At 64.1% G+C, this 57,671-nt stretch carries 47 protein-coding genes (2 of these 47 only partly in view); 22 read left to right on the top strand and 25 right to left on the bottom strand.

Going from position 1 to position 57,671, the window contains the following annotated elements; translation table 11 throughout:
• Together EN862_RS01195 and EN862_RS01190 are read right to left on the bottom strand one after the other, a co-directional pair.
• On the bottom strand, positions 1 to 802 hold the 5' end (the start) of the coding sequence (locus EN862_RS01195) for an APC family permease (protein WP_127864079.1). Its footprint begins 1,124 nt before the window's first position; 802 of the gene's 1,926 nt are visible here — the first part of the coding sequence; it begins with the start codon at positions 800 to 802; its stop codon lies beyond the left edge, outside the window.
• Positions 803 to 1,337: 535 nt separating this feature from the next.
• On the bottom strand, positions 1,338 to 2,225 hold the full coding sequence (locus EN862_RS01190; protein WP_127864078.1) for a LysR substrate-binding domain-containing protein: 888 nt from the start codon (positions 2,223 to 2,225) through the stop codon (positions 1,338 to 1,340).
• A 197-nt stretch (positions 2,226 to 2,422) separates the two neighbouring features.
• On the opposite strand from EN862_RS01190, the gene EN862_RS01185 reads away from it, so the two are divergent.
• Genes EN862_RS01185 through EN862_RS01170 form a run of 4 tightly spaced genes read left to right on the top strand, consistent with a single transcriptional unit; the run spans position 2,423 to position 7,667 of the window.
• Entirely contained in the window at positions 2,423 to 3,526 is a 1,104-nt protein-coding gene (locus EN862_RS01185; protein WP_127864077.1) for a glycine cleavage T C-terminal barrel domain-containing protein, read from the top strand.
• Positions 3,523 to 5,190 (top strand): AMP-binding protein, encoded by a 1,668-nt coding sequence (locus tag EN862_RS01180; RefSeq protein ID WP_127864076.1) that lies wholly within the window; start codon positions 3,523 to 3,525, stop codon positions 5,188 to 5,190. Before EN862_RS01185 ends, EN862_RS01180 begins: the two co-directional genes overlap by 4 nt.
• Positions 5,187 to 5,975: a crotonase/enoyl-CoA hydratase family protein gene (locus EN862_RS01175; protein ID WP_189401013.1), complete on the top strand. Its 789-nt coding sequence runs from the start codon at positions 5,187 to 5,189 to the stop codon at positions 5,973 to 5,975. The genes EN862_RS01180 and EN862_RS01175 overlap by 4 nt, the downstream gene beginning before the upstream one ends.
• A gap of 3 nt (positions 5,976 to 5,978) precedes the next feature.
• The gene (locus tag EN862_RS01170) at positions 5,979 to 7,667 is read left to right on the top strand and encodes an acyl-CoA dehydrogenase family protein (protein ID WP_127864075.1); all 1,689 of its coding nucleotides are present in this window, start codon (positions 5,979 to 5,981) and stop codon (positions 7,665 to 7,667) included.
• 170 nt (positions 7,668 to 7,837) lie between these two features.
• Here the strand turns inward: EN862_RS01170 and msuE are convergent, their stop codons facing one another.
• Together msuE and EN862_RS01160 are read right to left on the bottom strand one after the other, a co-directional pair.
• Positions 7,838 to 8,401 (bottom strand): FMN reductase, encoded by a 564-nt coding sequence (gene msuE / locus EN862_RS01165; protein ID WP_127864074.1) that lies wholly within the window; start codon positions 8,399 to 8,401, stop codon positions 7,838 to 7,840.
• 222 nt (positions 8,402 to 8,623) lie between these two features.
• On the bottom strand, positions 8,624 to 10,000 hold the full coding sequence (locus EN862_RS01160) for an aspartate aminotransferase family protein (protein WP_127864798.1): 1,377 nt from the start codon (positions 9,998 to 10,000) through the stop codon (positions 8,624 to 8,626).
• Between the two features lie 195 nt (positions 10,001 to 10,195).
• On the opposite strand from EN862_RS01160, the gene EN862_RS01155 reads away from it, so the two are divergent.
• Positions 10,196 to 11,317 carry an NAD(P)/FAD-dependent oxidoreductase gene (locus EN862_RS01155; protein ID WP_127864073.1) on the top strand — a complete coding sequence of 374 codons (1,122 nt, stop codon included), beginning with the start codon at positions 10,196 to 10,198 and terminating at the stop codon, positions 11,315 to 11,317.
• Between the two features lie 35 nt (positions 11,318 to 11,352).
• Here the strand turns inward: EN862_RS01155 and EN862_RS01150 are convergent, their stop codons facing one another.
• A complete protein-coding gene (locus EN862_RS01150; RefSeq protein ID WP_127864072.1) occupies positions 11,353 to 11,568 on the bottom strand; it encodes a KTSC domain-containing protein in 216 nt (71 codons plus the stop codon).
• 95 nt (positions 11,569 to 11,663) lie between these two features.
• Here EN862_RS01150 and EN862_RS01145 point away from each other — a divergent pair, with 95 nt between their 5' ends.
• The gene (locus tag EN862_RS01145) at positions 11,664 to 12,281 is read left to right on the top strand and encodes an alpha-ketoglutarate-dependent dioxygenase AlkB (RefSeq protein ID WP_127864071.1); all 618 of its coding nucleotides are present in this window, start codon (positions 11,664 to 11,666) and stop codon (positions 12,279 to 12,281) included.
• 91 nt (positions 12,282 to 12,372) lie between these two features.
• Here the strand turns inward: EN862_RS01145 and EN862_RS01140 are convergent, their stop codons facing one another.
• On the bottom strand, positions 12,373 to 12,798 hold the full coding sequence (locus EN862_RS01140) for a cupin domain-containing protein (protein WP_127864070.1): 426 nt from the start codon (positions 12,796 to 12,798) through the stop codon (positions 12,373 to 12,375).
• Between the two features lie 52 nt (positions 12,799 to 12,850).
• Positions 12,851 to 13,603 carry an SDR family oxidoreductase gene (locus tag EN862_RS01135; protein ID WP_127864069.1) on the bottom strand — a complete coding sequence of 251 codons (753 nt, stop codon included), beginning with the start codon at positions 13,601 to 13,603 and terminating at the stop codon, positions 12,851 to 12,853.
• 214 nt (positions 13,604 to 13,817) lie between these two features.
• Between EN862_RS01135 and EN862_RS01130 the strand changes: the two genes are divergently transcribed.
• Positions 13,818 to 14,807 carry a mechanosensitive ion channel domain-containing protein gene (locus tag EN862_RS01130; RefSeq protein WP_127864068.1) on the top strand — a complete coding sequence of 330 codons (990 nt, stop codon included), beginning with the start codon at positions 13,818 to 13,820 and terminating at the stop codon, positions 14,805 to 14,807.
• On the opposite strand, the gene EN862_RS01125 is transcribed toward EN862_RS01130, so the two are convergent.
• The gene (locus tag EN862_RS01125; RefSeq protein WP_127864067.1) at positions 14,790 to 15,278 is read right to left on the bottom strand and encodes an Rrf2 family transcriptional regulator; all 489 of its coding nucleotides are present in this window, start codon (positions 15,276 to 15,278) and stop codon (positions 14,790 to 14,792) included. The two genes, EN862_RS01130 and EN862_RS01125, sit on opposite strands and share 18 nt — an antisense overlap.
• A gap of 266 nt (positions 15,279 to 15,544) precedes the next feature.
• Here EN862_RS01125 and EN862_RS01120 point away from each other — a divergent pair, with 266 nt between their 5' ends.
• Both EN862_RS01120 and EN862_RS01115 read left to right on the top strand, forming a co-directional pair.
• Entirely contained in the window at positions 15,545 to 15,940 is a 396-nt protein-coding gene (locus EN862_RS01120) for a hypothetical protein (RefSeq protein WP_127864066.1), read from the top strand.
• A 55-nt stretch (positions 15,941 to 15,995) separates the two neighbouring features.
• Entirely contained in the window at positions 15,996 to 17,186 is a 1,191-nt protein-coding gene (locus EN862_RS01115) for an NADH-quinone oxidoreductase subunit D (RefSeq protein WP_127864065.1), read from the top strand.
• Positions 17,187 to 17,281: 95 nt separating this feature from the next.
• On the opposite strand, the gene EN862_RS01110 is transcribed toward EN862_RS01115, so the two are convergent.
• Positions 17,282 to 17,716, bottom strand: coding sequence for a hypothetical protein (locus EN862_RS01110; protein WP_095819542.1), 435 nt, complete (start codon positions 17,714 to 17,716; stop codon positions 17,282 to 17,284).
• Between the two features lie 617 nt (positions 17,717 to 18,333).
• Here EN862_RS01110 and EN862_RS01100 point away from each other — a divergent pair.
• The gene (locus EN862_RS01100; RefSeq protein WP_245519459.1) at positions 18,334 to 19,206 is read left to right on the top strand and encodes a class I SAM-dependent methyltransferase; all 873 of its coding nucleotides are present in this window, start codon (positions 18,334 to 18,336) and stop codon (positions 19,204 to 19,206) included.
• Between the two features lie 191 nt (positions 19,207 to 19,397).
• On the top strand, positions 19,398 to 22,022 hold the full coding sequence (locus EN862_RS01095) for an EAL domain-containing protein (RefSeq protein WP_189401103.1): 2,625 nt from the start codon (positions 19,398 to 19,400) through the stop codon (positions 22,020 to 22,022).
• 51 nt (positions 22,023 to 22,073) lie between these two features.
• On the opposite strand, the gene EN862_RS01090 is transcribed toward EN862_RS01095, so the two are convergent.
• The gene (locus tag EN862_RS01090; RefSeq protein WP_127864064.1) at positions 22,074 to 23,258 is read right to left on the bottom strand and encodes a Gfo/Idh/MocA family oxidoreductase; all 1,185 of its coding nucleotides are present in this window, start codon (positions 23,256 to 23,258) and stop codon (positions 22,074 to 22,076) included.
• A gap of 197 nt (positions 23,259 to 23,455) precedes the next feature.
• Here EN862_RS01090 and EN862_RS01085 point away from each other — a divergent pair, with 197 nt between their 5' ends.
• From EN862_RS01085 to EN862_RS01050, 8 genes are all read left to right on the top strand, one after another.
• Positions 23,456 to 24,355 carry a MurR/RpiR family transcriptional regulator gene (locus EN862_RS01085; RefSeq protein WP_127864063.1) on the top strand — a complete coding sequence of 300 codons (900 nt, stop codon included), beginning with the start codon at positions 23,456 to 23,458 and terminating at the stop codon, positions 24,353 to 24,355.
• 173 nt (positions 24,356 to 24,528) lie between these two features.
• Entirely contained in the window at positions 24,529 to 25,311 is a 783-nt protein-coding gene (locus EN862_RS01080; protein ID WP_127864062.1) for an SDR family oxidoreductase, read from the top strand.
• Complete coding sequence (locus tag EN862_RS01075; RefSeq protein WP_245519458.1) at positions 25,308 to 26,834, top strand: mannitol dehydrogenase family protein; 1,527 nt, start codon at positions 25,308 to 25,310, stop codon at positions 26,832 to 26,834. Before EN862_RS01080 ends, EN862_RS01075 begins: the two co-directional genes overlap by 4 nt.
• A gap of 19 nt (positions 26,835 to 26,853) precedes the next feature.
• Entirely contained in the window at positions 26,854 to 27,765 is a 912-nt protein-coding gene (locus tag EN862_RS01070; protein WP_127864060.1) for a sugar phosphate isomerase/epimerase, read from the top strand.
• Positions 27,766 to 27,853: 88 nt separating this feature from the next.
• Positions 27,854 to 28,888: an ABC transporter substrate-binding protein gene (locus EN862_RS01065; RefSeq protein ID WP_127864059.1), complete on the top strand. Its 1,035-nt coding sequence runs from the start codon at positions 27,854 to 27,856 to the stop codon at positions 28,886 to 28,888.
• A 201-nt stretch (positions 28,889 to 29,089) separates the two neighbouring features.
• Entirely contained in the window at positions 29,090 to 30,634 is a 1,545-nt protein-coding gene (locus EN862_RS01060) for a sugar ABC transporter ATP-binding protein (protein WP_127864058.1), read from the top strand.
• The gene (locus tag EN862_RS01055; RefSeq protein WP_127864057.1) at positions 30,631 to 31,617 is read left to right on the top strand and encodes an ABC transporter permease; all 987 of its coding nucleotides are present in this window, start codon (positions 30,631 to 30,633) and stop codon (positions 31,615 to 31,617) included. Before EN862_RS01060 ends, EN862_RS01055 begins: the two co-directional genes overlap by 4 nt.
• Positions 31,614 to 32,600 (top strand): ABC transporter permease, encoded by a 987-nt coding sequence (locus EN862_RS01050; protein WP_127864056.1) that lies wholly within the window; start codon positions 31,614 to 31,616, stop codon positions 32,598 to 32,600. The genes EN862_RS01055 and EN862_RS01050 overlap by 4 nt, the downstream gene beginning before the upstream one ends.
• Before the next feature lie 14 nt (positions 32,601 to 32,614).
• On the opposite strand, the gene EN862_RS01045 is transcribed toward EN862_RS01050, so the two are convergent.
• The 7 genes from EN862_RS01045 to EN862_RS01020 all read right to left on the bottom strand — a co-directional run bounded on the left by EN862_RS01045 (position 32,615) and on the right by EN862_RS01020 (position 41,768).
• Positions 32,615 to 35,284: a nitrate reductase gene (locus tag EN862_RS01045; protein ID WP_127864055.1), complete on the bottom strand. Its 2,670-nt coding sequence runs from the start codon at positions 35,282 to 35,284 to the stop codon at positions 32,615 to 32,617.
• A 3-nt stretch (positions 35,285 to 35,287) separates the two neighbouring features.
• On the bottom strand, positions 35,288 to 35,617 hold the full coding sequence (gene nirD, locus EN862_RS01040) for a nitrite reductase small subunit NirD (protein WP_127864795.1): 330 nt from the start codon (positions 35,615 to 35,617) through the stop codon (positions 35,288 to 35,290).
• Between the two features lie 5 nt (positions 35,618 to 35,622).
• Positions 35,623 to 38,073 carry a nitrite reductase large subunit NirB gene (gene nirB, locus EN862_RS01035; RefSeq protein WP_127864054.1) on the bottom strand — a complete coding sequence of 817 codons (2,451 nt, stop codon included), beginning with the start codon at positions 38,071 to 38,073 and terminating at the stop codon, positions 35,623 to 35,625.
• A gap of 13 nt (positions 38,074 to 38,086) precedes the next feature.
• Positions 38,087 to 39,388 carry a nitrate/nitrite transporter gene (locus tag EN862_RS01030; RefSeq protein ID WP_127864053.1) on the bottom strand — a complete coding sequence of 434 codons (1,302 nt, stop codon included), beginning with the start codon at positions 39,386 to 39,388 and terminating at the stop codon, positions 38,087 to 38,089.
• A 65-nt stretch (positions 39,389 to 39,453) separates the two neighbouring features.
• The gene (locus EN862_RS36000; RefSeq protein ID WP_189401016.1) at positions 39,454 to 39,621 is read right to left on the bottom strand and encodes a hypothetical protein; all 168 of its coding nucleotides are present in this window, start codon (positions 39,619 to 39,621) and stop codon (positions 39,454 to 39,456) included.
• Positions 39,622 to 39,942: 321 nt separating this feature from the next.
• Positions 39,943 to 41,169 (bottom strand): CmpA/NrtA family ABC transporter substrate-binding protein, encoded by a 1,227-nt coding sequence (locus EN862_RS01025; protein ID WP_127864052.1) that lies wholly within the window; start codon positions 41,167 to 41,169, stop codon positions 39,943 to 39,945.
• The gene (locus EN862_RS01020; RefSeq protein ID WP_127864051.1) at positions 41,166 to 41,768 is read right to left on the bottom strand and encodes an ANTAR domain-containing response regulator; all 603 of its coding nucleotides are present in this window, start codon (positions 41,766 to 41,768) and stop codon (positions 41,166 to 41,168) included. Before EN862_RS01020 ends, EN862_RS01025 begins: the two co-directional genes overlap by 4 nt.
• A 146-nt stretch (positions 41,769 to 41,914) precedes the next feature.
• On the opposite strand from EN862_RS01020, the gene EN862_RS01015 reads away from it, so the two are divergent.
• Positions 41,915 to 42,637 (top strand): Crp/Fnr family transcriptional regulator, encoded by a 723-nt coding sequence (locus EN862_RS01015; RefSeq protein ID WP_348632057.1) that lies wholly within the window; start codon positions 41,915 to 41,917, stop codon positions 42,635 to 42,637.
• Between the two features lie 13 nt (positions 42,638 to 42,650).
• Here the strand turns inward: EN862_RS01015 and EN862_RS01010 are convergent, their stop codons facing one another.
• Genes EN862_RS01010 through EN862_RS00995 form a run of 4 tightly spaced genes read right to left on the bottom strand, consistent with a single transcriptional unit; the run spans position 42,651 to position 46,011 of the window.
• Entirely contained in the window at positions 42,651 to 43,082 is a 432-nt protein-coding gene (locus EN862_RS01010) for a hemerythrin domain-containing protein (protein ID WP_245519457.1), read from the bottom strand.
• A 37-nt stretch (positions 43,083 to 43,119) separates the two neighbouring features.
• A complete protein-coding gene (cydX, locus tag EN862_RS01005; protein ID WP_127864050.1) occupies positions 43,120 to 43,251 on the bottom strand; it encodes a cytochrome bd-I oxidase subunit CydX in 132 nt (43 codons plus the stop codon).
• Positions 43,252 to 43,271: 20 nt separating this feature from the next.
• Positions 43,272 to 44,426 carry a cytochrome d ubiquinol oxidase subunit II gene (gene cydB, locus EN862_RS01000; protein ID WP_127864049.1) on the bottom strand — a complete coding sequence of 385 codons (1,155 nt, stop codon included), beginning with the start codon at positions 44,424 to 44,426 and terminating at the stop codon, positions 43,272 to 43,274.
• Between the two features lie 13 nt (positions 44,427 to 44,439).
• Positions 44,440 to 46,011, bottom strand: a complete 1,572-nt coding sequence (locus EN862_RS00995) for a cytochrome ubiquinol oxidase subunit I (RefSeq protein WP_127864048.1) — start codon at positions 46,009 to 46,011, stop codon at positions 44,440 to 44,442.
• Positions 46,012 to 46,110: 99 nt separating this feature from the next.
• Between EN862_RS00995 and EN862_RS00990 the strand changes: the two genes are divergently transcribed.
• Both EN862_RS00990 and EN862_RS00985 read left to right on the top strand, forming a co-directional pair.
• Entirely contained in the window at positions 46,111 to 47,727 is a 1,617-nt protein-coding gene (locus EN862_RS00990) for an ATP-binding cassette domain-containing protein (RefSeq protein WP_245519456.1), read from the top strand.
• The gene (locus tag EN862_RS00985; protein WP_127864047.1) at positions 47,724 to 49,322 is read left to right on the top strand and encodes an ATP-binding cassette domain-containing protein; all 1,599 of its coding nucleotides are present in this window, start codon (positions 47,724 to 47,726) and stop codon (positions 49,320 to 49,322) included. The genes EN862_RS00990 and EN862_RS00985 overlap by 4 nt, the downstream gene beginning before the upstream one ends.
• Before the next feature lie 30 nt (positions 49,323 to 49,352).
• Here EN862_RS00985 and EN862_RS00980 read toward each other — a convergent pair whose 3' ends face one another.
• From EN862_RS00980 to EN862_RS00965, 4 genes are all read right to left on the bottom strand, one after another.
• A complete protein-coding gene (locus EN862_RS00980; RefSeq protein WP_127864046.1) occupies positions 49,353 to 50,684 on the bottom strand; it encodes an HlyD family type I secretion periplasmic adaptor subunit in 1,332 nt (443 codons plus the stop codon).
• Positions 50,681 to 52,399, bottom strand: coding sequence for a type I secretion system permease/ATPase (locus EN862_RS00975; protein ID WP_127864045.1), 1,719 nt, complete (start codon positions 52,397 to 52,399; stop codon positions 50,681 to 50,683). The genes EN862_RS00980 and EN862_RS00975 overlap by 4 nt, the downstream gene beginning before the upstream one ends.
• Before the next feature lie 23 nt (positions 52,400 to 52,422).
• A complete protein-coding gene (locus EN862_RS00970; protein ID WP_135913269.1) occupies positions 52,423 to 56,265 on the bottom strand; it encodes an immunoglobulin-like domain-containing protein in 3,843 nt (1,280 codons plus the stop codon).
• 374 nt (positions 56,266 to 56,639) lie between these two features.
• Positions 56,640 to 57,671, bottom strand: partial view of an ATP-binding protein gene (locus EN862_RS00965; protein ID WP_127868422.1) — the 3' portion only. It continues 462 nt past the right edge of the window; 1,032 of the gene's 1,494 nt are visible here — the last part of the coding sequence; its start codon lies off the right edge, out of view — the gene reads right to left on this strand; the stop codon is at positions 56,640 to 56,642.

Raw genomic sequence — 57,671 nt, 5'->3', positions numbered from 1 at the left:
TACCGCCGAGCAGAAGCCCCAGGACCAGGCAAATCGCCGCCAATGTGCGGCGGCCGTGCTTCACCGCCGGATCCTTGAAGGCGGTCATGCCGTTGCTGACCGCCTCGATGCCGGTCATCGCAGTGCAGCCGCTGGCGAAGGCGTGCATCAAAAGCAGCAGGCTCACACTCGCGGTCGGCTGCGGCAGCGGCGGCGGCGGAATTGCCGGCGACGGCTGCCCGCCCGATAGGCTCGCCTTCCAGACGCCGATCGCAAGGATCGCCAGAAAGCTCGCCACGAAGAGGTAGGTGGGCAAGGCGAACAGCCGGCCGGCATCGAGCGTGCCGCGCAGGTTGACGACGGTCACCAGAAGAAGGATGCCAAGGCAAAGCCACAGCGTGTAGGGGTGCAGCGAGGGCAGCGCCGAAACCAGCGCGCCGACGCCTGCGGAGATGCCGACGGCGACATTGAGCACGTAGTCGACCATCAGCGCGGAGGCGGCGAGCAGGCTGGCATTGCGGCCAAGGTTCTCGCGCGAAACGATGTAGGCACCGCCATTGCTGGGATAGGCCGCGATGGTCTGGCGGCAGGAAAGATAGAGGACCGCGAGCAGGCCGACGATAGCGCCCATGATCGGGCCGATATAGCCGAGGCCCGCCGCGCCGAGCGGGATCAGGACGGTGAGTGCCGCTTCCGGGCCGTAGGCCGAGGAACCCAGCCCATCGAGGCCCATGGCCGGCACGCCTTCGAAGACGCCGATCTTGCGCTGCGACTGTTCCTGATTGGCCAGCCGGCGGCCGAGAATCCATCCAAGTATCGACATGTCGCGATCCCGAGAAAACGTCCACCGAAGAGCGCGGAGAGAAGAATGTTCCTCGACGGTTCGAGCGCGCGGCTGGAGGCGTTTGGCGCTTCAGCGGAGAAACCCGGTATCGGTTCGCCCCAACGACTCCCCTCGCGACCGAAACACTGCAAGTCGCCTTCACGCGCAAAACGATTCGTGAACCGAAGCGATCCACAGAAATATTTCGGGGCATCTTTGTTGGCTTTGTTGCCTGGGATTGCCAGTCAACAGCCTGGAAACAAAGCGGAATTTCTTGCGCTTGGATTCCGCCTCCGGGGCACAATCACCTCTGTTCACCAGACGTGATCGAGGTTGCGCAGGAGAGTTTATCGCCCATCAATCGGGTCGTGAGGGTGGGATTCTATTTGTAACATATCCACACTGAACGTTTCTGTGTAACAAACTGCGTAACAATGAGCAGAAAAAATCAACAATTTCAATGTTATAGGCATAAAATCGAAAGACGCTCTCTCCGCCATAACTTTTTAATAAATCAATTGCTTCAAATAGTTAGCTAACTCCGAGCCGCGGCTTCCAGCAGCCAGTCGACGAAAAGCGCGGCGTCGGGATGCGGATCCCTTCCGAGGGGCTCCAACAGGTGAAAGGCCTCGTCAATCGGAACTTCGAGATCGAATGGTGCGAACAGCCTGCCAGACGTCCGTTCTCGGTTGGCAACAGACAACCGCCCGAGTGCCACGCCGCCACCTTCTGCCGCGATCTCGAAGGCCGTCAAGGAGGTGTCGAGTTGCAAGCCTTGTCCCGGGTCGACCATTTTTGCCTTGGCGGCATTCAGCCAGATCCCCCAGCCTTCCTGGTATCCGAGCACATGCAGTAACCGGTGTTCCCCCAGATCGTCGGGCCGGTTCAGTGGTCGTTTCGCGATGAGGCCAGGGGCGCAGAGGGGCGTAATGGTCTCCCATGTCAAACGGTGACTCCGCACGTTGCTCCAACCGCCAGTGCCGTACTGAATGTCAAGATCAAAGACGTCAGTATCGAAGGCATCGTTCCAGACACTCGAGATAATCCGGATATTCTTGTCGGGATTGCAGTCCAGAAATTCCGGGAGACGGGGCGCCAGCCAATTGACCGCGAACGACACCGCGCATCGCACTGTCAGCTCCTTCGCTCGGCGCCCACCGAACACCTCACGGGTACCGACAGCCAGACGCTCGAATGCGTCGCGCACCTTCGGTAGGTAGGCCTCCCCGGTCTTGGTCAGTTGCAGGCTGCGGGGGTGGCGGATGAAGAGCTGATGCCGCAGGCTGAACTCGAGCGATTTGACGTGCTTGGAGATGGCAGCCTGAGTGAGATTTAGCTCCTTGGCAGCATCGGTGAAGCTGAGGTGGCGCGCTGCGGCTTCGAAGGCTCGCAGCCAAATGAGAGGCGGCAGATCGAGCTGCATCTAGTCATCTCCAACCTATGTATAACAGAAACAGGGTCATTGTCTGCGAAACGGTTGTTTGACGCAATACGCGTTGCCGAGACATTCAAGGCTCACCTGCGCCGGCGGGACCAAGTGAGCCTCCACTTCCGAAGCTCAGAGCCGTCCCTGATGAGGAAGGCGGCAGGTACCGCCGATAATGCAGCCCGAGGGATCCAATGTTCTCGTTCTTCCCAACTGCCCGCGTTCGTCCATCGCCCTTCTTTGAAGCCGCCGTCGCGGAAGGCATGGTGGCTGCGAATGTCTACAACCGCATGATCATGCCGACATCGTTCGGCGACCCGGAGGGAGAATACTGGCGGCTGATCAACGGCGTCTCGCAATGGGATGTCGGTGTGGAACGCCAGGTGCAGCTTAAGGGACCGGACGCAGGCCGGCTGGCACAAATCCTGTCACCGCGCGATCTCTCGACCTGCAAGATTGGCCAAGGAAAATATGTGCCGCTTTGCAACCATCGCGGCACGATCATCAATGACCCGATCTTGTTGAAGCTCTCCGACGACCTCTATTGGCTCTCGATTGCGGACAGCGACATCTGGCTTTGGGCCAGTGCCATTGCGGCGGAACGCGGGCTGAATGTCGAGATTACCGAACCCGACGTCTCGCCCATGGCCCTGCAGGGACCCAAGGCCGAGGATGTTGTGGCCCATGTTCTGGGCGATTGGGTGCGCGCGCTGAAGTACTTCTGGTTCAAGGAAACCGAGATCGACGGCATTCCGATAGCGGTGCAGCGATCTGGGTGGTCCAAACAAGGCGGATTTGAGATCTATCTGAGGGATGGGACGCAGGGCACGAAGCTCTGGAACATCTTCAAGGAAGCAGGCAAGCCCTGGGGTATCGGCCCTGGCGCACCGGCAACTGCGGAACGCACCGAGAGCGGACTTGTGTCGGTGGGAGGCGACACCGACGACGAAACCAATCCCTTCGAAGTTCGGCTCGGCAAGTATGTCGATCTCGACGTTCCCGACGATGTTGTTGGGATCGGAGCACTCCGAAAGATTGAAGCCGAGGGACCGAAGCGGCATCAACTGGGTCTCATTTTCGATGCCTCGATGCCGGTGCCGTTTGGCGCCAAGCGTGAGGACATCACCTTCGACGGCGCCAAGGTCGGCGTGATGACGCATTGCACATGGTCGCCCCGAATGAAGGCCAACATCGGGTATGCCTTGATATCGACCGACGTGAAGGCCGGAGCGACGGTCAGCGTCAATCGCGCGAACGGTTCGATGGCCGCGCGGCTGGTGGAGCTTCCTTTCCTATGATTGACGAGGCGCCTTATCTCCAACCTCGGGCCGCCAACCACGTGCCGTTGACCCCGATCTCATTCCTCTACCGTACGGCTGATCTTTACCCTGATCGCGTGGCAATCATCGATGAGGAGCGTCGCTTCACCTGGCTGGAAGTGCGCCGGCGCTGCGAGGCTCTGGCGGCGGGCTTGATCCGCTTGGGTGTTAAGCCAGGAGACGTCGTTTCGGTCCTTGCTCCCAACACGGCTGAAATGTTCGAGGCACACTTCGCCGTCGCGATGGCCGGCGCGGTCCTCAACACCATCAATATCCGCCTCGATGCCGAAACCGTGGCCTATATTCTTGAGCATGCCGAAACCCGAGTGCTGATGGTGGATCGGCAATTGACCCCCCTGGCGGAGGAGGCACTGGCACGCCTTGATCGGCTTAGGCAAAGCGCGCCGTTGGCAGAAGTGGCGCTGGCGCGCCTCAATCGGCTGAAACCTCTGGTCATCGACCTTGGCGGGCCGGGACAGGCCGTGGCCGGATGCATCCGCCACGCGGATTTGCTTCATTCCGAAGCCGCAGCCTTCGCGCCGCTGCTGCCGGCCGACGAATGGCAGACCCTGTGCCTGAACTACACATCCGGCACCAGCGGGCGGCCCAAAGGCGTGCTCTACCATCACCGCGGCGCCTATCTCATGGCGTTGGGCACCGTCGCGGGCTGGGGCCTCTCGGGCCATCCGACCTATCTTTACACAGTGCCCATGTTCCACTGCAACGGCTGGGGGCATGCGTGGACCATGACCGCGCTTGCCGCGACGATCGTCTGTTGCAGGCAGATCTCGGCGCAAGCAATCGTCGGGGCCATCGAGACTTTCGGTGTCACCCATTTTGGCGGGGCGCCCGTCGTGCTCGGCATGCTGGTAGAGGCCGCCGAAGCAGAACCTTTTACACTCCCGCATGCCGTTCGGGTCATGACGGCCGGAGCGCCGCCGCCTGCGGCCATTCTCGAGAAAGTCGAAGCCTTGGGCTTCGATGTGATGCAAGTATACGGCCTCACCGAAACCTACGGCCATGTCGTCCAATCCATTTGGGACCAGGCATGGGACGGCGTGGATTTCACGAGCCGCGCGATGATCAAAGCGCGCCAGGGCGTGCGCTTTCCCACAACGGAATCGGCCGAGATTTGGGACGCCCAATCCGGAACGCGCCTGCCCCAGGACGGCAGCGCGATGGGCGAGATCGTGCTGCGCGGCAACACTATCATGAAAGGCTATCACAAGGATGAAGCGGCCACGGAAGCTGCCTTTGCGGGCGGAGCCTTCCACACTGGCGATGTCGCCGTGCAGCATCCGGACGGTTTTCTCGAAATCAAGGACCGCATCAAGGACATCATCATCTCTGGCGGGGAGAACATTTCCTCGATCGAGGTGGAGTCTGTTCTATACCGGCATCCGGCCGTCAGCGCCGCCGCTGTCGTGGCCAAGCATGATGCCAAGTGGGGCGAAACACCCTGCGCCTTCGTGGAGCTCAAGCCTGGTGCAAACGCCACCACGGATGAACTGAACCAGTTCTGCCGCCAACATCTCCCCGGCTTCAAGGTTCCAAAGCATTATATCTTTGAGACTTTGCCCAAGACTTCGACGGGAAAGATCGAGAAGTACAAGTTACGTGAACGGGCCAAGGCTTTTCCATGATGAAACAACAATACATCACCATCGAGACGGAAGGCGCTGTAACCGTCGTGACGCTGGCACGCGAGGATAGGCGCAATGCCATTAGCGAAGACATGCTGATGGAGATCGAAAACGTGTTTCGGGCGCCACCCCGCGGCACTCGGTGTTTCGTGCTTTCGGCCAGGGGCGCGCATTTCTGCGCCGGGCTGGATCTGCGGGAGCACTATGAGAAGGACCGCTCTCCAGTCGAATTCATGACCATGTGCCAAGGCTGGCACCGAACCTTCGACCTCATTCAATTCAGCGGCATCCCTGTGGTCGCCGCGCTCAAGGGGGCAGTCGTGGGCGGCGGCCTCGAGCTGGCGGCGGCGGCCCATGTCCGCGTGGCGGAGGAGAGTGCCTTCTTTGCGCTTCCGGAAGGCCAGCGCGGGATCTTCACGGGCGGCGGCGCCACGGTACGCGTGGCCCGCATCATCACGCCGGCGCGCATGATCGACATGATGCTGTCGGCAAGAACCTACGACGCCCGACGCGGGCTGGATCTTGGCCTATGCCATGAAGTGGTTGGCGACGGTCAGGCGCTCGCCCGCGCCAAGATGCTGGCTGCGCAGATTGCCTCCAATCCCCCAACCACCAATTTTGCCATCGTGACAGGCATATCCCGCATCAATGACATGTCCACCACGGACGGCCTGTTTGCGGAAGGCCTGCTTGCCGCAGCCGTGCAAACCAATCCGGATATCAGGGAACGGCTCGAGGCCTTCTTTTCCAAGAAGACCGAGCGTCTCGAACCAGGCACCAGGTGACAGATGACCTATCAACCGCCTGTGTCCCAGATTCTTTTGGCGATGCAGAGCGCCGGGAAGTTCGACGCCCCTCATTATGCCGACCTCTCTCTCGATGATGCGCAAGCCATCATTTCCGAGGCCGGGCGTTTTGCCGCCGAACGTATCGCCCCCTTGAACCAGGTGGGCGATCGGCTTCCTGCATCAATCAAAGACGGGCAGGTCACAACACCTCCGGGCTGGCGTGCAACCTATCGGGACTGGTGCGCGGCTGGCTGGAACGGCTTAGTGGGCCCCGCCGACCATGGCGGGCAAGGCCTTCCCATGCTGATGGCCGTGGGATGCACCGAACTCTGGAACTCGGCTTCCATGGCCTTCGCTCTCTGCCCGCTTCTGACGGCAGGTGCCATCGAAGCGATTGCGGCGCATGCCAGCCAGGACCTCAAGGATTTCTACCTGCCCAAGCTCGTGTCCGGAGAATGGACCGGCACCATGAACCTCACGGAACCGCAGGCTGGCTCCGATCTTTCGAATCTACGCTGCCGGGCGGAACGGTTGGGCGACGGCACCTACGCCATCACCGGTAGCAAGATTTTCATAACGTATGGCGAGCACGATTGCGCGTCCAACATCGTGCATCTGGTCTTGGCGCGACTTGCCGATGCGCCTGCTGGTACGCGCGGAATTTCCCTGTTTCTCGTCCCCAAATTTCTGCCTGACGGAACACGCAACGACCTGCGCTGCCATTCGCTCGAGCATAAGCTCGGCATACACGGTTCACCGACCTGCGCCATGACCTATGGTGACAACGGCGGCGCGAGAGGATGGCTGATCGGAGAAGAGAACCGCGGCCTCAATTGCATGTTCACGATGATGAACAACGCGAGGCTTCTTGTGGGCGTCCAGGGAGTTGCGCTTGCCGAGCGGGCCACGCAGATGTCGGTCGCCTATGCAAGGGAACGGCGCCAGGGAAGCGTTCCGGATCAGCGAGCAGGCGCGAGCGCAATAATTCGTCATCCTGACGTCAAACGAATGCTCCTTGAAATGCGGGCCAAGACGGCTGCTGCACGTCTGCTCTGCATGGCCACCGCCTCTTGGATCGACGGCAGCCTGAGAGCAAGATCGGCTGATGAAAGACGGCTTGCGCATGCAAGGGCCTCTCTATTGACACCGTTGGCCAAAGCCTACTCGACGGAGATAGCGGTTGAGGTAACGTCAACTGCAATTCAGATCCACGGCGGAATGGGATACATTGAGGAGACGGGCGTTGCGCAGCTTTATCGCGACGCTCGTATTCTGCCGATCTACGAAGGCACCAATGGCATACAGGCCATTGACCTTGTCTCGCGAAAGCTACGTCTCGAAGACGGCGAGACGCTGTTTGACGCCCTGAAATCCAGCCGGGAGGGACTGGCGATCGTTGCCGGCGAACCGCTCGCAAGCCGTATTGTGTCTGAAATATCGGAACTGGCGCAGACGCTATCCAAAGCGCCCGACAGCGTCCAGTCGCTGGCGGCCGCAATGCCACTCCTCCGCGCCTTGGCCGCAGTCATTGCCGGGGGATATCTGGCGGAGAGCGCGGCTCTTGCGCAAGGCGGTGCCACTGAAAGTGAGGCCCGCTATTTCATCACAGTTGAATTGCCGACCGCGATGGCTACAGCAAAATCCGCATTGTCGGGAGCTGATATCTTGGCAACATATGATCTCCAGTAGCCTTTACCTGCGGTGTCAGGCAGCATCACCGCAGGACCGGGCGAGATCGTCATATGCCCAAAGGCCAGCAGGTCACGATCTACTCGCACGAGCAAGGCGCGGTTCCAGTGGTGGCCGCCTATTGGCTATGCCTCACCCGTCGGGAAACGTCCTGCGGCCAGAGGCTTCGGCTATTCGGCCGCAACCCGCTGACCGCCCGCGCGGCGCAACAGCGCGTATCCCGCTTCCTCGACCGCCTGCGCGGCGCGTTTGCGGATCGCTTCGGACACAAGCACGCCGTCGGCGAAATCCTTGTCCGTCGCATAGACTCCCGTCGGCAAGGCAAGCGCCTCGAAGAACCCGAACAGCGGCCGAAGCTGGTGCTCGACGATCAGCGCGTGCCGCTCGCCGCCGCCGGTGGCAAGCAACAGCACCGGCTTGCCTCTCAGCGCCGTCGGATCGAGCAGATCGAAGAAGTGCTTGAACAGGCCCGTGTAGCTGCCCTTGTAGGTCGGTGATCCGACCACCAGCACATCGGCGTTGACGACCTTGTCAAGGACGTCGCGGCCCTGCTGATCGAGATCGCGCGCCCATTTGGCGCTGCCGAGCGAGGCTCCGACATCCTCGATGTCATAGGTGCTCGCCGACAGATTGTTGCGGACCGCGATATCCCTGACGACATGCTCGACGAAGCCGCGCGTCTTCGACGGCCGGGTGAAATTTCCGGAGAAACCGACGACAGTTGGATTGGGCATGCTGTGGCACTTTCTCGGTAGGTCGACGACCAGAGTCCAATGTCTATAATTTTTATAGACTCCGACCCGCCTTAGAAGGAACCGTCGACCCTTGGAGGGCTCGCCGCCGAACAATTTTTCCATGGATCGAACAGATTATGGATACTGACGGCGAGACGCGCATAAGCAGCTTGGCGATCAACAGGGGCGCCAAGACATCGGGCGCCGTCCCCGATCGTCTTTTCAGCCCTGCGGATGAACTTGCGGCAGGGCGGCGTCGAGCGACCGCTCGAAAGCATCGACCAGCACGTCGATCTGTGCCTCGGTGATGATCAGCGGCGGACAGAAGGCGATCGCGTCGCCCATGTTGCGCGAGATCACGCCATTCTGCTGCAGGAAGCCGTTGACCAGCGCGCCGAGCGCCGCCGGCTTGCCCCAGGGCGCCTTGGATGCCTTGTCGGCGACGAGTTCGACGGCGGCGATGAGACCGACCCCGCGCACCTCGCCCACCAGCGGATGTGAGGCGAGCTTGCGCAGCCGTGCCTGCAGATGTGCGCCGACCTTGCGCGCATTGCCGACGAGATCGCGCTCCTCGATCAGCTTGATGTTTTCCAGCGCCACGGCCGCGGCGACCGGATGGCCGCCGCCCGTGAAGCCATGACCGAAGGTGCCGATGCGGTCGCTCTCGTCGGCGATCGGCTCGAACACCTTGTCGTTGATGAGCAGCGCCGAGATCGGCAGGTAGGAGGAGGAAATCTGCTTGGACAGCACCATGATGTCGGGCTTGATGCCGAAGGTCTGCGAGCCGAACATCTCGCCAGTCCTGCCAAAACCGCAAATCACCTCGTCGGCCACCAGCAGGATGCCATATTTCGACAGCACCGCCTGGATCTTTTCCCAATAGCCGGCGGGCGGCACGACGACGCCGCCGGCGCCCATGATCGGCTCGCCGATGAAGGCGGCAATCGTTTCAGGCCCCTCGGCAAGGATCAGCTTCTCCAACTCGTCCGCGAGCCTGGCGGAGAACTGCTCCTCACTCTCGCCGGGCTGGGCGTCTCGCCAGTGATGCGGCGTCGACGTGTGCAGAATATTGGCGATCGGCAGATCGAAGGAGAGATGGTTGTTGGGCAGGCCGGTCAGGCTCGCCGAGGCGATGGTGACGCCATGATAGCCGCGCTTGCGGCTGATGATCTTCTTGCGCGCCGGTTGTCCAAGCGCATTCGAGCGGTACCAGATCATCTTGATCGCGGTATCGTTGGCCTCGGAGCCGGAATTGGTGAAATAGGCCTTGCTCATCGGCACCGGCGCCATCTGCACCAGCTTCTCGGCCAGGTCGATCAGCGGCGAATGCGCCTTCGAGCCAAAGTCGTGATAGAAAGGCAGCTTGGACATCTGCCGCGTTGCCGCTTCGACCAGCCGCTTTTCTGAGAAGCCGACGGCGACGCTCCACAAGCCCGCCATCGCCTCGAGGTAACGATTGCCGGCAATGTCCTCGACATAGACGCCGTCGCCCTTTTCGATCACCAGCGGCCCCGTTTCCTGATGCTTGCGGGCATTCGTGTAGCCATGCAGATGGTAGCGGATATCGCGGGCTTCGGGGGAATTCGGTCGGGCGTCCATCATGGTGGGTCCTGTCTTGGGGGTCCAAAGCGGAAATAGGACGAGCTTCCTCGCTGAGAAATCCAAAAATTCCGCGTTGCATTGTCGCGGCTGATGCCTCATCGCGAAGGCTGCTCGCAAGAGCCGCGAAGCCGGGATCGATAGCGCCAACAAGCCGCGACCGTCGCGGAACTAATGGCGCAGCAGGGTTGGAGCATGGAACAAGTCGATTGCATCGTCGCGGGCGCAGGCGTGATTGGCCTGGCGGTCGCGCGCGCCGTGGCCGCCCAAGGTCTCGACACGCTGGTCCTCGAAGCTGCGGATGCGATCGGCACCGAGACAAGCTCGCGCAATTCGGAAGTCATCCATGCCGGGATATACTATCCGCAAGGGTCGCTGAAGGCCCGGCTCTGCGTCGCTGGCCGCGACATGCTGTACCGCTACTGTGCGGAACGCGCGATCCCGCATCGCCGCGCAGGCAAGCTGATCGTCGCGACCGACGAGGCCCAGGACCCCGTGCTTGCCTCGATCCAGGCTGGCGCCGCTGCCTGCGGCGTTGACGATTTGCGCTTCGTCTCCGCCGCCGAAGCGCAGGCCCTGGAGCCGGCGCTTCACTGCACCAAGGCGCTGCTTTCGCCTTCCACTGGCATCATCGACAGCCACGCGCTCATGCTCGGCCTGCTCGGCGACGCCGAGGACAACGGCGCGACGCTGTCGCTCAACACCCGCATCGTCTCAGGCCGCGTCGAGCCGAGCAGGATCGTGGTGCGGACGATGGACGCGGCAAGCGGCGCGCAGTTCGAGATCGCCGCACCGCGCCTCATCAACGCGGCCGGCCTGGGCGCCGTCGCCTTGGCAGGCTCGCTCAAAGGGTTTGGCCGGCAGTTCCTGCCGGCGCTTCGCTTCGCCAAGGGCAATTACTTCTCGGTTGCCGGGCGCGCGCCCTTTTCACATCTTGTCTATCCCGTGCCTGAGCCCGGCGGGCTCGGGGTCCATCTTACGCTCGATCTTGCGAGCGCCGCACGCTTCGGGCCCGACGTCGAGTGGACGGACACGCTCGACTACCGTGTCGATCCGGCGCGCGGCGAGCGCTTCTATGCCGCGATCCGCAAATATTGGCCCGATCTGCCCGATGGCAGCCTGCAGGCGGCCTATAGCGGCATCCGGCCGAAGCTCTCCGGTCCAGGCGACCCCAACAGCGATTTCGTCATCCAGGATGCCGCAACGCATGGCATCGACGGCCTCGTCAACTTGTTCGGCATCGAAAGCCCCGGCCTGACTGCCAGCCTGGCGATTGCCGAACACGTGATGTGCATCGTCGCGCCCAAGACGGGCTGACGGCGCCGCAGCGTCAAGACGCGGCGCCCTGGCGCTCAATGCCGGCGTCCACCTCCCACGAGGTGGTATCTGAAGCGATCGCGCACGAATTCGTTGAAGAATTGGCCTTTTGAGAAAGCTGCCTTGAAGGCCATGTAGATCTCGGGGTCCACATCCTCATAGTCGTAGCGGTCGCCGCTCGGAACGAACCATACCGAAAGGACTCGCCTCGATGGATCGTAGTGAATGTTCTGGATTGCGGTGGAAGGCATGGCCGGCATCCTGTTCCCAACCCAACCCTTCACGCATCGCCAGGTTCCGCAGGAGTGGCCTTGCACACCTGCTCCGATCGCCTATCTGAGCCCGCATGTCATCAGCCAAACGCCCGACCAAGGAGAGCGCCCGCCAGGGCGACCTCTTTCGTGCGCCCGGGCCTGCGCTGCCCGCAAGCCTGCCCGAAGGCTTCTCCTACCAGCCGGACCTGACCACCCGCGACGAAGAGCGCGAACTGGTCAGCAACATCCAGGACCTGCCTTTCAAGCCGTTCGACTTTCACGGCTATCTTGCCAACAGGCAGGTCGTCGGCTTCGGCCTGCGCTATGACTATGAGCGCCGCCAGCTGCTCGAAGCGCCGCCCATTCCGGATTTCATGCTGCCGCTGCGCGCCAAGGTCGCCGAATTCGCGGGCATCGCGGCAAGCGAATTCGCGCAGTTGCTGATCAACGAATATCGCCCGGGCGCCGGCATAGGCTGGCACAAGGATAAGCCGCATTTCGAGCTAGTCGCCGGCGTTTCCCTGCTGGCGTCCTGCAGCTTCCGGCTGCGCCGCAAGAGCGGCGCGGCATGGGACCGTGAAACGATCGAGGTCGAGCCAAGGTCCGTCTATCTCATGGCCGGCCCGGCGCGGAACGAGTGGGAACACTCCATCCCGCCCGTCGAACAACACCGCTACTCCGTCACCTTCCGGACCATGCGCGTCGGCTGAAGGGCCAGGCGTCCAGATGATCCGCTATCGCGCCAAAAAACAGATAGGGAGCGGCTCACCGTTTCACTGAAGCGATGAACCGCGTCGGCCCTTATTTCCTGATCGGAAACGTCAGTTCCTGTTGAGAAGTGTCGACGACGAAGACGGCCAGCAGCTTTGCCGGTTTCGCCTTGCTGGCATTTTCGCTGACACCGTGGCGGTCGCCGGGCATTTCCGAAAAGCTCTCGCCGGCCTTGTAGACTGTAACGGGACCGTCATTGACCTGGCTGCGGATCTCGCCTTCCAGCACGGTGGCGTAGATGAAGGCGGACTGGGGATGCGTGTGGCCCTCGGAGAAGCCGCCGGGAGCATATTCGACGAGAACGCCTTTCATGCTTTTGCCGGGCGCATTCGGCAGTTCATGGTCGTAGACCAGGGCGACCTTTGCGCCTTTACCACCGCCGGGGGTGTCGTCGGCGAAAGCTGAAGCGGGCAGAAACGCCGTGAGAATTGCGGCGGCGGCGAGTGACTTGATCATTTCGATTTTCCTTTCACGGGTTGGGCGCCGCCGGATGAAGGGCGGGGGGCGGTCATTTTTTTGGCTGGGCGGCGAACCACTGATCGAAACCGACGCGGCCGATGCGGGGATGGTCGTCGGAAACGAGCGAACCGTCTTGCAGTCTGGTTCCGAAATACCGCGCCTCCGGATCGGCTATGACGGTGCGCGTGTCGCCGATCGCCTTGAGGTAGCGGGCGACGAAATCGCACAGGCGCAGGCGTTCCGGACCGGAGATCTCGACGATGCCGTTGACCGGCACCGCAAGAGCGGCGTCCGTCACGAAGTCCGCGACGTCGTCCGAAGCGATCGGTTGAAGATAGCCCGTCGACAGGCGCGTCGTATCGCCGACCGTGCCTTCCTTGGCGATGCCGCCGAGAAATTCGAAGAACTGGGTGGAGCGCACGATCGTATAGGGAATGCCGCCTTCCTGGATGATCTTTTCCTGGGCGACCTTGGCGCGAAGATAGCCGCTGTCCGGCAACCGATCCGTCCCGATGATGGACAGCGCGACGTGGTGCTTGACGCCGGCGGCCTTCTCCGCGGCAATCAGATTCCGCCCAGACGTCTGGAAGAATTCGAGCACGGCCTTGTCCTCGAAGGAAGGGGAATTTGCCAGGTCGATGACCACCTCAGCCCCCGCCAACACAGCTGCCAGCCCCTCACCGGTGATCGTGTTGACGCCGGTGTTGGGGGAGGCCGCGATCACCTCGTGACCGCGCTTGCGCAGGCGTTCTGCGGTTTTCGAACCGATCAGGCCGGTTCCCCCTATGATGACGATTTTCATGTGATGTCTCCTTTTGCGCCGCTCTTGCGGCACGCTCCTTGTTCGATAGTTCGTCGGGTCGAGCGGCTTGATTGGCCGACCACAAACCAGCCTTCCCTTTATTAAGGATATCAGCTATCCTTAAGGATAGATAATATCCGTAATTGCCGAGCTGTAAAGCCCCTCCGAGATGAGCGACGCGCTTCGAGCTTGAGCAGCTTCAGCAGAGGGTTCGATGCCGCTTGTCCTGACCAACATCCTCGGAATCGCCGGTATCGTCGTGTGGCACCTCCAGGGCAGAAGTCGCCCGACAGGCCGGCTGATCGTCCAGATAATTTTCTTTGTCGGGATGAGTTCGGTGCTCTATCTTGGCGGCATCTCTCCGCAGCACATCGACGACACCGATCTGCGGGGCTTCGCCGCGCTGCTCGTCAAATCGGCCATGATCCTGTGGTGGACGCACCTGGCATGGACGACCATCGGCCTGGTCCACTTCTTGCTCATGCTCAAGCGTGGGCCGCGGGAAGCGCATCTCGTCCAGGATATGGCCGTCGGCGTCATCTATCCCGGCGTGGCGCTATCCATCATAGGCTTCGTTTTCGGCGTGCCGGTCGGCACTCTGGTCGCAACCTCGGGCATCGTCGCGATCGTGTTCGGCCTCGCCCTGCAAAACACTTTGGGCGATGTCTTTTCGGGCATCGCGCTGACGCTTGGCAGGACTTATGCGATAGGCGACTGGATCCAGTTGAAGGATGGCGCGGAAGGCCGTGTCATCGAAACCAACTGGCGCTCCGCCAAACTGCTCACCGCACAGTATAATGTCGTGGTGGTGCCGAACAGCGTGCTGGCCAGACAAGCGGTGACCAATTTCAGCCGTCCCGACGACACGCGCCAGATCACGTTGGGCGTGCGCGTCGCTCTCGCAACACCGACTTTTGTCGAACAGGTGATGTGGTCCGTGCTGGATGGCAGCACACGGATCGTCAAGGACCCGCTACCGATTGTCGTTTTGAAGACGATCGATGCGGCTGCGATCGATGTCGACCTGCTGTTCCGCATCACAGACCCCGCCGATTGGGCAGCGGCCCGCAATGAGATCATCGGCCTCCTCTACAGCCACTGCAAGGCAAAGGGCCTTTCGTTCGCCGCACCGGCCGGAAGCCTCGTCTTCGGCCTGGCTGCGACGGCTCAGGGTATCGATGCACGCTCATCCAGCGCGGTCTAACACCCAAGCGAAAGTGTCCTTCCAGAGCTTTGCCGGCGTTTCCCGCACGAGCATGCGTCCGAGATTCGCCAGTGTGACGGTTCGCAGTTTTTCACGCCAGGCTTCGTCGGCTTCCCACATGACGCGCGCGACGGCGCACGGACCGCTGTAGCAATAGCCGTCAGGCAGGCACGGATTGTTCGTACGGATATTGTTGCACACGAAGGTGCGCGTCTCGCCTTCCACCGCCTCAACGATGTCCAGGAAAGTCACCTGCTCCGGCGGCTTCGCAAGGCGGTATCCGCCCGATGGACCCAGGGTCGTATCGACGAGCCCCGCCTGTGACAGGCTCTGCAATGCCTTGGAGAGATATTCCTTCGGAAGTCCATGGAGTTCCGCCAGCGCCTTGGTGGACAGATAGCGCCCCTCCGGCAGACCGGAGAGAATGGCGCAGCAATGCAGCGCCCATTCAACCTGGCTTTTCAAAATCATAGGTCTTTTTCCGGGAACGATCGATCACCGCATATTAAGGATACATAGTATCCCTATTATAGCGCTAATGTAAACGCTTCCGACAAACGCGGTTGGCACCGCGGCGATAGATGCTGGAGGATTTCGCAATCGACCGCGCGGTATCCCTCTTATCCAGGCGGCGCAGCGCGCACTTTGCGCGCAGGGCGTAAGAGGACTGCGATGGGGGAACCATCACCCGGCCCCCGGGGTTGTGTCGTCAGATTTCGAGATCGAAAGGAAAGACGATGCGCACCCTGACGATGGTCCTGACGCTGTCGGCAATGGCATTGGCGCAGCCCGCTTCTGCTCAACGCGCCGATCCGCAGCCGCCGCAAGCCCCGCCTCCTGCTCAGGAGCCCGTCCCGGACCAGCCGCAGCCTGGCCAGGACGATGCCGCCCAGAACGTCACCAACATCGTCGTGGTCGCGATCGAGGACCTGCCTTCGGAAGTGAAAGCGCAGGCGGAGGCCATCGTCACCAGGACGACCGCCAAGGAGTTGGCCAAGCTGCAGAACTCGGTCGATGCTTCGCCCGAGGCGACGTCGGTCCTGCAGGCGAACGGGCTGAATTCCTCGCAGGTCGTCGCCGCCAACATCGACGGTGACGGCACACTGACGCTGATCATCCAGACGACGGCCTGACCGGCCAGCGGCCAAGCGACCGCGTCCTTCGATCCTCACTCATGCGGAGGTCGCCATGACCGAAGCCGCAGTTCGCAACTTCACCCTGAATTTCGGGCCGCAGCACCCCTCGGCGCATGGCGTGCTCAGGCTGGTGCTGGAATTGGACGGCGAGATCGTCGATCGCGCCGATCCGCATATCGGCCTGCTCCATCGCGGCACCGAGAAGCTGATCGAATACAAGAACTACCTGCAGGCGCTGCCCTATTTCGACCGGCTCGATTATGTCGCGCCGATGAACCAGGAGCATGCCTTCTGCCTTGCCGCCGAAAAGCTGCTGGAAATATCGGTTCCCCGGCGCGGGCAACTCATCCGCGTGCTGTTCTGCGAGATCGGCCGGTTGCTCTCGCATCTTCTCAACGTCACCACGCAGGCCATGGATATCGGCGCGCTGACCCCGCCGCTCTGGGGTTTCGCCGAACGCGAGAAGCTGATGGTTTTTTATGAACGCGCATCCGGCGCCCGCATGCACGCCAATTACTTCCGCGTCGGCGGCGTGCACCAGGATCTGCCGGACCAGCTCCTGGACGACATCTGGGATTTCTGCGATCCGTTCCTGAAGGTCTGCGACAATCTCGAAGGCCTGCTTACCGACAACCGCATTTTCAAGCAGCGCAACGTCGATATCGGCGCGATTTCGCTCGACCACGCCTGGGCTCTGGGTTTCTCCGGCCCCATGGTGCGCGGCTCGGGCGCCGCCTGGGACCTGCGCAAGGCACAACCCTATGAATGCTATCCCGAGATGGAGTTCGATATCCCGGTCGGCAAGAACGGCGACTGCTACGACCGCTACCTGGTGCGCATGGAAGAGATGCGCCAGTCGGTGCGCATCATGCGGCAGTGCCTGGAGAAGCTGCGCTCAGCCGATGGCCAGGGCCCGGTCGCGGTGCCCAATCAGAAGATCACGCCGCCGCCGCGCGCCACCATGAAGCGCTCCATGGAAGCGACCATCCATCATTTCAAGCTTTATACCGAAGGCCACCGCGTGCCGCGTGGCGAGGTTTATGCCGCGGTTGAGGCACCGAAGGGCGAGTTCGGCGTCTATCTGGTCTCCGACGGCAGCAACATTCCCTATCGCTGCAAGATACGCGCGCCGTCCTTCGCCCATCTCCAGGCGATGGACTTCCTGTCGCGCGGGCACATGGTGGCGGACGTCGCGGCGATCATCGGCTCGCTCGACATCGTCTTCGGCGAGATCGATCGCTGACGAGATCCGATCGCCGACAGGGGAGGAGAGCCCGGCGCCTCCCCGTCTCTTCCATCAACCGTCGAGTCCGGAACGATCCCGCCGGCGGAACCGCCTCAATGCATGAACACAGCTCTCAGCCACGCAAGAATGCCTGCCCCCGGAGAGACCGCCGCGCGCACGCGCGACGCCGCCCAGCGTGCCGGCATGTTGGCGCCGACATGGCAATGGCAGACAACCTCATGCAGTTGCCAGTCGCTCATCTCGAAGAAGCGCTTGGCTTCGCCGTAAGTGTCATCCTGCAGCCCCTGCGCACGGAAGATCGGATCTTCGAATGCGACGGTGATCGCCGATCCGTCGGTGCGCATTCTTTCACGCACGTCGGGTGGAGCGTATTCGGTGCCCGCCAACGCCGTGAGGCGGCGGCTGGGGCTTTGTTCGAGAAGTTGCGCCCAGCGCTCAAGGCGCTGGCCCCGATTGGCGATGAGAGCCGGTGCTTCGGCATGAACGTCGGCAACGGCGTTGATTTGGTCAAGGGTTTGGTGCTTCACGGCCGTCTCCTGTATCGACAGACAATCACCCGCCCGCAATGGGAATTAAGGCGCCGACCGGCGCCGGCAAGAGCCGAAACGGACGCGCGGAATCATTTGATCGTCACCTGTCGCAATCTCGCGGCGCGATCGTGTGGGAACCATCCGCTGGCGCGGCCGTTCTGCCAGCTTGCGCCGCCGATCGCCCCCGACGAAACGTCTGAACGCGGCGATCGCCTCCATCATTTCAGGTCGGGCAGGACATCCCGCTTGTCGGGATCGCGCAGAGCCTGCCAAGGCGCCGAGCGGAAGGAAAAAGCGATGGCAATTCTCCCCAATCCGGACCCGTCTCCAACGCCGGTGCCCACGCCTCCGCCCATACCGGAACCGAAGCCGATGCGCGAGCCGGATCCGGATCGGCTTCCCGATGAGGAGCCGGTCCCCAATCCCGATGAGAACGACGCGCCGCCCAAGCATTCCACGCCCAGGCGGCGCCAACCTTGAAGGCTCCTAGGAGGCGGCGGACCCGCCTCCCGCGCCTTTCATTCGCCACGCCAATGCGACGTTGCGGATTGACGCGCCTGCCCTCACGCTGCAATGGTTGTTAACCAGCTGTTAACCTTGCGGCTGAGATCGAGGTGGGGGGCGATTTGGAACCGTTTTTGGACGCGAACCTCCTGAATTGGGATGATCGGGCCGAACTGCACGCTACCGACAAAACGGGTAGTTACCGCATCGAGAATGTGCTGGCTGGCGGATCCAATCTCTATGAGTTGGAAACGCGTGAGGTCGGAGACATTTTCGGCAAGGACATCGTCCATCTGCAATGCCACATCGGGCTCGACACGATCAGCTTGAGGAATCTCGGCGCGGGCAGCGTGACCGGCCTGGACTTTTCACCAAGGGCGATCGCGGCGGCGCGGGATTTCGCGTCCAAGGCAGGCAGCGACGTTCGCTTCGTCGAAGCGCCGCTATACGAAGCTGTCGAAGCGCTCGACCGGACCTTTGATATCGTCTACGTCACCTGGGGGTCGGTGAACTGGCTTGACGACGTATTTCGTTGGGCACGGGTGGTCGCCGATCTTCTGCGGCCAGGCGGTAGGCTCTACATGGCCGAGGGCCATCCCTTGATGTTCCAGTGCAATCGCAAGGCTGCCGCCCTCGAATTGAAGGACGACTGGCGAACGCCGGTGGCGCGACCGCTCGTCTGGAATGAGCAGCGGACCTATACTGGCGATGAACGAACCTTAGAGCATCCTCGATATTATGAATGGATCCATCCGATCAGCGACGTGGTGAACGCGCTGATTGCCGCGGGGCTGACGCTCGATTTTCTCAACGAGCACGACACGGTTTCCTGGAAGCATTTTTCGTTCGCGGTGCGGGCCGGCAAGGACATGTATGGCCTGCCCGAGAACGCCCCCAAGATCCCGATGGCCTATTCAATTGGTGCGACCAAGCGCGGTGTTGGGACGTATCGGATCGTCCAGAAGAAGGTCGATCGCCACTAGCTCGATCACGCGGTGAGTTTCCCGTGCGATTGCCGCGTATCAGCGTCCGAAGGCACAAAAATTTTAAAGACTGTGAAGGCTAAAATTAATTTATTGCGAACTAATATTCCCTTGATGAGGCTCACCCGGAGAGCCTGACAGCCACAGGGATTCTCGCTTTATTGGCTCTTTTTGCCAACATGTACAGCCGCATGAGGGGAGCCGTCCTTTCACCGGCAAGGATACCGGCGGCGATCGCGGTCGTGGTCATGGCCGTTTGCGCAATATTCGCTGATCATCAGAACAAGATCGTTTCGGACCAGGCCTCTCGCGCGGAGGTCCTGGCCAAGGTCAATGTCATTCGCGCCAAGCTCGAAGGCAACATCAACGGCAACCTCCAGCTGGTGCGGGGACTGGTCGCGGCGGTCACGACCGAACCCTATATGGGCCAGCAGCGCTTCGCGGAGCTTGCCAGCAGGCTGTTCAGCGAAGAGTCCCAGCTTCGCAACATTGCCGGCGCGCCGGATCTGGTGATTTCCTTGATGTATCCGATGGCTGGCAATGAGAAGGCCATCGGTCTCGATTACCGCAAGAACGATCAGCAGCGTGCCGCTGCCTTGCGTGCGCGTGACGAGCGCAAGCTCATTCTCGCCGGCCCGGTCGATCTGGCGCAGGGTGGGCGGGCCTTCATCGGCCGCTTTCCGGTTTTCGTCAAAAGCGCGGGCAACACCGACCGGTTCTGGGGCATCGTTTCAGCGGTCGTCGACGTGCAGCGCCTCTACAAGGCGAGCGGTCTTCTCGACAAGGATCTCGGAATCGACATCGCACTCATCGGCAATGATGCCCTTGGCACAAACGGAATCCAGTTCTTCGGCGACGAACGGGTCGTCAAAAGCAATCCGGTGACGGCCGACGTTCTGGTCCCGTCGGGCTCCTGGCGGATCGCTGCGGTCCCCACTAGCGGTTGGCCCGACACGCCCGGCAACGCATGGCAGCTCCGGGCGATCATGGCGGCGGCGGCGGCACTGATCTTGATCCCTTTCCTGGCGGCGGGCCGCCTGATTGGTGAAAGGCAGCGCAATTACTGGGAACTGCATCGGCTGTCGCGGCGACTGGAACTCGCTTTGGAGGCGTCGACCATCGGAGTGTGGGAGCACGACCTCGAAACCAACGATCTGACCTGGGATGACCGCGTCAACGAAATATACGGCAGAGACCCCGATGGCGGACCGCCCGGATATTCGGATTGGGCCGGAGCTATTCATCCCGCCGATCTGCCTGGCGCGCTTGCAGACTTCGACAATGCCGCGGCCGGGCGCAGCACCTATTCGTCGGAATACCGGATCGTTCGCCCGGACGGCGAAATTCGCCACGTCCGCTCCAGGGCGATCTTCTACCAGACTGCAAACAATTCCCCTCGAATGGTCGGTGCCGAGTGGGACGTGACTGCGGACGTTCTGCTGAACACCGATCTGGTTCGCGCAAAGCAGCTGACCGAGTCGAAAAATACGGAACTTGAGTCCGCCAAGGCGCGCATAGAGCACATCGCGCTGCACGATTCGCTGACGGATTTGCCCAATCGCCGTTACCTGGACCAGGTGCTGGAGGATTATGCAGCAAAAGCCAGGCTGAGCGGAGGCTACGCAGCGTTGCTTCACGTTGATCTGGACCGCTTCAAGCACATCAACGATACGCTCGGCCACGCGGCGGGCGATGCAATGCTGGTGCATGCATCCTCCGTTCTCCAGTCCAACGTCGGCGACCGCGGTTTCGTCGCCCGGGTCGGCGGCGATGAATTCATCGTGCTCTGCACGGTGCATGAGGATGTCGACCAAGCGGCCGTGCTCGCGAACCGCATTATCGAACAGATGCGCAGACCGGTTTACTACCACGGTCATCAATGCCGCTTTGGCGTCAGCGTCGGAATTGCCATCGACAATGGCCGGGTTGCCGATGCCAAGCAGTTGCTGGTCAACGCCGATATTGCCCTCTACCGGGCAAAGAGGCGGGGCCGCAACCGGCATGAATTCTTCAGCGGAGAGCTGCAAAGCGAAATCGTCAACACAAAGCGGATTGCCGACGAGATTCTAGCTGGTCTCGAGCGCAACGAATTCATCGTGTTCTACCAGCCTCAATTTGACGCCAAGACGCTGGAGATTGTGGGCGTTGAGGCGCTGGCGCGGTGGAGGCATCCAGAGAAGGGCATTCTGGCACCCGATGTGTTTCTGAAGACCGCAGAAGAACTGAACGTCGTCTCGGTGATAGATCGGAAAGTCCTCCAGCAATCGCTTTTGGACTTCGACGTTTGGTCAGCGGAGAAAATTGGCATTCCGCGCGTTTCGGTCAACGTTTCGGCGCGGCGACTTCAGGATGAGGAACTGCTGAAGAGTCTGCGGGACCTTAACATCAGGAAGGGGACTGTCTCCTTTGAACTCGTCGAGTCGATCTTCCTCGACAACAATGACGATCTGGTCACGTGGAACGTCGAGCAAATCAAGCAACTAGGCATCGACATCGAAATCGACGATTTCGGCACCGGTTATGCATCCATTGTCAGCTTGCTCAAATTGCAACCTCGCCGCCTCAAGATAGATCGCCAGTTGGTGGATCCTATCGTAAACTCACCCGCGCAACGGCAGGTCGTCTCATCAATCATCGAAATCGGCAAATCCCTGGGCATCGAAATCATTGCCGAAGGCGTCGAGACGATGAAGCACGCACGTCTGCTCAAAGGCCTTGGCTGCGACATTCTCCAAGGCTACGCATTCGGGCATGCGATGGATTCCGACGCGCTGAGAAGCTTCGTTCGAGCTCGTCGGTTGCGCGTCGCAAGCTAGCCATTGATCGAGATCCTGGCTTGCGTCTTATCGCAGAATGCTTCGCGTGCCTCACCCAAACCTCGCCGCCGTCCAAGCCCCGCCCGCCGCATTCGACTCCACCGCCGCCTCGACGAACTTCACGCCGCGCGCACCGTCGACCACATCGGGTACCTGTGCTGCCCGCGCGGCATCGACCGCACCGCCCGATCGATGCGCGCGGATGATGTCGGCGGCGTCGCGATAGAAATTGGCGAAGGCCTCGATATAGCCTTCGGGGTGCGCTGCTGGCATGCGCGAGACGCGCCGGGCTTCCGCCGTCGCGCCGTGGCCGCCGCGCACCAGCGTGCGGGTTTCCTCGCCATAGGGCGAGAAGCGCAGTTCCTCGGGTCGCGATCCGAACCATTCGAGCCCGGCCTTATCGCCATAGATGCGCACCGAGAGGTCGTTGTAATGGCCGGGCGAGGTCTGGCTGGCGAGGATCGTGCCGCGCGCCCCGCCCGACCAGCGCATGAGCACATGGGCATTGTCGTCGAGCCGCCGTCCCGGCACGGCGGTGAACAGGTCGGCCGAAACCGCCTCGGCCTCGAAGCCGGAGACGAAGCTTGCCAGGTTGAAGGCATGCACGCCGATATCGGCAAGCACCGCCGACTGCCCGGCGCGCGCCGGATCGGTGCGCCACTCCGCCTGCTTCTGGCCTTCGGCGTCGATCGGCTTGGTCAGCCAGTCCTGGATATAGGCGCCATGCACCGACACGATGCGGCCGAGCTCGCCCGCCGCCACCATTTCGCGCGCCTGGCGCACCATGGCGTAGCCGGTGTTGTTGAGCGTGACGACGAAGCGACGCTTCCTCGCTTTCGTCAACGCCACCAAGGCTTCGGCCTCGCCAAGCGTCGACGACAGCGGCTTGTCGCAGATGACATCGATGCCGGCCTCGAGAAAAGCCGTCGCGATCGGCGCATGCAGATGATTGGGCGTGACGATGACCACCGCCTCGATGCCGTCCGGCCGTGCCGCTTCGGCCTTCGCCATCTCATGGTAATCGGCATAGCTGCGCTCGGTCGCGATGCCGATTTCCGCGGCGGAGGCCGCGGCGTTTTCCGGATCCGAAGACAACGCGCCGGCGACCAGCGCGATCTGGTCGTCGAGCCGCATGGCAAGGCGATGCACGGCGCCGATAAAGGCATTGCGGCCGCCGCCGACCATCCCGACCCGAAGGCGTTGGCGTGTGGTTCCGTCCGCGGTTGCGTAGACCATGATTGAGATTATCCTCCCGGTTGCAGCGATGTATCGCCGTGGTGCGGACATAGGCAGTCCACCGTCATTTTTCGAATGATATTTCTATTTTTTGTTTTGTAAAACGATCGTGCCGCGCTAGCGTTTCTCGTGGCCCAATTGGTGGGCCGCCTCCGGAGGAGGGTTCGGGTGTCTCAAACCGTCTTTGGGTACGTCGTATGAGCGGCCATCGCCGAACGGCCGACGAACCGTTTGCGCACAGCATTGAAACGGCTGCGAGAAAGCGAAGCCGTTCGCTGGCAGCACTGGGCTACACCAAGCCACAAACCTATGAAGAGCTGCGGGCGGTGCTTGCGTCGGGAACCTTGCATTTCCCGAAACGGCTTCGCCAGGTGGCGATCTTCCTCTGGCAGCATCCGAGCGAAGTGGCGCTGGGCACGATCGCGCAGGTGGCGGACCAGGCCGGCGTGCAGCCGTCGACCCTGGTGCGCTTCGCGCAGATCTTCGGCTATTCGGGCTTTTCCGATTTCCAGCTCCTGTTCAAGGATCGCATGAAGGGCTCCTGGCCGGATGCGCAAGGCGGCCCGGACAGGCCCGAGGAGCCGAATGCCGACCTGCATTTCCTCAACGGCATGGTCGGCGCCTGCCAGGCCTCGCTCGGCCGCATTAGCAACAATTTCGATATCGCCGCTTTCGAGACGATGATCGACCATCTGGCGGCGGCCGAGCTGATCTATGTCATCGGCAGCAAGCGCGCCTTTCCCGTCACCACCTACCTGTCGCTGACGCTGTCGCAGCAGGGTGTGCGCAATGTGCTGGTCGACAATGTCGGCTCGACCGCGCTCGACCAGGTCGGCTGCATCACGCCGCGCGATGCGGCGCTCGCTGTCTCCTTCAGCCCCTACAATTCGATCACGCCCGATCTCGTCGCGGTCGCGCATGAGCGCAGGGCGCGCATCCTCACCATCACCGACAGCACTTTTTCGCCGCTGGTGAAGCTCTCCGACACCTGGCTGGAGGTGGTCGAGCAGGATTTTGGCGGCTTCCGTTCCCTAGCCGCCTCGCTCGCGGTCGGCATGGCCCTGGTCCACGGCGTCGTCGCGCGCCGGACAGGCTGACAAGAGCAATTCCAGGAAAAGTGTGGAGCGGTTTTCCGTCCGGAATTGCGCAAGACAAGGAGATAGAGCGGTTCACCGGTTCCAAGAAAACGGTGAACCGCTCTAGCGCGGTTGACTAAAGGGAACTATCATTCCATATTCTAAAAAATGGAAACTTTGTTCCCGGAGGAGGAATGGAGGTTCGTCTCGACGGCAAGGTGGTGCTGGTCACCGGCGCAACGCAAGGCATCGGCCGGGCGGTTGCCGAGACGCTTGCGCGCTCGGGCGCTGCCGGACTGCTGATAACCGGCCGGGACCAAAAGCGCGGCGACGCTGTTGCCGCCGAACTCACGGCCATGGGTGCCGCCACCGCTTTCGCTGCCGCCGACCTCGGCGATCCCGAAGCCCCGGCGCGGTTGGCCGAAGCCTGCATCAAACGCTTCGGCCGCATCGACGGTCTCGTCAACGCCGCCGGCCTCACCGATCGCGCCTCCTTCGTCGATGCCACGCTCGACGATTGGGCGTCGCTGTTTGCCGTCAACGCCCGCGCGCCCTTCTTCCTCATGCAGGCGGCGATCGCCGACATGAAGAAGCGCGGACAGGGCGGCGCGGTCGTCAACATCCTGTCGATCAACGCGCATTGCGGCGCGCCGGAGCTTGCCGTCTATTCCGCCACCAAGGGCGCGCTGGCGACGCTGACCAAGAACGCCGCCAACGCCCACCGCTTCGACCGCATCCGCGTCAACGGCATCAATGTCGGCTGGACCGACACCCCGGCCGAACGCATCATGCAGGCCGAGACGCTCGGCCACGGTCCGGGCTGGCTCGATGCCGCCAATGCGACGCAGCCCTTCGGCCGGCTGTTCTCCGTCACCGACATCGCCAATCTCGCCGTCTTCCTGCTCTCCGACGCGGCCGGCCCGATGACCGGCACGCTGGTCGACCAGGAGCAATGGGTGATCGGAGCCAACCGGTGAGCGCCGAGAACCTCGGCCCCGCGTTGCTCGGCCGATTGCCGTCAGAGGTCCGCAAGCCGGCTTACGATCGCGCCGCGCTGAGGCCCGGCATCGCCCATATCGGCGTTGGCGCCTTTCATCGCTGCCATCAGGCAGAATACACCGACGATCTTCTGGCGAAGGATTTCGACCGCTGGGGACTGGTCGGCATCAACATCCGGCCGCCTTTGCTTGCCGAGACGCTTGGGAAACAGGACGGTCTTTACACGCGGCTGATCCGTCAGAATGACGAAGTCGAAGCGCACATCATCGGCAGCATCGTGCGCATCGTCGACAGTCAGGAGAGTGCCGCGCCGGCGCTGGACGTGCTCGCCTCGCCCGAGATCGAGATGGTCACCATGACGGTGACCGAAAAAGGCTATTGCCACATCCCCTCGAGCGGCGCGCTCGACCTCGACCACCCCGACATCGTCCACGACCTCGCCAATCCCGAGAGGCCGCGCAGCATGCCCGGCATATTGGCAAGGGCGGTGGAACTGCGCATGGCTTCGCATGGCAGGCCGGTGACGCTGCTCTCCTGCGACAACATCCCAACCAACGGCATCATCCTTAGCAATGTCGTGCGCACATTCGCCGAGCGGCGCGGCCGGAAGCTTGCGGACTGGATCGATGCCAATGTCGCCTTCCCTTCGGCCATGGTCGACCGCATCGCGCCGGCGACGACCGCGGCCGACATCGACACGGTTGAGCAGCGCTTCGGCTACCGCGATGCCGCCGTCGTCGTCGGCGAGCGTTTCCGTCAATGGGTGATCGAGGACCGCTTCGCCGGCCGCGTGCCGCGTTGGGACCTTGTCGGCGCCAGCTTCGTCGATGACGTCACGCCATTCGAGCATCTCAAGATGCGGGTGCTGAACGGCGCCCAGACGACGCTCAGCTATCTCGGGGTTTTGGGCGGTTTCGAGCACACATTCGAGACGATAGCCGACCCGCTTCTGGCAGGAGTCGTCCGCCGCATGCTGACCGAGGAAACACTGCCGACGCTGATGCCCGTGCCCGGGATCTCGCCCACAGCCTATGTCGAGCAGAGCCTGTCGCGCCTCACCAACACTGCGATCCGCCATCGCAACCACCAGATCGCCACCGACGGCTCGCAGAAGATCGTGCAACGCCTGCTCAACCCTATCCGCGACCGCCTGGCGAAGGGCGGGAGCATCGAGCTTCTTTCGGTTCCCGTGGCCGGCTGGATGGCCTATCTGATCAAGGCGTCGGCGCGCTTCGGCCGCGCCTGGCAGGTGTCGGATCCCTTTGCCGACAGGATCGCGGCAATCGCCGACCGCATTGGTTGGGACAGCAAACTGCTCGCCGACGCGATCTTGGCAATCGACGCTGTCTTCGACCCGTCCTTGGCCGCCAACGCGACGTTCCGAGCGCATGTCGTCGCCGGTCTCGACGGCCTGCTCTCGAATGATCCGATGGGCTTTGTCAAACAAGTCAGTTCTGGGCCAACAGATGCGCCGTTGAAGCAGCCGGCTCGATCTGCATAGTTTGGTATTGGGAGGCATCATGAAACTTGGACTGCTCACGGCACCATTTCCGGATACTGCCCTCGGCGACGTCGCCGACTGGGCGAGCTCGGCCGGTTTCGAGGCGCTGGAAATCGCCTGCTGGCCGAAGACTTCCGGAGCCAGCCGCCGCTATGCCGGCACCAGCCATATCGATGTGGACATCTCGGCCGCTGAAGCCAAGGACATTGCCGCCGGGCTTGCCGGCAAGGGCCTCGCCATCTCCGGCCTCGGCTTCTACCCCAATCCGCTCCATCCCGACCGGGCGCATCGCGAGGCGGTGATCGATCACCTGAAGAAGGTGATCGTGCTGGCGAGCCGCATGGGTGTTTCGCTGGTCAACACATTCTGCGGCGGCGACGCCTCGAAGCATGTCGACGCCAACTGGGAGGACGCGCAAAAGGTCTGGCCGGCGATCATCGCCCACGCCCGCGAACACGGTGTAAAACTCGCCTTCGAGAATTGCCCGATGATCTTCAGCTATGACGAATGGCCGGGCGGGCACAACATCGCCTACTCGCCTTACGTCTGGCGCCGCATCCTCGAAGCCTGGGGCGGCGATGTCGGCATGAATTTCGACCCGTCGCATCTCGTCTGGCAGATGATCGACAAGGAGCGCTTCATCCGCGAGTTCGGCAAGAGCATGCTGCATGTGCATGCCAAGGACCTGATGATTGATCATGATGGTTTGTACGAGCGCGGAATCCTTTCCGCTGGCATAGGCTGGCAGGTGCCGCGCATGCCGGGGCTTGGGGACATCGATTGGAGCAGGATTTTTTCGGGCCTCTACCGGGCCGGTTATGACGGGCCGGTCATCATCGAGCATGAGGACCGGCGCTTCGAGGGGACGGATGAAAAGGTCAAGCGCGGCTTCCTGCTTGCCCGCGACGTGCTGCGCCCCTTCATCAAATGACGAAAGCCCGGCGCCGACCATGTCGGCGCCCTGGAACTGAACTGAACAATCGACTGAACTGAAAAGATCAATGTGGAGGAGTACTGACATGAAGAAACATCTGACCGTGGCCTCGCTTCTTGCCGGCGCCGCCTTGCTTGCCTCGGTGGGCGTCTCGGCCGCCGCCGGCAAGTACACGATCGGCATTTCCAACACTGTGCAGGGCAATGGCTGGCGCGAGGAAATGATCTGCGCGATGAAGGCACAGGCGCTCGCTTCCGGCGAGGTGGCGAAGCTCAACATCGCCCACCGCAACACCGACGCCGCCGGCCAGCTCGAGGACATCCGCAACCTGATCAGCGCCAAGGTCGACGCCATCGTCGTCAACCCGGCCGATCCGGCCGGCATCACGGCAGGTCTGGAAGAAGCCACCAAGGCCGGCATCGTCGTCGTCGCCGTCGACCAGGCGGTGACCGAGCCGTCCGCCTACATCATCTCCAACAACCAGGAACAATATGCCTATCTCGGCGCCAAGTGGCTGTTCCAGCAGATGGGCGGCAAGGGCGAGGTGTTCTATATGCGCGGCGCCGCCGGCGCCTCGGCTGACAGCGACCGCGACAAAGGCTTCAAGAAGGCGCTGGCCGAATTCCCGGACGTGAAGGTAGCGCAGGAGGTCTTCACCGGCTGGCAGCAGGATCAGGCCAAGCAGCAGATCCTCTCCTTCCTCGCCACCGGCACACCGATCAACGGCATCTGGACCTCCGGCATCGACAACGTCATCGTCGACGCGCTGGTCGAGCAGCAGGCGCCCATGGTGCCGGTCGTCGGCGCCGACAATGCCGGTTTCGTCGGCCAGTTGAACACGGTCAAGGGCCTGGTCGGCGCTGCCGTCACCAACCCCGGCTCGATCGGCGGCGCCGGCGTGACGCTGGCGCTGCAGATCCTCGACGGCAAGAAGCCGGCGCAGCAGACCGTGCTGGTCGAGCCGCAGCTATGGGAAAACGCCACCAACGAAGGCAAAGCCAAGCTGAAGTCCGCCGCCGATCCGTCGCTCAGCCCCGAATGGCCGGTCTCGATCTCTATCCCGGACTGGACGACCTACACCAAGGACCAGATCGTCGCCTGCAAGGGTCCGGGCGAGTAAGCACCTGATCTGAACTGAAGCGCGAGGACGCCCGACCAAGGTCCGGCGTCCTTGCCATTTGATTTGTCACGCATAGTTTGAGCCTTCGAGCAATTCCAGGAAAAGTGCGAGCGGTGTTCCGTCCGGAATTGCGTAAAAACAAAAGATAGAGCGGTTCGCCGTTTCCATGAAACGGTGAAACGCTCCAGACCCGAGAACGCTTTGACCACCAATCCTCTCCTCGACGCCACCGGCGTGGCGAAGAACTACGGCGCGGTTGCAGCACTTCGCGACGCTTCGCTGTCCGTGTTGCCGGGCGAGGTCCATGCGCTGATGGGCGCCAACGGCGCCGGCAAGTCGACGCTGGTGAAGATCCTGACCGGCGCCATCAAGGCGGATGCCGGCCGCATCCTGATCCGCGGCAAGCAGCTCGATGTCCGTTCGCCCGCCGCCGCCCGCCGCGCCGGCCTGCTGCCGGTCTATCAGGAACCGTCGCTCATCCCCGACCTCGATGTCCTGTCCAATTTGCGGTTGACCGGCACGCCGGTTGAGCCCTTCCGCGCCTGGGTGCGCGAGCTCGGCATTCCGAACCTCGACATCCGCGACACCGCGCGCCATATCCCCCTGGCCATCCTGCGCGTGCTCGACCTGGCCCGCGCTCTGGCCGTTGAGCCCGACGTGCTTCTGCTCGACGAGATGACCGCGGCACTGCCGGCAAACCTCGCCGAGAAAGTGCTGGAAGTCGTGCGCCGCCAGGGCGACGCCGGCCGCTCCGTCATCTTCATCTCGCACCGTTTCGTCGAGATCTCCGCGCTCTGCGACCGCGCCACCGTTTTGCGTGACGGCTCCACGGTCGGTGTCGTCGACATCGAGCCGGGCGTCGAGGAAAGAATAGTCGAGATGATGCTCGGCACCCGCATCGAGAAAACGCGCGTCGCCGCGCGCGCGGCGAATGAGGTGGCGGTTGCGGCCGGCGGCCGTCCGCGCCTGTCGGTCCGCAACCTGCAGCTCGGCACCAAGCTCAACGACGTCTCCTTCGATCTCGCCAATGGCGAGGTCGTCGGCGTCTTCGCGCTCGAGGGCCAGGGGCAGGACGAGCTCTTCGCAGCACTTGCCGGCTCGATCCGTCCGACCGGCGGCACGATCGACGTCGACGGTGCGCCGGTGAAGTTCTCGCATCCGAGCGACGCCATCCAGGCCGGCATCGCCTATGTGCCGGGCGACCGCACCGATGCTTTGGCCATGCAGCGCTCGGTGCGCGAGAACATCGCGCTGCCCTTCAGCGCCGGGCTGCGCAAATGGGGGCCGATCCGCATGCGCCGCGAGCAGGTGGTGGTTTCCGGCGTGATCGGCAGATTGCAGATCGACACCCGCGCCCAGGGCGAGGTGCAGCGGCTTTCCGGCGGCAACCAGCAGAAGGTGACCATCGCCCGCTGGATCGCGGCCAACGCCCGCACCATCCTTTGCTTCGACCCGACGCGCGGCATCGATGTCGGCACCAAGCAGGAAATCTACAAGCTGCTGCGCGAGCTCGCCGGCCAGGGCAAGTCTGTGCTGTTCTACACCTCCGAAATGGAAGAGGTGCAGCGCGTCTGCGACCGCGTCATCGTCATCTTCGGCGGCCGCGTCGTCGACACTTTTTCGGTCGAGGAGGCCGACGAGCCGACGCTGATGCGGGCCGCCTACGGCCTGCCGCGCGGCGCCAAGGCGGATGTCGGCATCCTTGCCGAGGTCAAACCCGCTTCCGATGCGGAGGCCGCGTCATGAGCCGCTTCTTCCGCAACCAGGGCTGGGTCGCCGGCCTGTTCGCCCTGCTGATCTTCCTCTTCGTCATCACCAAGCTGATCCAGCCCGGATATGGCAGCGGCGACTTCGGTTCGCTCGCGCGGGCAGTCTTACCCTATGCCTTCGCGGTCGCGGCGCAGACGGTCGTCGTTATCGCCGGCGGCATCGACCTTTCGGTCGCCGCCATGATGGCGCTGACCAGCGTGACCGCGGCCTCGATGATGAACGGCGCCAGCGAGGAATATGCGCTCTTCGTCGTGCCCTTCGTGCTGGCCATGGGGCTGGTCCTCGGCGCGCTGAACGGTATCCTCATCGTCGTCACCCGGGTGCCCGACATCGTCGTCACCCTGGCCATGCTGTTCGTGCTGCAGGGCGCGGCGCTCCTCGTGCTCGGCGCTCCCGGAGGCGCGGCCGCCGAATGGCTGAAGGCAAGCGTCATCGGCACCGTGCCGATTCCCGGCCTGCCGGACTGGGCCGATGCCTGGGTGCCGAAGGCGCTGGTGCTGCTCGTCGTCTGCCTCTGCATCGTGTGGATTCCGCTCAGGCGCTCACGCCTTGGGCTTTCCATCTACGCCATTGGCAGCAACGAGCTCGCCGCCTTCCGCAGCGGCGTGCCGGTGGCCCGCACCAGGATCATCGCCTATGCGCTCTCCGGCCTGTTCGCCGCGCTCGGCGGCCTGTCGCTCACCATCAGCACCGGCATCGGCGCGCCGATACCCGGGCCTTACCTGCTCGCCAGCGTCGCCGCGGTGGTGTTGGGCGGCGTCGCGCTCGGGGGCGGCAAGGGCGGCCTGCTCGGGCCGATCATCGCCGTCTTCGTGCTGAGGCTGGTGCGCACGGACCTGACGCTTCTGGCCATCGATCCGAATGTCACCGCGATCATCGAAGGCGCAATCATGGTCGCGGTCGTGATGTTCGGCGCCTTCATCACCATGCGGAGCCGCCCGGCAGGAGCAACGCCATGACCGACATCGCGACCATGCCCCGGCCCGTTTCGTTCGGCCGCCGCCTGAAGCGCTTCATGGCGGACCGGCCGCTGATTCCTCTGATCATCCTTTTGATCATCCTCGTGGTGATCCTGCAGATCCTGCGCCCCGGCATCGTCAACGAGCGCTGGCTCGCCAACACGGCGAAATTCGCCATTCCGCTGGCGATCCTCGCCGGCTGCCAGACCATGACCATGCTGACCGGCGGCATCGACCTTTCCGTCGGCACAGTGGCTACGATGAGCGCCTTCATCATGGCGACCCAGATCGTCAATCAGGATCCGACGGTGGCGTTCCTGCTGGCCATGCTGCCCGCCGTGCTGATCGGCCTCGTCAACGGCATCGGCGTCGGCGTGTTCCGGGTGCATCCGCTGATCATGACGCTCGGCACCAGCCTGATCGGCACCGGCTTCCTGCAGGTCTACCAGCGCACCGTGATCGCGTCCGGCGCGAAGATCCCGGATTTCCTCAACTGGCTGGGCACCGGCGTCACCTACGGTTTTCCCAATGCGCTTCTGCTGTTCGTACCGGTGGCGGTGCTGATCGTCTTCATGCTGAACCGCACCGGCTTCGGCCGCCTGCTCTACGCCGTCGGCGACAATGAGCGCGCCGCACGCCTGTCCGGCGTCCGCTACTGGCAGGTGATCACCGCGCTCTACATCCTCTCCAGCCTGCTCGCCGGCATCACCGGCCTGCTCTATATCGGCCTGATCAAGGCGCCCTCGCTGTCGCTCGCCGAACCGCTGGTGCTGCCTTCGGTGGCCGCCGCCGTCATTGGCGGCACCTCGATCTTCGGCGGCCGCGGCGGCTACATGGGCACCATTATCGGTGCGCTGATCCTGACCGTGCTGACGACGCTGCTCACCATCCTGCAGATGCCCGAAGGCGGCCGCCGCATCCTGTTCGGTTTCATCGTGCTGTTCGTGACGGCGGCCTATCTGCGGATCGTCGAGGATCGGTAGGGCTGGCGGACGGCTCACTCCGCCGCCTGCACATGACGGGCATCGATGATCGCCCTGATCTCGGAGCGGCACGAGCCGCAATTGGTGCCGGCGCGCAGCGTCGAGCCGATGGCTTCGAGGCTGCCGCATCCGGCCGCGACCGCTGACGCAAGCTGGTTGGCGCCGACATGGAAGCAGGCGCACACGACCCGCCCGATGGCGGGCATCGGCACAGGCGACCGTCCCGACAAAAGCGCATGACGATCGGTGGGCGATAGCGGCTGGCGAGTGGCGAGCAGCGACACCAGCCAGTCGCGCGCCGGCAACTGCCCCGGGGCGGCGACCAGCAGAGCCTCGGCCATGGCGCCCCCATCGTCGATGGCTGCAGCGCGATAGGAGAGCCCGCGGCGATCGGTGTATTCCAGAAGCTGATCCTGCCGCTGGACAGCGAGCAGCTTGCGCGCCAGGAGAATGCCCTGGTCCGGCGGTTCGGTTCCGGTCAGCTCGTAGACCCAGCCGCCCTCGACCGCATGCCGGCTCCAGTGGACGAAACCCGTTGGCCTGAGATCACGGCGGGTGATGAGCAAGCCGGCCCAGCCGGTGTTCTCGCGCACGATCCTCACCGGAACATGCTTGAGTTCCGGCTGGCCGGAATGCGGATCGGTCACCGGTGAGGATAAGAGGCCAGCCGCGGCCTTGGCCGCGAACTGCCCGCTCCAATGCATGGGCAGGAAGGCCTGGCCGCGCCGCTGTGCTTCCGACACCCGCACCCTCGCACGGACGAAGCCGAAGCGCGTCGAGAGATGGGCGAGATCGCCATCCTTGAGACGGTGCGCGGCCGCATCCCCCGGGTTGATGTCGACCGCCGGCTCCGGCGCGTTCGCCGTCAAACGCGGCACGTTGCCGGTGCGCGTCATGGTGTGCCACTGGTCGCGCAGCCGGCCGGTGTTGAGGGCAAGCGGATAGTCGGCGTCGACGGTGAAGGCCGTTGCCTCTTGCCGCACCGGCACGAAACGCGCGCGGCCGTCGGGTGTCGGAAAACGGCCGTCGGCGAACAATCTTGTCTGCTTCTTGCGCTGCTCCGGCGCAGGCCAATGGCGCGGCGCGAAGGTATCGTAATCCGTGTCGCTAAGGCCGGTCAGCCCGCCAAGGTCGAACAGCCGCGCGCCGCTATTCTCGAAAGCAGACAGCGCGGCGTGCTCGCGGAATATCTCTACCGGCGTCTTGTAGGCGAAGGCATCGCCAAAGCCCATGCGGGCGGCGACATCGCAGACGATGCGCCAGTCGGCTTTCGCCTCGCCCGGCGCCGGCAGGAAAGACCGCTGGCGCGAGAGGCGTCGCTCCGAATTGGTGACCGTGCCGTCCTTCTCGCCCCAGGCGGCGGCCGGCAGCAGCACGTCGGCATAGCGCGTGGTGTCGGTGCGGGTCACGTCCGAGACGACGACGAAATCGCATTTGGACAGTGCGGCCCGTACCCGCGCTGCATCCGGCATACTGACGGCGGGATTGGTGCCCATGACCCACAGGGCCTTGATACGGCCTTCGGCAACTGCCTGGAACATGTCCACGGCTTTCAGGCCACCGCGCCGCGCGATGTCGGGCGCCTTCCAGAAGCGGGACACGCGGTCGATGTTGGCCTCGTCCGCGAAGTCCATATGCGCGGCAAGCTGGTTGGCCAGGCCGCCCACCTCGCGGCCGCCCATGGCGTTCGGCTGCCCAGTGACTGAGAACGGCCCCGTGCCGGGCTTGCCGATGCGGCCGGTGGCGAGATGGCAATTGATGATGGCGTTGACCTTGTCGGTTCCATGCGCCGACTGATTGACGCCCTGGCTGTAGACGATGACGGTCCGCTCTGTCCCTGCGAAGAGATCGTAGAAGGCCCCGACGCCCGTGGCCGCCAATCCGCAGCCTTTCGCGACACGCGCGATCGACGGCGCGTCGGCGCAAGCCAGCGCGGCCGAGGCATCGAAGCCCGATGTATGCTCACGGATGAAATCCGGATCGATCTTTCCGGTCTGGACGAGATGCGCGAGCAACCCGTTGAACAACAGCACATCCGTGCCCGGATCGAGCGCCAGATGCAGGTCGCATTCGTCGGTCGTAGCGGTGCGGCGCGGATCGATGACGACGATTTTCGTCCCACGCTCTCGGCGCGCCGCCAGCATGCGCTGGTAGAGCACGGGATGGCACCATGCGGTGTTGGAGCCGGTGAGCACGATGAGATCGGCGCACTCGAAATCGTCATAGACGCCAGGAACGATGTCCTCGCCGAAGGCGCGGCGGTGGCCGGCGACGGACGACGCCATGCAGAGCCGCGAATTGGTATCGATATTGGCCGAGCCGACAAACCCCTTCATCAGCTTGTTGGCGACGTAATAATCCTCGGTGAGCAACTGGCCGGAGACGTAGAAGGCAACCGAGTCCGGTCCATGCTCGGCAATCGCGCGCGAGAATTTCTCGGCCACGAGGTCGAGCGCTTCATCCCAGCTTACCGGCTTGCCTCGGATTTCCGGCTGGAGCAGACGGCCTTCGAGCCCGAGCGTCTCGCCGAGCGCCGCCCCCTTCGAGCACAGCTTGCCGAAATTGGCCGGATGGTCGGGATCGCCGCGGACGGTCGTCTTGTCGTCCGCGGCGACCTTGGCCAGCACGCCGCAGCCCACCCCGCAATAGGGGCAGGTGGTCCTCACCTCGCGCGCTTCCTCCATGCCTCAGGCCGCTTTCGAGGCCAGCGCTTCGAGCGCGATGAACAGCCGCTCGCCCTCGACCCTGACCGGGATAGTCCTGACCGAGCCTTCGTCCGCGCCGAGCGCCTTGCCCGTCTCCAGCGAGATCACCCAATTGTGCAGCGGGCAGGTGACCGCCGCGCCGTGGACGATGCCCTGGCTGAGCGGCCCGCCCTTGTGCGGGCAGTGGTCGTCTATGGCGAAGATCTGGTCGTCCGCGGTGCGGAAGACCGCGATCTTGCCTTGCGGTGTGGCGACGCAACGAGCGCCGCGCGGCGGGATGTCGGCGATGCAGCCGATGGCGATCCAGTTCATATTCGTCACTCCGCCGCCTCCGCGAACCCGACCGAGGCCATCGGTCGGAACTCATGCTTGTCCTTGCCGGAGACGCGCTCCGACCACGGATCCACCTGGGCGAATTTCTGGGAAAAGACGAAGCGCTGGTAGTAGACCTTGCGCTTCTCGGCGTCGTCCAGGATCTGCTTTTTGATCTCGGCGGTGCCGATCCGCTTGGCCCATTTGTAGATGCGCTCGAGATAGCGCGCCTGCTCGCGATACATCTGGACGAGCGCCACGATCACCTCCAGGGCCTCGTCCTCGGTCTTCACCAGACCCAGCACCTCGGTGCCCTTGATGTCGAGGCCGGCAGCGCCCGCGAAATGGATCTCGTAGCCGGAGTCGACGCACACCACGCCGACATCCTTGCAGGTCGCCTCTGCGCAATTGCGTGGGCACCCCGACACCGCCATCTTTACCTTGGCCGGCGTCCACGACCCCCACATGAATTTTTCGATGCGGATGCCGAGCCCGGTCGAATCCTGCGTGCCGAACCGGCACCAGTCGGTGCCGACGCAGGTCTTTACCGTGCGCAGGCCCTTGGCATAGGCATGGCCGGAGACGAAACCGGCCTTGCCGAGATCGGCCCACACCGCGGGCAGGTCTTCCTTGCGGATGCCCAGCATGTCGATGCGCTGGCCGCCGGTCACCTTGACCATCGGGATCTCGAACTTGTCGACCACGTCGGCGATGGCGCGCAGCTCGTCGGCGCTGGTCACCCCGCCCCACATGCGCGGCACGACCGAATAGGTGCCGTCCTTCTGGATGTTGGCGTGCACGCGCTCGTTGATGAAGCGCGACTGATAGTCGTCGGCATATTGGTCAGGCCAATCGCAGACCAGATAGTAGTTGAGCGCCGGCCTGCATTTGGCGCAGCCGCAGGAGGTCTTCCATTCGAGCTCCTGCATGACGGCCGGAATTGTCTTCAGGCTCTTCGCCTTGATCAGGCGCCGCACATCGTCATGGCCGAGGCTCGTGCAGCCGCACATCGGCTGCACAGCCGCCGGATTGTAGGCTTCGCCCAGCGTGAGCTTCAGCAGTTGCTCGACGAGGCCGGTGCACGAGCCGCACGAGGCCGAGGCCTTGGTGTGAGCGCGCACGTCGTCGAGCCCGGTCAGGCCCTTGCCGGTGATCGCGCCGGTGATCTTGCCCTTGCAGACGCCGTTGCAGCCGCAGATTTCCGCATCATCCGCCAGTGCCGCAACGGCCGCCAAAGGGTCCGAGGAAACGCCTCCCTGGAACGCCTGGCCGAAGATCAGCGTGTCGCGCATCTCGGAGATGTCGGTCGCCTTCTTCTTGAGGTCGTTGAACCAGGCGCCGTCGCCCGTCTCGCCGAACAGCACGGTGCCGATGATGCGGTTGTCCTGCAGCACGACGCGCTTGTAGATGCCGGCGGATGCGTCGCGCAGGATGATCTCCTCGCGGTCCTCGCCGTCGGCGAAGTCGCCCAGCGAATAGAGATCGATGCCGGTCACCTTGAGCTTGGTCGGCGTGTCGGAGTGGACGAAGCGCCTGTCCTCGCCGTCCGCCAGCCCGGCCGCCGCGACCCGCGCCATCTCATAAAGCGGCGCGACCAGCCCATAGACATGGCCGCCGACTTCCGCGCATTCGCCGAGCGCCATGACAGCCGGATCGGATGTCCGCATGCGGTCGTCGACGACGATGCCGCGATTGACCTCGAGCCCGGCATCCTTGGCCAAAGCAGTGCTCGGGCGGATGCCGACCGCCATCACGACCAGCGTCGCGGGGATGATCGTGCCGTCCATCAGTTCGACACCCTCGACCTTGCCGTTGCCGACAATGGCCTTGGTGTTGGCCTTGGTCATCACCTTGATGCCGCGCGCCTCGACGGCTTTCTGCAGCAGGTAGCCGGCGGCCGGGTCGAGCTGGCGTTCCATCAGCGTCGGCATCACGTGCAGCACGGTGACGTCCATGCCCTGTTCTTTCAGACCCGCCGCGGCTTCGAGCCCAAGCAGGCCGCCGCCGATGACGACCGCCTTGGCGCGCGACTGCGCGGCGAGCAGCATGGCGTTGACGTCGTCGAGGTCGCGGTAGGTGAGCACGCCCGGCAATTCCTTGCCCGGCACCGGGATGATGAAGGGCACCGAGCCGGTGGCGATGACCAGCCGGTCGTAGCTCTCGGTCACGCCGCGGTCGGAGGTGACGGTCTTCGCGTCCCTGTTGATGGCGACGATCCGGTGGCCCTTGTAGAGGGTGATGCCGTGCTTGATGTACCAGCCATCGCCATGGATGACGATTTCCTCGAACGCCTTCTCGCCCGACAGCACCGGCGACAGCATGATGCGGTCGTAGTTCACGCGCGGCTCGGCGTTGAAGATGGTGACGCTGTAACGGTCGGGCGCCGCTTCCAGCAGGTGTTCCAGCATCCTGCCCGGCGCCATGCCGTTGCCAATGATGACGAGTTTTTCGCTCATGTCGCTCTCCGGTCTATTCGGCGGCATAGGAAAGGGACGACGTCTTGACGGCGGCCTGGCGCTCCATCCGGCGGATGCTGAAGTGCATCCAGACCAGGCAGGACAAGACGATCACAAAGAGCAGCATGAAGCAGCTCGACCAGACGCCGGTTAGGTCGTTCAGCGCGCCGAACGCGATCGGCAGGATGAAGCCGCCGAGACCGCCGATCATGCCGACCACGCCGCCGACCGCGCCGACGCTCTGCGGGTAGTAGACGGGGATATGCTTGTAGACCGCGGCCTTGCCGAGGCTCATGAAGAAGCCGAGCACGGAGGCGATGGCGATGAAGGCGAGCGGGCCGATCTCGAAGTGGAACGGGATCGGCCCGCTGATGCCGCGCACCACGTAATCTGCCGAGGGGAGAGACAGAACGAGGGTCGCGACGGCAGAGACGCTGAAGGTCCAGTAGAGCACGGTGCGGGCGCCGATGCGGTCGGACAGCACGCCACCATAGGCGCGGAAGATGCTTGCCGGAATTGAATAGGCGGCGCCGATCATGCCGGCCGTGGCGATGCCGAATCCGTAGACGCCGATGAGATAACGCGGCAGCCACAGCGACAGCGCCACGAACGCGCCGAAGGCGAAGAAATAGTAGAAGGCGAAGCGCCAGACCTGCAGGTTCTTCAGCGGCGCGAATTCCTGCCAGAAGCTCCTCGCCGGCGCCGCGTTGCCGGCGCGGCGCTCGCGGATGACCGGATCGTCATTGGTGGTGAACCAGAACACGATCGCCATGACGACCAGCGCCGCGGCCCAGATCAGCGCCACCGACTGCCAGCCCCAGGCTAGCAGCACGAGCGGCGCCAGGAACTTGGTGACCGCCGCGCCGACATTGCCGACGCCGAAGATGCCGAGCGCCGTGCCTTGTCTGCCGGCGGGGAAGAAGCGCGAGACATAGGCGACGCCGACGGCGAAGGAGCCGCCCGCGAGCCCGACGCCGAGCGCGGCGAGCAGCATCTGCCCGTAGGTATGCGCGAAGGCGAGCAGGAAGGTCGCGACCGCGGCGGCAAGCATCGTCAGAGTGTAGACTAGGCGTCCGCCATAACGGTCGGTCCAGACGCCGAGCACCATGCGCACGAGCGAACCGGTGAGGATCGGCGTGCCGACGAGCAGGCCGAACTCGGTCTCGTTCAGCCCAAGCTCCTGCTTGATGCGTACGCCGATGATGGAAAAGATCGTCCACACCGCGAAGCACACGGTGAAGGCGATGGTGGACATGACGAGCGCCTGCCGGGGAGCACTGTCCTGGCTGGGCGCGGCTGGGAGGTTTGCGGTCATGGTCGGCTCCGGTTTGCGGCGCAGGGCAGCGCGCCGTGTGGTGTTGATCAGGGGCGCGGCATCGGTCAGCGCGACGGGGCCTGCGCGGTCACTTGCGGACCCTTGCCTTCGGCTTCGTGGCTGGCGGGAAACAAGAACAGCGCGACAATGAACAGCACCGCCGTCAGCGCGCTGCTCGCCAGGACATCGCGGCGGGTGAAATCCTTGAGCGAGGGTGCGATCCGTTTGGTCATCGTCGTCTCCGGTCCAAAACGAAAAAAGCTGCCGTCCAGGCCCTCTCGCGTCCGTACATCCGGGATCGCGTGGTGACCTGAGCGGCAGCTTTGCCTGTGGCGCCCGCCATTGGACGCCTGTTCTGTTGCCCGTGAACGGGCTCGATTATCTCAAAGCACGAAGCGTGCCAGTTTCGCGAGAAATCAGAATTTCAACTGAAATCAATACGATAGCTGAATCGACCGGCGACGGAGCCAATTGGCAACACGGTCAAACATTGATCAATGAAATGGACATGCCGCACAAATTTTGTGCATCGCACAAGACTGGCCCGCGAATGATCAGGCGCGTTTCTGGCCGGCAATATAGGCGTCGATGCGATCCGGATCGAAGATCTGGCCGTCGAAAAATCCGTCGGGACCAAGCACCAGGCTCGCCCCCGCCGAACCGACCGGCGTCGCGACCTTCAGCGCCCCTTCGACCTTGGCATTGGCGCCGGGCAGCGCCACGCCGAGCGGCTTCAGCGCCGAGCGGTAGAGGTCGGGCCGATAGCAGTCGCGGGCGATGGCGAGGTTCTGCGGCGTGTGCGGCAATTGCCCCCAGCGCACCATCTGTGTGTAGAACCACAGCGCATGGCTCTTCCAGGGGAAGTTCGCTGCCTTGTCGAAGGGCAGGAAGAAATCCTCGACGCTCCGCTCCACACCCCCGCCGAGCTGAAGGCGTCCGGTGAGCGCCGGCATCTGGATTGCCTCCGGCTGCCCAAGGAAGGCCGGCCTTGCCATCAGCGCGGCCAGTTCGCCGCGGTTCGCCGGGTCCTGGCACCAGCGGGCGGCGTGATGCAACGCCCTGAGAAGTGCTGCAAGCGCCTCCGGGTTCTCCTCGGCCCAGGTCTTGCGCGCGCCGATCACCTTTTCCGGACTGTTGCGCCAGAGCAGCGCCTTGACGGTGACGATACGGCCGGTGCCGGCCGCGACAGCGGCGCTGTTCCAAGGCTCGCCGACGCAATAGCCGTCGATGCGGCCGGCAGCCAGCGCATCGGCCATGAAGGGCGGCGGCACGATGACGATCTCGATGTCGCGAACGGGGTCGATGCCGCAGGCGGCAAGCCAGTAGCGCAGTTCGTAATTGTGCCCGGAATGCGGATGCACGACAGCGAAACGCAGCGGTTCGCGGCCGGCAGCCGAGCGCTCGCGCACAAGCGCGCCGAGGGCGGCCCCGGCACGCGCCGGATCGAGGTCGGGCGCAGCACCCTGCGCTGCCATGCCGTCCCAAACCGCGTTGGACACGGTGACGCAGTTGCCGCCGAGCCCGAGCGAGAACGGCACGATGGTCTCCGAGGCAAGCGGCGTGAGGCCAAGGCTGCAGGCAAGCGGCATCGGCCCCAGCATGTGCGCGACATCGAAATGGCCGATGGCGATGCGGTCCCGGATGTTGGCCCAGGAGGTCTCGCGCTGCAGCTTGAGCTCGATGCCCTCGCGGGCGGCAAAGCCCATCTCGCCGGCCACAACGAGAACGGCGCTGTCGAAGAGCGGCATGAAGCCAGCGGTGATTTCGTGCGCCATGCTCATTCGCCCTCCAGCGGTCCCAGCAAGCCCGCTGCGGTCACCAGGCTCTGGGCGATCTCGGCGATCTTGCGGTTCTGGTTCATCGCGGTCTTGCGCAGAAGCGTGTAGGCAGCCTCCTCGCTCAAGCCCCGCGACTTCATCAATATGCCCTTGGCCCGGTCGATGACCTTGCGGTTCTCCAGCTCGCTGCGCGCCTCCTCCAATTCGCGCGCCATGCGCGAGAAGGCGTTGAAGCGGCTGATTGCCATGTCGAGGATCGGCTTGATGCGCTCCTTCTTCAGCCCGTCGACGACATAGGCGGACACGCCCGCATCGACCGCGGCCTCGATCGAGGCCTGGTCGGACCGGTCGACGAACATGGCGATCGGCCGCTTCACCGCGCGCGACAGCTGGAACATGTTCTCCAGCATGTCGCGGTTGGGGTTTTCCAGATCGATGACGATGACGTCCGGCTCGATCTCGGCGATGCGCCGGGCAATGCCGGCCACGTCATGGATCACCGTGACCTGGCGATGGCCGGCATCCCGCAATCCGGCCTCGATGATCGAGGCGCGGATGCGGTTCTCGTCGATAACAAGGATGGTCAACGAACCGGCGGACATGCGCCTATTGTGCAGGCGGATCGCAATCGTGCAATGCGGCGATCGACGGATTGGTTTCCATCCGCTCCTCGAGTCGCGGGCTGCGACGCTTTCGCGTCCCGGCCCGCGTTGCCGGTGAAGGGCGGGAACACTATAGATGTTCCATCGTGCGCGAAGATATTCACACGGCAGGCGTCCCGGTACTCTGCGTTTCATGCGAGGCGCGGCATCGTGGCATATGCGGCGCGCTCAACTCCGGGCAGCTCGTCGATCTTGCCAAATCGACGAAGCGGCATAAGGCCGAGGCCGGCAAGGAGCTGGTGGGCGATTCCAGGAGCGTCGAGCGTTTCTCGAACGTGCTTTCAGGCGTCGTGAAGCTGACCAAGACGCTTTCCGACGGCCGCCAGCAGATTGTCGGCCTGCAATTCGCTCCCGATTTCCTCGGCAGGCCGTTCCAGAGCGAGAGCACGCTCAGCGCCGAGGCGGCGACCGACGTCGAATTGTGCTCGTTCCCCCGCCAGGCGCTGGAGCGCATGATAAAGGAACAGCCGGACCTTGAGCATCGCCTGCTCGAACAGAAGCTGCGCGAGCTTGACCAGGCGCGCGACTGGATGGTGGCGCTCGGCCGCAAGACAGCCTCCGAGAAGATCGCGAGCTTCCTTCTGATGATCGCGCGCAACATCGATCCCGCCGCTGGGCCGGAGCGGCGCGGCGCCGCTTTCGATCTGCCCCTGTCGCGCGCGGAGATCGCGGATTTTCTGGGTCTCACCGTCGAGACGGTGAGCCGGCAGATCACCCGCCTGCGGGGCGAGAGCGTCATCCGCGTCGAGAACAACCGCCACGTCATCGTCGATGACATCGGGCGTCTGGCGGCACGGGCCGGAGACTGATCCCCCGCTTCCCTTACTGATTGCCGAGAACCTTTGGCAGCACGTGGTCGCGCTCAAAGGCAATGTGGCGGCGCAACGATTCGAAGAAGGCGCGCAGCATATAGCCGAACGCCTCGGGATTTTCGATCTGCCGCCCGTGGCCGTAGGCCAGCAGCGCCTCGCTGAGATCCGCCGCCGCGCTTTCATCCTCCAGGTGCTCGAGCTTCAGTCGCGCGACGGTGTCTTCCTCGCCCGTCTGCCGCACGAAGGCAGGGAAGACGACCTCTTCCTCGAAGCGGTGGCACTCGCGCAGCAGCGGCAAGAGGTCGGCCGCCACGGCGAGGCACTGGAGCCGATCGACCCGCGACGGCAGGTCGTCGGCAATGCCTTCGAGTATGTGGCAGAGCGCGAGCTTCTGCATATGCGCCCGCCGCATATCCGACGGGCTGTGCAGCGGCTCCGGCATTACGCCCGTCATGATAGCTCCTCCGTCAACCCCAGGCTCAAGGCGTGGGCAATGAGACGGTGTCCTCGACGGGTTCTTCGCGAACCGTGCGCAGCTCGTACCAGAGCGCGTTGAGGATCCCGACGGAGGCCGCCAGCCCGAGGCCGAGTATCCAGGAAAAATACCACATGGTCAGAGACTCCGGTTGGATCAATAGGCCGACGAGCCTGCTTTCTCGATGCTCTTCTCGCCGACCTTGCCCCACAGCACCCTGTAGACCCAGGCGGTGTAGCCAAGGATCAGCGGCATGAAGATCACGGTGGCAATCAGCATGTTGCGCAGCGTGGCGCGGCTCGACGAAGCGTCGAAGACCGCGAGCGAATGGCCGGGGTTGCTGCTCGACGGCAACAGGATCGGGAACATCGCCAGCCCCACCGTGGCGATGATCGTCACCACGCCTAGCTTCGAGGCGATAAAGGTCCACCCTTCGAGCCGCGCCCGGAAGCCGGCGGCGGCAAGCAAGGGCGCGGCGACGCCGAGCGCGGGCACGATCCAGAGCAGCGGGTGGGCGTGGAAGTTTGCCAGCCAGGCGCCGCTGTCCGCCACCACGGTCTTGACCAACGGATTGGACGGCCCGTCCCAGACGATCGGCGACGTCACGCGGTAGCCGCCGAGCAGGCCGAGCCACACCAGCACGCCGCCGCCGGCGAAGAGCACCGCCGTGACGATCGCGGAGCGGGTGCCGACGGCGCGGGCGCGCTCGGCGACGCTGCCCTCCGCCTTGAAGGTCAGCCAGGCCGCGCCATGCGTCACCAGCATGGCGAGCGAAACCAGACCGCAATAGAGCGCCAGCGGATTGAGCAGCCCGAAAAGGCTGCCTTCATAGACCGGGCGCAGGTCCGGCGTGAAATGGAACGGCACGCCCTGCAGCGTGTTGCCGACGGCGACGCCGAAGATCAATGCCGGCACCGCGCCGCCGACGAACAGCGCCCAGTCCCAGCGCGTGCGCCAGGCCGGATCTGGCCTTTTCGAGCGATACTTGAAGCCGACGGGACGCATGATCAGTGCCAGGAGCACCAGGAACATGGCGAGATAGAAGCCGGAGAAGCTGACCGCGTAAAGCGCCGGCCATGCCGCGAAGATGGCGCCGCCGCCGAGGATGAACCACACCTGATTGCCTTCCCAGACGGGCCCGATCGTGTTGATCGCCACGCGGCGCTCGGCATCTGTCTTGGCGACGAATGGCAGGAGCGCGCCGACCCCCATGTCGAACCCGTCGGTCGCGGCGAAGCCGATCAAAAGCACGCCGAGCAGTATCCACCAGATCACGCGCAGCGTTTCATACTGGAAGAGAAATTCGATCATCGTCGTGATCCTTTCACTCTGCCGGATGCAATGCGGGGTTGGCGCCCGGACGCAGGTCATCGATGACCTGCGCGACCTCCGGTCCCTTGCGGATGGCGGCAAGCATCAGCCTGACCTCGATCACGGCGAGCACGCCATAGACGAGCGTGAAGCCGGCAATGGTGAGCAGAAGGTCACTCACGCCGAGCTCCGAGGTGGCGAGGAAGGTCGGCAGCACGCCGTCGATGATCCAGGGCTGGCGACCGAACTCCGCAACGAACCAGCCCACCTCGACGGCGATCCAGGGCAGCGGCATGGCGATGAGCGCTGCGCGGAACAGCCAGCGCGGCGCTTCGGTCTCCCGCGTCGTGTGCCACAGCGATACGGCAAACAGCGCCAGCAGCGCGAAGCCGCATGCCACCATCAGGCGGAAACCGAAGAAAAGCAGCGGCACGTAAGGCACTGTCGACCAGGCGGCGTCCTTGATCTGCTGTTCGCTCGCCTGCCTTGGGTCGGGCAGGTAGCGCTTGAGAAGCAGCGCGTAGCCGAGATCCTTGGAGCTGGCATCGAAGACCGCCCGGGCGGCGGTGTCGTTGCGGTCAGCCTTGATCTTCTCCAGCGCGTCATAGGCCACGATGCCGTTTCGGATGCGGGCTTGCGCATGGGCGACGAGCTCGTCGATACCGGCGATCTGCTTGTCGAGCGAACGGGTGCCGATGATGCCCATTACCCACGGGATGCGGATGGCGAAATGCGTCTCGTGGTCGGTCTGGCTCGGGATGCCGAACGCCGTGAAGGATGCCGGCGCTGGCTCGGTTTCCCACATGGCTTCGATGGCAGCGAGCTTCATCTTCTGGTTGTCGGTAAGCGCATAGCCGCTTTCATCGCCGAGCACGATGACCGACAGCGCCGATGCCAGGCCAAAGGCCGAGGCGATCACGAAGGAGCGCTTGGCGAGCTGTACGTGGCGCCCGCGCAGCAGGTACCAGGCCGAGACGCCAAGCACGAAAGTGGAGGCGCAGACATAGCCGGCCGAGACGGTGTGAACGAACTTTGCCTGCGCCACCGGATTGAAGATCACCGCCATGAAGTCCGTGACTTCCATGCGCATCGTATCCGGGTTGAAAGCCGAACCGACGGGATTCTGCATCCAGCCATTGGCGATCAGGATCCAGAGCGCGGAGAAATTGGTCCCGAGCGCCATCAGCCAGGTCACGATCGTGTGCGCGCGTGGCGAGAGCCGGTCCCAGCCGAAGAAGAACAGGCCGACGAAAGTGGCTTCCAGGAAGAAGGCCATCAGCCCCTCGATGGCGAGAGGCGCCCCGAACACGTCGCCGACATAGTGCGAGTAGTAGGCCCAGTTCATGCCGAACTGGAATTCCATGGTGATGCCGGTGGCGACCCCGAGCGCGAAGTTGATACCGAAGAGCACGCCCCAGAACTTCGTCATGTCGCGCCATATGGTACGGCGGGTCATCACATAGACGGTTTCCATCATGGCGATCAGGATGGAAAGGCCGAGCGTGAGCGGGACGAACAGGAAGTGATAGAGGGCCGTTAGGGCGAACTGCAGCCGGGAAAGATCTACGAGGAGAACGTCGGCCATGGAAGCATCCTTTCTAGGTACGCGTCATAACGCGCGGAGGATATACTCGGCTTGACATGAATCAATTCGTTTCGCCCCGTCGCGTGACAAAAGGAGCGCATGACGATAGCCGCCCTTCCCGTGCAATCTCCTGAACTCGCTGCTTCGGGGCCAGCCGCGTTCGCGGCGCTCTCCGCCGCCGGGCGATTGGCCGGACCCGGATTGCGCGGTCTCCTCGCCTTGCAGGCGCTCCGCGCCGTGCTCAGGCTCGGCTTTGCCACGACGGCGGCGATGGCCGCTGGCCGGCTCGTGATGGGCGAGACGGTCGATCCATGGCTCGTCGCCGGGATGGTCGCGCTGCTCGCGGCCGCATACTTCGCCGGATTCGCCGCTGAAAGGGTGCAGGCCACCGCGGAAAACGCCGTGTCGACGCGACTGCGGGCGCTCGCGGGCGAGCGATTGGGCAAGATGCCGGCGCGGCAGCTGCAGTCGCTCTCGACGGGCGCCTTGATCGTCTCGATGCAGCGGCATCCCGAGTCGATCGCCGCACTGGTGGTGGGCCATCGTGCCGCCACGACCATGATGGCGGCCGGACCGTTGCTCGCCGCCATCGCGCTTTGCTTCGTCTCCTGGCAGGCAGCGCTGCTGGTCATCTGCCTGACGCCGGTGATGATCCTGTTCTTCGCGCTGGTGGGCGATGCGATCCGCCGGCGCGCCGACGCCCAGGAGCGTGCTTTCGGCCGGCTCGCGGGCCAGTTCGCCGACCGCGTCCGCACGCTGCCCACAATTCTTGCCAACCACGCGACGGCAAGCGAGGAGGCAAAACTCGGCCAGCGCCTGGAGGGCTACGCGGGCGAGACGATCGGTCTGCTGCGTATAGCCTTTGCCAATGCCGGGATCATCGACTTCTTCGCCTCGCTCTCGATTGCGATCCTCGCCATCTTCCTCGGCCTGGGGCACCTGAAGCTTGCGACGATCCCGGGCTTCTCCAATCTCGAGCTCTGGCAGAGCCTGTTCATCCTGATGATCGCGCCGGAATATTTCGCACCGTTCCGTCGCTTCTCGGAGCAGTACCATGCCAAGGCGGAGGGGCTGGCGGCGGCCGCAGCGCTGGACCGGCTGCTCGGCGCCGAACCGATCGCGTCGACAACCTTGCCGGTGCTCGACCGGTTGCGCCTGACATTGCCGGCGCATGGCCTCGTCGCCATCGTCGGCCCGAGTGGATCGGGCAAATCGACGCTTCTGCGCCGTCTCGCCGGGCTCGAGCCGTCCGCCATGCCGATGCCGGGAACCCGTCCGCTGGCCGCTGAAGAGATCGCCTGGGTTTCGACGGATGCCTACGTGCCCGAAGGAACGCTGGCTGAAGCTATGTCGTGGAATGGCGGCGCGTTGGACCGGAGCCGGCTGGAAAATGCCGCGCGCGCGATCGGGCTGCTCGACGACGCCCTGCTGCCGGGCGGTCTCGATGCAAGGCTGGACAAGGGCGGCGCCAATCTTTCGGGCGGCCAGCGGCTTCGCATCGCGATCGCCCGCGCGCAGCTTTCCGGACGAACCGTGCTGGCCGACGAGCCGACGGCGAAGCTCGACCGGGCGACCGCCGAGGCGGTGCGGCGCATGCTGATCGGGATTTCAGGGGCGCGGCTGGTCGTCGTGGCGACGCATGACCGGGACCTTGCCGCCGCCGCCGACCTGGTTGTCGATCTCACCCGTGACGATACCGTCGAGGTGGCGGCATGAGCACAGCGTTTCAGTCATCGAGCCGGAAGTCGTGGCGGCTGGCGACGGGCTTCGCCTTCACCGCGCTGGCCTGCGCGATATTGCTGGGCGGCGTTTCCGCCTGGCTGCTCGGCTCGGTGGCGATCGCCGGCCTTTCCGCCGCCGCTTTCACTTTCAACTTTCACACTCCCGCAGCCTTCATCAGGCTGTTCGCGGTCGGCCGCACCGCCGCCCGCTATGGCGAGCGGCTGACCGGCCACAAGGCGGCACTCGCCGATCAGATATCGCGTCGCGTCGAGCTGTTCGCCGCGATGGCGGCGGCGCCGGCGGTGCGCCGGGCCGGATGGCAGCTGGGCGACGATTCGCGCCTTGCCGACTATCTGGACGACGTCGAGGACCTCGACTTCGCCAGGCTGCGCGCCGGCCTGCCGGCTCTGACGCTTGCCTGCGGCCTCGCGGTTCTGGTCGCCGGCTCGGCGGTGCTGGCGCCTTTGTCCCTCCTGCCCATCATAGTCTTGCTGCTTGCCACCCTGTTCGCGGGGAACCGGGTGGCCAGAGCTGGCGCCATGGCGTGGGGTGAAACCAGGTCGCTGCGCCGCGGGGGCGCGAGCCGGCTTGGCGCGGCCATGGCGTCAGCCGTGCCCCTGAAAGCGGAGGGCGCCTGGAACCGCGAATGCACTGAGGCCCTTGCCGCGCTCTCTCGCGCCGATGGCGCGCAGCTTGCCCTTCGCCGGCTTCAGGCCATGCTGGACATGATCGGCGCGGCCTTCGGTCCGGTTGCCGGCGTCAGCGTGATGGCGGCTGCCTGGTATGCGGGCAGACAAGGCTCGGAGCTTCTCGCGCCGATGCTGCTCGCCTTCTCCTGGCTGGCGCTGGGCGAAACCATGAATGGCGCATCGCGCATGCTGGTTGCCGTGCTTCGCCGCAACGCGGCTCGCGCCGAGATCGGCCAATGGACACGCGGCACCGCCGCCGGCAGGCGCGAATTCGCCCTGGATGACATCAAGCCCGGCCTGCTGCTTCATGGCGGCCTGCAACGCCGTGCGCCCGACGGCCGGTCGATCGGAACGCCCATCTCTCTGCTCCTCGCGCGGGGCCAGCCGACACTGCTCGTCGGCGCAAGCGGCTCGGGCAAGACGAGCCTGCTCAAGCAGATCGCCGGCTGGATCGGCGACGATGCCTTCGCCGCCGGCGATCGCATCCTGCCGGCAGGCGAGCGGCGGGCGCTCGTGTCCCTCGTCCTGCACGACGCGGTCGTGCTCGAGGACACCGTCCGGGCCAATCTCTTCGCCGGCGATGTCCCGGATGCCGCGCTCTGGCGGGCGCTCGAAGCCGTCGAGATGGACGGCCGCATCCGCGAAGCGGGCGGGCTGGGCAGCTGGGTCAGGCAGGACATGTTCTCGCTCGGCGAAGCGCAGCGCATCAACCTGGCGCGCGCCTGGCTGTCATCCCAATCCGTTGTGCTGCTTGACGAACCGACCGAGCATCTCGACGAGGCGCAGGGCGAGCGTATCCTCGAGCGGCTGCTCGCCCGCTTCAGCGATAGGATCGTCGTCGTTTCCACCCATCGCGCGCCGCCGCTCCGCGATGTCCGCACGATCGAGCTGCAGCCGTGATGCCGGGGCAACCGGAGGCTGGCGGCCTTCTCATTCCTCTCTGAAGGCGTGAGCAAAACTGTCGGCGACCGGCTGGAAGAGATATTCGAGCATGGTTCGCCTGCCAGTGACAACGGAGACGTCCACCGGCATTCCGGGATACAGCTTCACTTGTGGGAGCTTCTTGAGTTCATCGGCGCCCACCTCGACCGTCCCCCTGAAAAAAGTCGCGCCGCTGCGCTCGTCGATCTCAGCGTCGGCCGAGACCCGGGTAAGGGCGCCCTGCACGGTCGGCGTGGTTCTCTGCTTGTAGGCGACGAGGCGCACCGTCGCCGGCAGGCCGGGACGAACGACATCGATATCCAGCGGCTGAATCTTGACGTCCAGCACCATCTTGTCCTGGTCGGGAACCAGATCGAGAATGACCCCCCCGGGAGGTACAACGCCGCCCGGCGTGAAGTAGCGAAGGTTCATCACCGCCCCGTCTTCCGGCGCAACGACATCCCGGCGCGCCGCGCGCGCGTCGGTCTTCTGAAGCGCCTTCTCGAGCTCGGCGCGTTTGGTCTGAACGTCACGAAGATCCTCGGCGGCCTTCTTGACATATGAGAGCCGGCCATTGTCGATCTGCGCCTCCGCCTCGGCGATCTGCTGCCGCAGGCTTTCGATATTCCCACGGTTCGAGTCAGCCTCGCCCTGTGCGGCGATGACCTGGCGTTCGAGCTGGAGCACGCGGGACTTCACCCCATAGCCTTTCTTAAGAAGCGTGCGAGCATCAGCCAGCTCTTCCCGCAGGGACGGCAACTGAATCTCGAAGGCCGCAACTCTCGCAGCAAGTGCCGACATCTGGGCATGGTACTGGGCAATCCGCTGCTGCCAGACCTCGACTTCCGACGCCTGAACGTTGGCCTGGTCCTGGAAGATGCGCTCCTGCCCGGCCATGGCCTCGGCGACGGTCGGTTCGCTTCGCCGGGCCGACAGGTTCGCCGGAAAAGGAATCGTCTTCAGGCCGTCGCGCTGAGCGATCAGGCGGGCTTCGCCGGCGAGCGCGGAATCGAGTTCGCCGCGTACGGCATCGCGATCGGATTCAGCGTCGAGCCCGTCGAGGCGGACCAGTACCTGACCCTGCTTGACCAGGTCTCCTTCCCGGACCAGGATTTCCCGGATGATGCCGCCTTCCAGGTGCTGTACGGTCTTGCGGTTGCTGTCGACCTTGACTACGCCCGGCGCGACCGCGGCGCTTGTCAGCGGCGCGGTCGCCGACCACAGGCCGAAGCAGCCGAAAAGCAGGCCGATGACAACCAGACCGCCGAGGACGTGGCCTCCGACCTGCGGCGAGGCGGGCGGCGGCGCCGGGATTCGCAACGGCAGCACGGCTTCGATCATGACGCGGCCCTTTCGGTGCTCACGACTCGGACCGGCGGCGTGGAGGAGGACGGCTCTGGACGGCGCAGTTGCGCGAGCACGGCGTCGCGCAGGCCGAAGTTCTGCGCCTGGCCCTCGTTGAGCACCAGGACACAATCGACATTGACCATCAGGGACGGGCGGTGGGCGACGATCACCACGGTCGAGCCCGCCGTCTTCATCGCGGCGATCGCCTGGTTCAGCGCTTCCTCGCCGACGGCATCGAGGTTGGAGTTCGGTTCGTCCAGTACCACCAACGCGGGACGACGATAGAGCGCCCTGGCAAGGCCGATGCGCTGGCGCTGCCCGCCCGAGAGCACCGAACCCTGTTCGCCGATCTCGGTGTCGTAGCCGTTCGGCAGCCGCAGGATCATCTCGTGCACGCCGGCCATCCGGGCGGCGGCCACGACCTCCCCCGGGTCGCCCTGTTCCATGCGGGCGATGTTCTCGCGCACGGTGCCAGGAAAGAGTTCGACGTCCTGCGGCAGGTAGCCCACATGGGCGCCGAAATCGTCCCGGTTCCAGGCAAATACATCCACGTCGTCGAGCCGCACCTGGCCCTGCTGCGGCGAAGCCATGCCGACGATCAGGCGCGCAAGCGTCGACTTGCCAGCTGCCGACGGCCCGATCACCGCAAGCGCCTGACCGGGCGGCACGGCGAAGGAAAGATTCCTCAACACCGGTTCCTTGGCGTTGGCCGGCGTGAAGGTGAGCGCCTCGACCGACAGCCGTCCCTGCGGCCGCGGCAATTCCATACCCGGCGGACGCAGCCGCGGGGCTTCGAACAGTCGGTTGAGCCGCGCCCAAGCCTCGCGGGCGCCGGTGGTCTGCTTCCAGGTGGCGATGGCCTGCTCCACCGGAGCGAGCGCGCGCGACATGATGATCGAGGCGGCGACCATGGCGCCGGGCGAGACTTCATGGCGCAGCGACAGCCAGGCGCCGAGCCCCAGCACGGCGACCTGCAGGAACATGCGGAAAGGCTTGGTAAAGGCGTTGATCAGGCCGGCCCTGTCGCTGGCAGTCGTCTGCAGCGCCAGCACCGATGCGTTGGCCTGATCCCAGCGCCTGGCGAGTACGCTGCCCATGCCCATGCCATCGATCACCTCGGCATTGCGGAAGCCGGCATCGGTTGCCTGATAGGCGCGCGTGGAAGCAGCGTTGGCATCCTTGAGCGTGCCCGCCGTCAGCGCATTGTTGGCAAGGGCGAGGCAGAACAGAACAACGGCACCGCCCAGCGCCAGGAGCCCGAGCAGCGGATGCAGGAGAAAGATGAAGGCGAGATAGATCGGCATCCACGGTGCATCGAACAGCGCCATGATGCCTCCGCCGCCGAGATAGCCGCGCAGCGTCGCGAGATCGCGCAGCGCCTCGGTGCGGTAGGACGAGCCGCGCAAGGTGTTTTCGAGCCCACGGGCCAGCACCTGCGGCGACAGCACACGGTCGATCCAGGTGCCAAGCTGAACCAGCAACCGCGAGCGGAAGAATTCGAGCGCGCCCATCGCCACCAAGGCGGCCGTGGCAATAAGCGTCAGATAGACGAGCGTCTCGACGCTACGGCCGGGCAGCACGCGGTCATAGACCTGCAGCATGTAAACCGAGGTCGACAGCACGAGCAGGTTGATGACGAAGCTGAACCCGGCGACCGCGGCGAAGCCGCCGCGGCAGCGTTGGAGGGCAAGACGCAGGGCGTTGTTCATCGCTGGCTCCGGCGCGTCTCCGCTCAGGTCCACTCGATAAACTTGCTGTTGTCCAGCCCAAGCAGCTGCGTCAGGCTCGTCACGTCGTCCAGCGTCGCCACGTGGACGCGGCCTGTCGTATCGCTCCAATTGTTGTCGTACCAGAGTTCGCCCTTGCCGGTGTCGCTGTTAAAGACGGCGACATAGGCATTGGCAGCGCCCGCGGTACCGTTGACGATCTGCGCGTTGGTCTGGGCAGTCTGGATTTCCACCACCTTGTTGGTGTCGCCAGCCGCAATGTTGGTGATGGCGTTGCGGTTCTGATAGTCGGAGGCGCTGAGCCCGGCACCCGCAGCAGTCGCGGTGGTGTTGGCCGCGTTCCAGCTGCTCGCCCCCTGCTGCAGGCCAATCGTGTGGCCCGCGACAGCGAAGTCCAGTATGGTGTCGGTGCCGTTAAGGCTCGGAGCGGTCATCCGGAATTGATCATTTCCGCCGCCGCCCAGCAGCACGTCGTTGCCGCCGCCGCCGCTCAAGATGTCGTCCTGTTGACCTCCAAGCAGATAGTCGCGCCCGATACCGCCGTTCAGCGTGTCTCCGCCGTTGAAACCGGCGGCAATGTCGCTGCCTGTTCCACCGTTCAACGTGTCGGCGCTGCTTCCATTTTGCCCAACGAGCAGATGGAAATCAGCGCTGGTCGAGTTGTTCGCCTGATCGGTCACGGTGACATGCAAAGTATAGTCGCCGATGCTGGTGTTCGATTGAGATGCCGTCAGATTGCCGGTTGCGTCGACCGAAACATTCGTCGCAGAAAGAGCGTTGTTGGAAGTCGCTGAGTAGCTGAACGTGAAGCTGTCCGTGGCATCCGGATCGCCCAGTTCGATGAAATGACCCAGAAGCGCATTGTTGCCGGTCTGCGTCGGCACGAAATCAATGCCTGTCGGGCCACCGAGATCGCTGAGGTCGTTGTCGGTGATTGTGCCCACCCCTTGCGTGTCGGAGATCGTCGCATTGGTCGGGCTGCTGAGGTTGACAGTGAACTGCTCCGTCGGCTCGAACACCGCGTTGTCGACGATCGTCAGGGTGATGGTCTTGCTTGTTTCGCCGGCCGCGAAGCTGAGCATGCCGCTCAACGGGTCGGGTCCGGCGCTGTAGTCGCTTCCGGCCGAAGCTGTGCCAGGCGCCACCTGGTAGTTCACCGTGGCCGGCAGCACCGTCGCGCCCGTCTTGGTGACCGTGAAGGTGATAGTTCCGGCCGATTCGCTGACCGTGACATCGTTGATGGAGAAGCTCGGCGGCGAGTCATTGTCGTTGACCGTCACCTTTGCGGTATCGCTGGTGTTGAGCGCCTCGAAGTTCCCGCCGCTCGTGCCGGTGATGCCGACCTGATAGTTGTTGCTGTCGCCATAGACATTGTTGTCGGCGACCGCGAAGGCGGTCGAGACGCCGCTGGTGGCGCCGACCGCGATGGTGACGCTGGCGCCGTTGTCGAGGCTGATCACCAGGTCCGAGCCGGTGACGGCGTTGGCGACATGGGCGGTGATCGTCGCCGTGCCGGCGCCTTCGTTGACGCTGACGTCGTCCAGCGTGATGGCGGTCGTGTCGATGGTGTCGTGCACCGTCACCGTCGCCTTGTCGGAAGTGTCGAGCGCCTCGAAGTTGCCGCCGCTGGTGCCGCTGACGCCGACCTGGTAGCTCTCGCCGTCGACATAGGGATCGTCGCCCTGCACCGCGAAGGCGGTCGAGACGCCGCTGGTGGCGCCGACCGCGATGGTGACGCTGGCGCCGTTGTCGAGGCTGATCACCAGGTCCGAGCCGGTGACGGCGTTGGCGACATGGGCGGTGATCGTCGCCGTGCCGGCGCCTTCGTTGACGCTGACGTCGTCCAGCGTGATGGCGGTCGTGTCGATGGTGTCGTGCACCGTCACCGTCGCCTTATCGGAAGTGTCGAGCGCCTCGAAGTTGCCGCCGCTGGTGCCGCTGACGCCGACCTGGTAGCTCTCGCCATCGACATAGGGATCGTCGCCCTGCACCGCGAAGGCGGTCGAGACGCCGCTGGTGGCGCCGACCGCGATGGTGACGCTGGCGCCGTTGTCGAGGCTGATCACCAGGTCCGAGCCGGTGACGGCATTGGCGACATGGGCGGTGATCGTCGCCGTGCCGGCGCCCTCGTTGACGCTGACGTCGTCCAGCGTGATGGCGGTCGTGTCGATGGTGTCGTGCACCGTCACCGTCGCCTTATCGGAAGTGTCGAGCGCCTCGAAGTTGCCGCCGCTGGTGCCGCTGACGCCGACCTGGTAGCTCTCGCCGTCGACATAGGGATCGTCGCCCTGCACCGCGAAGGCGGTCGAGACGCCGCTGGTGGCGCCGACCGCGATGGTGACGCTGGCGCCGTTGTCGAGGCTGATCACCAGGTCCGAGCCGGTGACGGCATTGGCGACATGGGCGGTGATCGTCGCCGTGCCGGCGCCCTCGTTGACGCTGACGTCGTCCAGCGTGATGGCGGTCGTGTCGATGGTGTCGTGCACCGTCACCGTCGCCTTGTCGGAAGTGTCGAGCGCCTCGAAGTTGCCGCCGCTGGTGCCGCTGACGCCGACCTGGTAGCTCTCGCCGTCGACATAGGGATCGTCGCCCTGCACCGCGAAGGCGGTCGAGACGCCGCTGGTGGCGCCGACCGCGATGGTGACGCTGGCGCCGTTGTCGAGGCTGATCACCAGGTCCGAGCCGGTGACGGCGTTGGCGACATGGGCGGTGATCGTCGCCGTGCCGGCGCCTTCGTTGACGCTGACGTCGTCCAGCGTGATGGCGGTCGTGTCGATGGTGTCGTGCACCGCGACGCTGGCGGTGGCGGTCGTAACGAGGGCCTCGTAATTGCCCCCGGTGGTAGAATTGATGCTAAGGTTCAGCGTGCTGGCGTCCTTATAGACGTCGTCGCCGGGCGCGGCGAAGGTCACCTGGCCGCTGGTCTGCCCGCTCAGGATGGTGATGGTCTGGCCATTCGACAGCGTGATGGTGAGGTCGCCCTGTGGTGGGTGGTCGACATTGGCCGTGACCGTGATCGAACCGCCTTCATCCACCGCCGCCGGAGCGCTCAGCGTGATGGTGGTGGTGTCCTTGTCATCGATGATCGTACCGACGCCGCTGTTGTCGGTAAAGCCCAGGTTGATGTTCGACCCGAGGACGTTCGTCGTCGCGGTGCTCAGCGTGACATTGAACGTCTCGTTCGCCTCCTTGTAGTAGTCGTCGAGGGTCTGCACATAGACCGTGGCCGTGGTCTGGCCGGCGGGAATGACCACATAACCGCCGGTACCCGTGTAGTCGGAACCGGCGGTTGCCGTGCCGTCCCCGGTGCCATAGTAGACCTTGATGTCATAGGCATAGGTATTGCTCAGGCTGACGGTGAACTGCGCCTTGCCGCCCTCGGTAACGGAGGCATCGCCGATCGAGACCGTGGGCAGCTTGAAGGCCTGGTCCGCGCTCGTGTCCACGCCCTTGATGCTGTCGCCGCCATTCACGCTCGTCGCGCGGATGCCAAGCGTGCTGACATCGGCCAGGCTCACGTTGGCGATATAGGTCAGCGTCTCGCCCTGCGTGATGAATGTGGATTTGGCCTCGCCGAGCTTTCCCAAGCCCGCGCTCGAAAGGTAATCATAGCCATCCCAGACGATGCCGGTGCCGTTCATGTTGAGCGAACTGTCCGACTTCGAAAGCGTGATGCTACCGTCGACCGTTGAATCGCCGTCGGACCACCAGATCGCGTTCAGATCTCCCTGGCCCTGGCTCGACTTGATGAAGAACTGCGTCTGACCATTGCCCATGTCGACGGCCTGGACCGACAGCACGAACCCGTTCTGACTGATGGTGAAGAACTTGATATCGCCGACAGACATAAATACCCCCCTTTGCGAGCGCTTGCGCGCTCGCTCCCCAACACTCTTAGCTGGCGTGCCCCCCTTGTCGCCGCGATCGCGGGCCAAGCCTGTCTATAGGCAGTTATATTAGCTTTTTATGATTTGGAAACCATAATCGCATATACGGCAGTGGGTAACGTTAATGACTTGTAGATATTTAACAAATCGGCGATCGGTCGGTTGATGGCGCAAAATTGACGTCGCGCCGCGGCTCGGCCGTTAGCTCTGTCATACGCGGATACATATTGTCGCCAGTCAACGATTAATTAGAAAAGTCTAATAAAAGAACCCTGCCGGTTGATGGTGCAAAACCCGCCAGAGCTTGGTCCGCAGGGTGTCCCGATGTGCGTCCGTCAGCCCGCCAGGCTTTCCTGCTCCAAGGCGTTCGGGTCGCCCGGCGCCGTCGCCCAGGCGAGCTCAACCAGCGTCACGGTACGCCGTCCAGTGCCGTCGACCTGGCAGACGATAAGGCCCTGCTCCTCGATATAGTCGAGCAGCCGCCGCGCACGGCGCAGCGAATGCGAGCCGTAGGCGCGCGCGATCGCCGCGTCGCTCGGGCAAGGCCAGCCCTCCTTCGCCGCGCGGGCGATCATCATGAACACGCCCTGCATGTCCTCCGGCAGCAGCGAGGCGCGCACGGAGACGTCCCGCCACGCATCGTCCTCGGCCATATCGGAGCCGACGCCGGCGCGGGCCCTGGTCAGCATGCGGCGGAATTCCGAAAGGTCCGGCACCACCGAGGCAAGCCCTTCGATGCGGCAGCGGACCACGAATTCCTGATAGAGCACGCCGATGACGCGGAAGCCGGCATCTGGCTCGGCCAGGATGGCGCGCAGGATGCGGTCCATCCGCTCGCGACGCTCGGCGAGGTCCTCGGCGCTGGGCTGCGGCTCCGCCGGCTCGGGGCGTATCTCCAGCGGCGCGGCCTTGGCCGCCATCAGCTGATCGAGCAGGTCGGGCGAAGGCCGGCGCTGCGGCCTGACCGTCTCCGGCGGCGGCGCCGCAAGAATGACCGAACGCGCATCCTCGAGCGCGGCCTCCGGCAGCGGCATCAGCCGCGGGGTGCCGTTGCGCGGGCTGGTCTCGGCCTGGCCGATGCGCACGCCGAGCGGACGGCGCGACAGCGCCGGTCCGAGCGCCATGAAATGCCCGCGCTCCAGGTCGCGGAAGGCTTCGGCCTGGCGCCGCTCCATGCCGAGCAGGTCGGCCGCGCGCGCCATGTCGATGTCGAGGAAGGTGCGACCCATCAGGAAGTTGGAGGCTTCCGCCGCGACGTTCTTGGCAAGCTTCGCCAGCCGCTGCGTGGCGATGATGCCGGCAAGCCCGCGCTTGCGGCCGCGGCACATCAGATTGGTCATGGCGCCGAGCGAAAGTTTTCGCGCTTC

This window comes from Mesorhizobium sp. M2E.F.Ca.ET.219.01.1.1 (assembly GCF_004016445.2).
Taxonomy (GTDB): Bacteria; Pseudomonadota; Alphaproteobacteria; order Rhizobiales; family Rhizobiaceae; genus Mesorhizobium.
This window is presented reverse-complemented; position numbering and strand designations above follow the sequence as displayed.

Bases quoted from the DNA above. Each gene is read 5' to 3' on its own strand.
- EN862_RS00985 (WP_127864047.1), top strand. From the start codon at position 47,724: ATGAGCACAGCGTTTCAGTCATCGAGCCGGAAGTCGTGGCGGCTGGCG.
- EN862_RS01025 (WP_127864052.1), bottom strand. From the start codon at position 41,169: ATGAGCATGGCGCACGAAATCACCGCTGGCTTCATGCCGCTCTTCGAC.
- EN862_RS01130 (WP_127864068.1), top strand. From the start codon at position 13,818: ATGCCGCTTGTCCTGACCAACATCCTCGGAATCGCCGGTATCGTCGTG.
- EN862_RS01125 (WP_127864067.1), bottom strand. From the start codon at position 15,278: ATGATTTTGAAAAGCCAGGTTGAATGGGCGCTGCATTGCTGCGCCATT.
- EN862_RS00990 (WP_245519456.1), top strand. From the start codon at position 46,111: ATGACGATAGCCGCCCTTCCCGTGCAATCTCCTGAACTCGCTGCTTCG.
- EN862_RS01070 (WP_127864060.1), top strand. From the start codon at position 26,854: ATGAAACTTGGACTGCTCACGGCACCATTTCCGGATACTGCCCTCGGC.
- EN862_RS01020 (WP_127864051.1), bottom strand. From the start codon at position 41,768: ATGTCCGCCGGTTCGTTGACCATCCTTGTTATCGACGAGAACCGCATC.
- EN862_RS01185 (WP_127864077.1), top strand. From the start codon at position 2,423: ATGTTCTCGTTCTTCCCAACTGCCCGCGTTCGTCCATCGCCCTTCTTT.
- msuE (WP_127864074.1), bottom strand. From the start codon at position 8,401: ATGCCCAATCCAACTGTCGTCGGTTTCTCCGGAAATTTCACCCGGCCG.
- EN862_RS01080 (WP_127864062.1), top strand. From the start codon at position 24,529: ATGGAGGTTCGTCTCGACGGCAAGGTGGTGCTGGTCACCGGCGCAACG.
- EN862_RS01085 (WP_127864063.1), top strand. From the start codon at position 23,456: ATGAGCGGCCATCGCCGAACGGCCGACGAACCGTTTGCGCACAGCATT.
- EN862_RS01090 (WP_127864064.1), bottom strand. From the start codon at position 23,258: ATGGTCTACGCAACCGCGGACGGAACCACACGCCAACGCCTTCGGGTC.
- EN862_RS00975 (WP_127864045.1), bottom strand. From the start codon at position 52,399: ATGAACAACGCCCTGCGTCTTGCCCTCCAACGCTGCCGCGGCGGCTTC.
- EN862_RS01190 (WP_127864078.1), bottom strand. From the start codon at position 2,225: ATGCAGCTCGATCTGCCGCCTCTCATTTGGCTGCGAGCCTTCGAAGCC.
- EN862_RS01170 (WP_127864075.1), top strand. From the start codon at position 5,979: ATGACCTATCAACCGCCTGTGTCCCAGATTCTTTTGGCGATGCAGAGC.
- nirB (WP_127864054.1), bottom strand. From the start codon at position 38,073: ATGAGCGAAAAACTCGTCATCATTGGCAACGGCATGGCGCCGGGCAGG.
- EN862_RS01050 (WP_127864056.1), top strand. From the start codon at position 31,614: ATGACCGACATCGCGACCATGCCCCGGCCCGTTTCGTTCGGCCGCCGC.
- EN862_RS01120 (WP_127864066.1), top strand. From the start codon at position 15,545: ATGCGCACCCTGACGATGGTCCTGACGCTGTCGGCAATGGCATTGGCG.
- EN862_RS01160 (WP_127864798.1), bottom strand. From the start codon at position 10,000: ATGGACGCCCGACCGAATTCCCCCGAAGCCCGCGATATCCGCTACCAT.
- cydX (WP_127864050.1), bottom strand. From the start codon at position 43,251: ATGTGGTATTTTTCCTGGATACTCGGCCTCGGGCTGGCGGCCTCCGTC.
- EN862_RS01155 (WP_127864073.1), top strand. From the start codon at position 10,196: ATGGAACAAGTCGATTGCATCGTCGCGGGCGCAGGCGTGATTGGCCTG.
- EN862_RS01135 (WP_127864069.1), bottom strand. From the start codon at position 13,603: ATGAAAATCGTCATCATAGGGGGAACCGGCCTGATCGGTTCGAAAACC.
- EN862_RS01010 (WP_245519457.1), bottom strand. From the start codon at position 43,082: ATGCCGGAGCCGCTGCACAGCCCGTCGGATATGCGGCGGGCGCATATG.
- EN862_RS36000 (WP_189401016.1), bottom strand. From the start codon at position 39,621: ATGACCAAACGGATCGCACCCTCGCTCAAGGATTTCACCCGCCGCGAT.
- EN862_RS01030 (WP_127864053.1), bottom strand. From the start codon at position 39,388: ATGACCGCAAACCTCCCAGCCGCGCCCAGCCAGGACAGTGCTCCCCGG.
- EN862_RS01175 (WP_189401013.1), top strand. From the start codon at position 5,187: ATGATGAAACAACAATACATCACCATCGAGACGGAAGGCGCTGTAACC.
- EN862_RS01115 (WP_127864065.1), top strand. From the start codon at position 15,996: ATGACCGAAGCCGCAGTTCGCAACTTCACCCTGAATTTCGGGCCGCAG.
- EN862_RS01065 (WP_127864059.1), top strand. From the start codon at position 27,854: ATGAAGAAACATCTGACCGTGGCCTCGCTTCTTGCCGGCGCCGCCTTG.
- EN862_RS00980 (WP_127864046.1), bottom strand. From the start codon at position 50,684: ATGATCGAAGCCGTGCTGCCGTTGCGAATCCCGGCGCCGCCGCCCGCC.
- EN862_RS00970 (WP_135913269.1), bottom strand. From the start codon at position 56,265: ATGTCTGTCGGCGATATCAAGTTCTTCACCATCAGTCAGAACGGGTTC.
- EN862_RS01055 (WP_127864057.1), top strand. From the start codon at position 30,631: ATGAGCCGCTTCTTCCGCAACCAGGGCTGGGTCGCCGGCCTGTTCGCC.
- EN862_RS01140 (WP_127864070.1), bottom strand. From the start codon at position 12,798: ATGATCAAGTCACTCGCCGCCGCCGCAATTCTCACGGCGTTTCTGCCC.
- nirD (WP_127864795.1), bottom strand. From the start codon at position 35,617: ATGAACTGGATCGCCATCGGCTGCATCGCCGACATCCCGCCGCGCGGC.
- EN862_RS01045 (WP_127864055.1), bottom strand. From the start codon at position 35,284: ATGGAGGAAGCGCGCGAGGTGAGGACCACCTGCCCCTATTGCGGGGTG.
- EN862_RS01095 (WP_189401103.1), top strand. From the start codon at position 19,398: ATGAGGGGAGCCGTCCTTTCACCGGCAAGGATACCGGCGGCGATCGCG.
- EN862_RS00995 (WP_127864048.1), bottom strand. From the start codon at position 46,011: ATGGCCGACGTTCTCCTCGTAGATCTTTCCCGGCTGCAGTTCGCCCTA.
- EN862_RS01145 (WP_127864071.1), top strand. From the start codon at position 11,664: ATGTCATCAGCCAAACGCCCGACCAAGGAGAGCGCCCGCCAGGGCGAC.
- cydB (WP_127864049.1), bottom strand. From the start codon at position 44,426: ATGATCGAATTTCTCTTCCAGTATGAAACGCTGCGCGTGATCTGGTGG.
- EN862_RS01150 (WP_127864072.1), bottom strand. From the start codon at position 11,568: ATGCCTTCCACCGCAATCCAGAACATTCACTACGATCCATCGAGGCGA.
- EN862_RS01180 (WP_127864076.1), top strand. From the start codon at position 3,523: ATGATTGACGAGGCGCCTTATCTCCAACCTCGGGCCGCCAACCACGTG.